At 60.2% G+C, this 57,671-nt stretch carries 52 protein-coding genes (2 of these 52 cut by a window edge); 14 read left to right on the plus strand and 38 right to left on the minus strand.

Features of this window, described 5'->3' with window-relative positions; genetic code table 11:
• From K8U03_15140 to K8U03_15150, 3 genes are all read right to left on the minus strand, one after another.
• Positions 1 to 436 carry the 5' portion of an ATP-binding cassette domain-containing protein gene (locus K8U03_15140; GenBank protein ID MCE9606229.1) on the minus strand. Its footprint begins 380 nt before the window's first position, so the window shows 436 of its 816 coding nt (coding positions 1–436); the start codon lies at positions 434 to 436; the stop codon falls past the left edge of the window.
• Between the two features lie 163 nt (positions 437 to 599).
• Positions 600 to 1,706 (minus strand): dehypoxanthine futalosine cyclase, encoded by a 1,107-nt coding sequence (gene mqnC / locus K8U03_15145; GenBank protein ID MCE9606230.1) that lies wholly within the window; start codon positions 1,704 to 1,706, stop codon positions 600 to 602.
• Entirely contained in the window at positions 1,678 to 2,484 is an 807-nt protein-coding gene (locus K8U03_15150) for a menaquinone biosynthesis protein (GenBank protein ID MCE9606231.1), read from the minus strand. The genes mqnC and K8U03_15150 overlap by 29 nt, the downstream gene beginning before the upstream one ends.
• Before the next feature lie 327 nt (positions 2,485 to 2,811).
• Between K8U03_15150 and K8U03_15155 the strand changes: the two genes are divergently transcribed.
• Positions 2,812 to 3,540: a peptidylprolyl isomerase gene (locus K8U03_15155; protein MCE9606232.1), complete on the plus strand. Its 729-nt coding sequence runs from the start codon at positions 2,812 to 2,814 to the stop codon at positions 3,538 to 3,540.
• Between the two features lie 7 nt (positions 3,541 to 3,547).
• Here the strand turns inward: K8U03_15155 and K8U03_15160 are convergent, their stop codons facing one another.
• The gene (locus K8U03_15160; GenBank protein ID MCE9606233.1) at positions 3,548 to 4,252 is read right to left on the minus strand and encodes a hypothetical protein; all 705 of its coding nucleotides are present in this window, start codon (positions 4,250 to 4,252) and stop codon (positions 3,548 to 3,550) included.
• A 126-nt stretch (positions 4,253 to 4,378) separates the two neighbouring features.
• Here K8U03_15160 and K8U03_15165 point away from each other — a divergent pair, with 126 nt between their 5' ends.
• Positions 4,379 to 4,681 (plus strand): hypothetical protein, encoded by a 303-nt coding sequence (locus K8U03_15165; protein ID MCE9606234.1) that lies wholly within the window; start codon positions 4,379 to 4,381, stop codon positions 4,679 to 4,681.
• A 314-nt stretch (positions 4,682 to 4,995) separates the two neighbouring features.
• Positions 4,996 to 5,292: a hypothetical protein gene (locus K8U03_15170; GenBank protein MCE9606235.1), complete on the plus strand. Its 297-nt coding sequence runs from the start codon at positions 4,996 to 4,998 to the stop codon at positions 5,290 to 5,292.
• 76 nt (positions 5,293 to 5,368) lie between these two features.
• Here the strand turns inward: K8U03_15170 and aroA are convergent, their stop codons facing one another.
• The 5 genes from aroA to K8U03_15195 form a co-directional block, all read right to left on the minus strand.
• On the minus strand, positions 5,369 to 6,649 hold the full coding sequence (gene aroA, locus K8U03_15175; protein MCE9606236.1) for a 3-phosphoshikimate 1-carboxyvinyltransferase: 1,281 nt from the start codon (positions 6,647 to 6,649) through the stop codon (positions 5,369 to 5,371).
• Complete coding sequence (locus tag K8U03_15180; protein ID MCE9606237.1) at positions 6,646 to 7,875, minus strand: PQQ-like beta-propeller repeat protein; 1,230 nt, start codon at positions 7,873 to 7,875, stop codon at positions 6,646 to 6,648. Before K8U03_15180 ends, aroA begins: the two co-directional genes overlap by 4 nt.
• Before the next feature lie 58 nt (positions 7,876 to 7,933).
• The gene (locus tag K8U03_15185) at positions 7,934 to 9,073 is read right to left on the minus strand and encodes a hypothetical protein (protein MCE9606238.1); all 1,140 of its coding nucleotides are present in this window, start codon (positions 9,071 to 9,073) and stop codon (positions 7,934 to 7,936) included.
• A gap of 126 nt (positions 9,074 to 9,199) precedes the next feature.
• A complete protein-coding gene (locus tag K8U03_15190; protein MCE9606239.1) occupies positions 9,200 to 10,990 on the minus strand; it encodes a PAS domain-containing protein in 1,791 nt (596 codons plus the stop codon).
• Positions 10,991 to 11,046: 56 nt separating this feature from the next.
• The gene (locus K8U03_15195; protein ID MCE9606240.1) at positions 11,047 to 11,733 is read right to left on the minus strand and encodes a response regulator; all 687 of its coding nucleotides are present in this window, start codon (positions 11,731 to 11,733) and stop codon (positions 11,047 to 11,049) included.
• On the opposite strand from K8U03_15195, the gene K8U03_15200 reads away from it, so the two are divergent.
• The 3 genes from K8U03_15200 (at position 11,726) to cysK (ending at position 13,612) form a co-directional block, all read left to right on the plus strand.
• Positions 11,726 to 11,887, plus strand: a complete 162-nt coding sequence (locus K8U03_15200) for a hypothetical protein (protein ID MCE9606241.1) — start codon at positions 11,726 to 11,728, stop codon at positions 11,885 to 11,887. The two genes, K8U03_15195 and K8U03_15200, sit on opposite strands and share 8 nt — an antisense overlap.
• A gap of 184 nt (positions 11,888 to 12,071) precedes the next feature.
• Positions 12,072 to 12,521 (plus strand): universal stress protein, encoded by a 450-nt coding sequence (locus K8U03_15205; protein MCE9606242.1) that lies wholly within the window; start codon positions 12,072 to 12,074, stop codon positions 12,519 to 12,521.
• A gap of 131 nt (positions 12,522 to 12,652) precedes the next feature.
• Positions 12,653 to 13,612, plus strand: a complete 960-nt coding sequence (gene cysK / locus K8U03_15210; protein MCE9606243.1) for a cysteine synthase A — start codon at positions 12,653 to 12,655, stop codon at positions 13,610 to 13,612.
• Between the two features lie 189 nt (positions 13,613 to 13,801).
• Here cysK and infC read toward each other — a convergent pair whose 3' ends face one another.
• Both infC and thrS read right to left on the minus strand, forming a co-directional pair.
• Positions 13,802 to 14,317 (minus strand): translation initiation factor IF-3, encoded by a 516-nt coding sequence (gene infC, locus K8U03_15215; GenBank protein ID MCE9606244.1) that lies wholly within the window; start codon positions 14,315 to 14,317, stop codon positions 13,802 to 13,804.
• Between the two features lie 199 nt (positions 14,318 to 14,516).
• Positions 14,517 to 16,574 carry a threonine--tRNA ligase gene (gene thrS, locus K8U03_15220; GenBank protein ID MCE9606245.1) on the minus strand — a complete coding sequence of 686 codons (2,058 nt, stop codon included), beginning with the start codon at positions 16,572 to 16,574 and terminating at the stop codon, positions 14,517 to 14,519.
• A 312-nt stretch (positions 16,575 to 16,886) separates the two neighbouring features.
• Between thrS and K8U03_15225 the strand changes: the two genes are divergently transcribed.
• Positions 16,887 to 18,278, plus strand: a complete 1,392-nt coding sequence (locus tag K8U03_15225) for a serine/threonine protein kinase (protein ID MCE9606246.1) — start codon at positions 16,887 to 16,889, stop codon at positions 18,276 to 18,278.
• Positions 18,279 to 18,392: 114 nt separating this feature from the next.
• The gene (locus K8U03_15230) at positions 18,393 to 18,911 is read left to right on the plus strand and encodes a DUF4112 domain-containing protein (GenBank protein MCE9606247.1); all 519 of its coding nucleotides are present in this window, start codon (positions 18,393 to 18,395) and stop codon (positions 18,909 to 18,911) included.
• A 20-nt stretch (positions 18,912 to 18,931) separates the two neighbouring features.
• On the opposite strand, the gene K8U03_15235 is transcribed toward K8U03_15230, so the two are convergent.
• The 8 genes from K8U03_15235 to K8U03_15270 all read right to left on the minus strand — a co-directional run bounded on the left by K8U03_15235 (position 18,932) and on the right by K8U03_15270 (position 28,927).
• The gene (locus K8U03_15235; protein MCE9606248.1) at positions 18,932 to 19,318 is read right to left on the minus strand and encodes a hypothetical protein; all 387 of its coding nucleotides are present in this window, start codon (positions 19,316 to 19,318) and stop codon (positions 18,932 to 18,934) included.
• 239 nt (positions 19,319 to 19,557) lie between these two features.
• Entirely contained in the window at positions 19,558 to 21,228 is a 1,671-nt protein-coding gene (locus K8U03_15240) for a hypothetical protein (GenBank protein MCE9606249.1), read from the minus strand.
• A gap of 217 nt (positions 21,229 to 21,445) precedes the next feature.
• Positions 21,446 to 22,717, minus strand: a complete 1,272-nt coding sequence (gene eno, locus K8U03_15245) for a phosphopyruvate hydratase (protein ID MCE9606250.1) — start codon at positions 22,715 to 22,717, stop codon at positions 21,446 to 21,448.
• Positions 22,718 to 23,767, minus strand: coding sequence for a phosphotransferase (locus tag K8U03_15250; protein ID MCE9606251.1), 1,050 nt, complete (start codon positions 23,765 to 23,767; stop codon positions 22,718 to 22,720). It lies immediately after the preceding gene.
• Positions 23,768 to 23,912: 145 nt separating this feature from the next.
• Positions 23,913 to 24,632 (minus strand): uracil-DNA glycosylase, encoded by a 720-nt coding sequence (locus K8U03_15255; GenBank protein ID MCE9606252.1) that lies wholly within the window; start codon positions 24,630 to 24,632, stop codon positions 23,913 to 23,915.
• A gap of 9 nt (positions 24,633 to 24,641) precedes the next feature.
• Positions 24,642 to 26,597 carry an acetate--CoA ligase gene (gene acs, locus K8U03_15260; protein MCE9606253.1) on the minus strand — a complete coding sequence of 652 codons (1,956 nt, stop codon included), beginning with the start codon at positions 26,595 to 26,597 and terminating at the stop codon, positions 24,642 to 24,644.
• Positions 26,598 to 26,880: 283 nt separating this feature from the next.
• Entirely contained in the window at positions 26,881 to 27,621 is a 741-nt protein-coding gene (locus K8U03_15265) for a DUF1080 domain-containing protein (protein ID MCE9606254.1), read from the minus strand.
• A gap of 136 nt (positions 27,622 to 27,757) precedes the next feature.
• Positions 27,758 to 28,927 (minus strand): 6-phosphofructokinase, encoded by a 1,170-nt coding sequence (locus K8U03_15270; GenBank protein MCE9606255.1) that lies wholly within the window; start codon positions 28,925 to 28,927, stop codon positions 27,758 to 27,760.
• Positions 28,928 to 29,228: 301 nt separating this feature from the next.
• Between K8U03_15270 and K8U03_15275 the strand changes: the two genes are divergently transcribed.
• Positions 29,229 to 30,038, plus strand: coding sequence for a GDSL family lipase (locus K8U03_15275; protein ID MCE9606256.1), 810 nt, complete (start codon positions 29,229 to 29,231; stop codon positions 30,036 to 30,038).
• Between the two features lie 59 nt (positions 30,039 to 30,097).
• Here the strand turns inward: K8U03_15275 and lhgO are convergent, their stop codons facing one another.
• The 12 genes from lhgO to K8U03_15335 form a co-directional block, all read right to left on the minus strand.
• Complete coding sequence (gene lhgO, locus K8U03_15280) at positions 30,098 to 31,294, minus strand: L-2-hydroxyglutarate oxidase (protein MCE9606257.1); 1,197 nt, start codon at positions 31,292 to 31,294, stop codon at positions 30,098 to 30,100.
• Between the two features lie 35 nt (positions 31,295 to 31,329).
• Entirely contained in the window at positions 31,330 to 33,246 is a 1,917-nt protein-coding gene (locus tag K8U03_15285; protein ID MCE9606258.1) for a glycosyltransferase family 39 protein, read from the minus strand.
• A gap of 28 nt (positions 33,247 to 33,274) precedes the next feature.
• Positions 33,275 to 33,499, minus strand: coding sequence for a hypothetical protein (locus K8U03_15290; protein ID MCE9606259.1), 225 nt, complete (start codon positions 33,497 to 33,499; stop codon positions 33,275 to 33,277).
• Positions 33,496 to 34,755, minus strand: a complete 1,260-nt coding sequence (locus K8U03_15295) for a glycosyltransferase family 9 protein (GenBank protein ID MCE9606260.1) — start codon at positions 34,753 to 34,755, stop codon at positions 33,496 to 33,498. The genes K8U03_15290 and K8U03_15295 overlap by 4 nt, the downstream gene beginning before the upstream one ends.
• A complete protein-coding gene (locus K8U03_15300) occupies positions 34,742 to 35,887 on the minus strand; it encodes a glycosyltransferase (GenBank protein MCE9606261.1) in 1,146 nt (381 codons plus the stop codon). Before K8U03_15300 ends, K8U03_15295 begins: the two co-directional genes overlap by 14 nt.
• Positions 35,887 to 37,371 (minus strand): polysaccharide deacetylase family protein, encoded by a 1,485-nt coding sequence (locus K8U03_15305; GenBank protein ID MCE9606262.1) that lies wholly within the window; start codon positions 37,369 to 37,371, stop codon positions 35,887 to 35,889. The genes K8U03_15300 and K8U03_15305 overlap by 1 nt, the downstream gene beginning before the upstream one ends.
• The gene (locus tag K8U03_15310) at positions 37,368 to 38,204 is read right to left on the minus strand and encodes a glycosyltransferase family 2 protein (GenBank protein MCE9606263.1); all 837 of its coding nucleotides are present in this window, start codon (positions 38,202 to 38,204) and stop codon (positions 37,368 to 37,370) included. The genes K8U03_15305 and K8U03_15310 overlap by 4 nt, the downstream gene beginning before the upstream one ends.
• The gene (locus K8U03_15315) at positions 38,201 to 39,985 is read right to left on the minus strand and encodes a CDP-alcohol phosphatidyltransferase family protein (protein ID MCE9606264.1); all 1,785 of its coding nucleotides are present in this window, start codon (positions 39,983 to 39,985) and stop codon (positions 38,201 to 38,203) included. The genes K8U03_15310 and K8U03_15315 overlap by 4 nt, the downstream gene beginning before the upstream one ends.
• A 69-nt stretch (positions 39,986 to 40,054) precedes the next feature.
• Positions 40,055 to 41,020 carry a CDP-alcohol phosphatidyltransferase family protein gene (locus K8U03_15320; protein ID MCE9606265.1) on the minus strand — a complete coding sequence of 322 codons (966 nt, stop codon included), beginning with the start codon at positions 41,018 to 41,020 and terminating at the stop codon, positions 40,055 to 40,057.
• The gene (locus tag K8U03_15325; protein MCE9606266.1) at positions 41,013 to 42,881 is read right to left on the minus strand and encodes a hypothetical protein; all 1,869 of its coding nucleotides are present in this window, start codon (positions 42,879 to 42,881) and stop codon (positions 41,013 to 41,015) included. The genes K8U03_15320 and K8U03_15325 overlap by 8 nt, the downstream gene beginning before the upstream one ends.
• 2 nt (positions 42,882 to 42,883) lie before the next feature.
• Positions 42,884 to 43,657, minus strand: coding sequence for an HAD family hydrolase (locus K8U03_15330; protein ID MCE9606267.1), 774 nt, complete (start codon positions 43,655 to 43,657; stop codon positions 42,884 to 42,886).
• A gap of 44 nt (positions 43,658 to 43,701) precedes the next feature.
• The gene (locus tag K8U03_15335; GenBank protein ID MCE9606268.1) at positions 43,702 to 44,754 is read right to left on the minus strand and encodes an N-acetylneuraminate synthase family protein; all 1,053 of its coding nucleotides are present in this window, start codon (positions 44,752 to 44,754) and stop codon (positions 43,702 to 43,704) included.
• A gap of 375 nt (positions 44,755 to 45,129) precedes the next feature.
• On the opposite strand from K8U03_15335, the gene K8U03_15340 reads away from it, so the two are divergent.
• The gene (locus tag K8U03_15340; GenBank protein ID MCE9606269.1) at positions 45,130 to 46,104 is read left to right on the plus strand and encodes a sugar nucleotide-binding protein; all 975 of its coding nucleotides are present in this window, start codon (positions 45,130 to 45,132) and stop codon (positions 46,102 to 46,104) included.
• Positions 46,105 to 46,164: 60 nt separating this feature from the next.
• Here K8U03_15340 and K8U03_15345 read toward each other — a convergent pair whose 3' ends face one another.
• From K8U03_15345 to K8U03_15355, 3 genes are read right to left on the minus strand one after another with little or no spacing between them, the layout of a single operon-like run.
• Complete coding sequence (locus K8U03_15345; protein ID MCE9606270.1) at positions 46,165 to 46,854, minus strand: HAD family phosphatase; 690 nt, start codon at positions 46,852 to 46,854, stop codon at positions 46,165 to 46,167.
• Positions 46,854 to 47,534, minus strand: a complete 681-nt coding sequence (locus tag K8U03_15350; GenBank protein ID MCE9606271.1) for a CoA pyrophosphatase — start codon at positions 47,532 to 47,534, stop codon at positions 46,854 to 46,856. Before K8U03_15350 ends, K8U03_15345 begins: the two co-directional genes overlap by 1 nt.
• The gene (locus tag K8U03_15355; GenBank protein MCE9606272.1) at positions 47,531 to 49,135 is read right to left on the minus strand and encodes a hypothetical protein; all 1,605 of its coding nucleotides are present in this window, start codon (positions 49,133 to 49,135) and stop codon (positions 47,531 to 47,533) included. Before K8U03_15355 ends, K8U03_15350 begins: the two co-directional genes overlap by 4 nt.
• Positions 49,136 to 49,320: 185 nt before the next feature.
• Here K8U03_15355 and prpB point away from each other — a divergent pair, with 185 nt between their 5' ends.
• Together prpB and K8U03_15365 are read left to right on the plus strand one after the other, a co-directional pair.
• Positions 49,321 to 50,211: a methylisocitrate lyase gene (gene prpB / locus K8U03_15360; protein MCE9606273.1), complete on the plus strand. Its 891-nt coding sequence runs from the start codon at positions 49,321 to 49,323 to the stop codon at positions 50,209 to 50,211.
• A complete protein-coding gene (locus K8U03_15365; protein MCE9606274.1) occupies positions 50,208 to 51,332 on the plus strand; it encodes a citrate synthase in 1,125 nt (374 codons plus the stop codon). The genes prpB and K8U03_15365 overlap by 4 nt, the downstream gene beginning before the upstream one ends.
• Here the strand turns inward: K8U03_15365 and K8U03_15370 are convergent.
• From K8U03_15370 to K8U03_15385, 4 genes are all read right to left on the minus strand, one after another.
• Positions 51,329 to 52,306, minus strand: a complete 978-nt coding sequence (locus tag K8U03_15370; GenBank protein MCE9606275.1) for an energy-coupling factor ABC transporter permease — start codon at positions 52,304 to 52,306, stop codon at positions 51,329 to 51,331. The genes K8U03_15365 and K8U03_15370 overlap by 4 nt on opposite strands.
• A 120-nt stretch (positions 52,307 to 52,426) precedes the next feature.
• The gene (locus tag K8U03_15375; protein MCE9606276.1) at positions 52,427 to 53,383 is read right to left on the minus strand and encodes an ornithine cyclodeaminase family protein; all 957 of its coding nucleotides are present in this window, start codon (positions 53,381 to 53,383) and stop codon (positions 52,427 to 52,429) included.
• 40 nt (positions 53,384 to 53,423) lie between these two features.
• Positions 53,424 to 54,956 (minus strand): xylulokinase, encoded by a 1,533-nt coding sequence (gene xylB, locus K8U03_15380; GenBank protein ID MCE9606277.1) that lies wholly within the window; start codon positions 54,954 to 54,956, stop codon positions 53,424 to 53,426.
• A gap of 124 nt (positions 54,957 to 55,080) precedes the next feature.
• On the minus strand, positions 55,081 to 55,446 hold the full coding sequence (locus K8U03_15385; protein ID MCE9606278.1) for a cupin domain-containing protein: 366 nt from the start codon (positions 55,444 to 55,446) through the stop codon (positions 55,081 to 55,083).
• 171 nt (positions 55,447 to 55,617) lie between these two features.
• On the opposite strand from K8U03_15385, the gene K8U03_15390 reads away from it, so the two are divergent.
• Both K8U03_15390 and K8U03_15395 read left to right on the plus strand, forming a co-directional pair.
• The gene (locus K8U03_15390) at positions 55,618 to 57,210 is read left to right on the plus strand and encodes an ABC transporter substrate-binding protein/permease (protein ID MCE9606279.1); all 1,593 of its coding nucleotides are present in this window, start codon (positions 55,618 to 55,620) and stop codon (positions 57,208 to 57,210) included.
• A gap of 113 nt (positions 57,211 to 57,323) precedes the next feature.
• Positions 57,324 to 57,671, plus strand: partial view of an amino acid ABC transporter ATP-binding protein gene (locus K8U03_15395; protein MCE9606280.1) — the start only. 399 nt of this gene lie beyond the right edge of the window; the window shows 348 of its 747 coding nt (coding positions 1–348); it begins with the start codon at positions 57,324 to 57,326; its stop codon lies off the right edge, out of view.

The raw sequence follows: 57,671 nt of genomic DNA on the forward strand, positions 1-57,671 counted from the left end.
CCTTCTGCTTCATGCCGGTCGACATCTTCGCGCCGAGCTGATCGCGAATGTCGTTCATCTTCAAACGGGCGAACAGGTCTTCCATGCGCGAGCGCAGATGCTCGTCGCTCAGACCATAGAGCCGGCCGAAGAACTCAACCATTTCCCAGGCCGTCATCCGATCGTAGATGCCGGTATTGGCCGACATGAAGCCGATCTGATGCCGCACTTGCGACGGCTGCGTGAGGACGTCGCAACCGTTGACGGTCGCGGTGCCGTCGCTCGGCCGGAGCACGGTGCTGATGATGCGCAGCGCCGTCGTCTTGCCGGCGCCGTTCGGGCCGAGCAGGCCGTAGATCTCGCCGGGGAACGCGTCGAAAGAAATGCCTGCGAGCGCGGAGAACTTGCCGCGCTTCACGTCTGCATAAACTTTCGTGAGATTCCGAACGTGAATCATCGCCAAAGGCCGCCGGTGCGAAGGAATCTTGGAACGAAGAGAACGAGGCTCAGCCAACGGTGTCGTTTAAGTTTGCGTCACGCTCGGAGGTAGCGCATAGCCCCTCTAGTCGGAGGACTGCGCGCACTTTCGTGAAACGGATACCTGAATGTAGCTTATTTCGTCAGGCCGTCACGGCGACAACCGGCTCTTCCGGCGCGGCGTCGATCAATTCGTAGCGGACGTTCCGTTGGCGGGGGATATAACCGAGCTCGCTGATCGCTCCTCGAATTTGTTCCAAATTCAAATAATGCACGGTGCCCGCCGAAGCCACGACGTTCTCCTCGATCATGAGGCTGCCCATGTCGTTGGCCCCGAAAAGCAGGGCTAATTGGCCGATTTTCAAACCTTGCGTGACCCAGCTCGATTGGATGTTCGGGAAGTTATCGAGATAAAGCCGCGCAACCGCTTGCGTTTTCAAGTAGTCGAACGAGCCGTGCTTCTTGAGGTGCGCAAGGTCCGTATGTTCCGGTTGAAACGACCAACAGATAAATGCCGTGAAGCCGCCGGTCTCGTCTTGCAATCCGCGTAATCGTTCTAAGTGTTCGATTCGTTCGGCGAGCGTTTCGACATGGCCGAACATCATCGTCGCCGAGCCGAGGCCGCCGAGCAGGTGCCATTGCCGGCAGACCTCGAGCCATTCGTTGGTCATCGCCTTGCCGCGCGTGATTTCCTTGCGGACCCGATCGACGAGAATTTCGCCTCCGCCTCCCGGCAGGCTGCCGAGGCCGGCCGCTTTCAGCCGTTCGAGCACGGTCCGAATCGGCAGCTTCGAGAGCTTATGCAAGGCATAAATCTCGGGGGGCGAGAACGCATGGAGGTTCACTTGCGGAAAGCGTTCTTTAAGCGTTCGTAAAAGGTCTTCGTACCACTCGATCGGCAACTCGGGATTCATGCCCCCTTGCATCAGCACCTGGTCGCCGCCGAGAGCGATCGTCTCTTCGATCTTCTGAAAGATCGTCGGTTTGTCGAGCACATAACCTTCCGGACTCTTCGGCTTGCGGTAGAACGCGCAAAAATCGCAAACCGCACTACAAACGTTCGTGTAGTTGATGTTGCGGTCGATGTTGTAGGTGCGATACGGCTCGGGATGCAGGCGGCGCGTCACGGCATCGGCGGCACGCCCGATCGCCGTGAGCTCACGGCTTTCCAACAGCGCAAGGCCTTCTTCCGGCGACAAGCGTTCGCCGGCCACGGCCTTATCAAGCACCTTCGAAATGGAAGCTACCAACGTCGACTCCCGGTGGAGCGAGATGCATTTCTCTCGCTAACTTTTGAAATAGCGCGAGCCCACGGGCCTCGCGCGATCCCAAGTAAAAATACAGATTATCGCGCAAGTATGCGAGGCATTCGGGCACGGTGAGACCAAGCGCTGGCGCTTCGCGCTCGGCGATCGAAGCGAGATTGGCGATGCCGGCGTCGCGCGAGCGTTCGAGGGCTTTATCGATCCCTTGCAAATCGACGCCGGCCCGAGCGGTCCACATGGCGAATACGAACGGCAGCTCGGCCCAACGACACCACTCGTCGCCGAGATCCCAGATCGTGTGGAACGATCCGGCCGGTGCGTGCATGGCTCGATCGCCGATCAGCAGCACCGCGTCGGCCCGGCTTTGTCCGAGCGAGTCGCCGAGCGGCAGCGGCTCGATCTCGGGCTCGATGCCGTAACGCTGTTTGAGCAGGATCTTCGTCAGGGCGGCGCTGGTACGCGAGCCCTCGTCGAGTGCGAGCGAGCGAATCTTATCCGGTGGGGTGCGGCAATACAGCTTTACGGACAGGACCGGCCCTCGGCAGCCGATGCATGCGTCGGAGACGATCGTATAGGTCGGATCTTGAAAGAACTCGATCGACGGGATCAGTGCAACGTCGAGCGTGCCCGCCGCTAAGGCGTCGGCGAGCTTGCTGGGATAGTCGAGTACGAGCTCGGCATCGGGCGCGAAGCGAGCGAAGTCGTAGATGAGCGGCTTCGTATTGAGATAGCTAACCGCGCCGACGCGGATTTTGGTTGCCATAATAAGTTCGCCGATTTGATCGCAAAGCGCGATTCCCGATCGTGAATCCTTTCACAATGTATTATAGGGCCCTTAGGTAAAGGGAAAAGGGCCTGAGAACGCATCTCCTCACGGTTGGTAACCGCATCCTGAGGTCGAAATTAACCGCCGAATGGGATGATATCTGAATCGGGCTGCGGAAAATCACGGCTTCGACTGAGCTTGCTCGAAATGGCTACTTCTCCGATGATATGCCCGCTAGAAAACCGGTTCGCTTAGATTGTCGGCGCGACGTTTCGTCGCCGGCAATTTTCATAGTTCAGCATGGAATGCTGGAGGAGAGTTAGGATGACTCATGGATTCGTTCGCGGCGCTCTGTTTCTCTCGGCGCTGGTTTGCACGGCGGCCATAGGTTGCAATAAAGCGGCCGAAGAAGCTCCGACGGCTTCGGCGAACGCCGGCGCACCGGCTGCTGCCGAGCCTGCCCCTGCCGGCGGACCTGCGGTTGCGAAAAACGAAGTGAACCACGTCAGCGCTGACGGCGTCCGCACGGTGACGAAGGTCGAGTTGCCGAACCCGGTCATTCTGATGAAGACCTCGCTCGGCGATATCTATCTGAGGCTGAATCAGAAAGCGGCTCCGCGAACCGTTTCGAATTTCGTCGATTACGTGATCACGCGGCATTACGACGGCACGATCTTCCACCAAATCAACGGTGGTTACGTCGTGCTCGGCGGCACGTTCGACGAAAAGTTGAAGCCGAAAACGGTACGATATCCGATCCCGAACGAAGCGGCGAACGGCTTGAAGAACAAACGGGGCACGATCGCGATGTCGCGTAATCCCGCCGACCCGAACAGCGCGACTTCGCAGTTCTTCATCAACCTATCCGACAACCCGAAGCTCGATCGAGCGGGCGACAAGCCGGAAGACGCCGGTTTTTGCGTATTTGGTGAAGTCGTCGAAGGGCTCGATGTGCTGGAGAAGATCGCGCAAGTTCAAACTGCGTCCGTGAAAGGCTTCGAGAAGCTTCCGGTGCAGACGGTCTCGGTGCAGACGATGAAGCTGATGCGCTAGTCGCGTTCTAACGGCTACCGGTGCCGGTGCGTTGCGCACCGGCTTGGCGGGCGAGCGCCGACTTATGGAGTTGCGCCAAAGCCAGCGTCAATTGCTTCTCGTCATAGATCTTTCCGGTCGGCTTCTCGAAGTTTCCTTTGCCGTCTTGCGAGAGCATACGGCTTAAGTCGTGGCCACCTGGGCTGTTCGCCATATATTGCAACAGTTTGTGGCCGTCGGGACCGATGACGAGCCGTTCGATCGTACTCCGGCCTTGCGGGAGTTGCGAAAGCCGATCGAGCTTGTCGTAGCCGAGCGGTAGGGCTTGGATGTTACGCGAGAATTGCTTGCCGAGTTTGCTCGATAGCTGTTGCGCGAGGAAGCTCTTGTCGTCGAGCGTTTGCTTCAGCAACGTTTCTCGATCGCCGGCTTCCAGTTGCCAGCCGGTCTTGCGCTCCAATGTTTTGAGCGCCTCTTCGACCTTGCCGCGGGTCAGAAAGTCGCCGCTGCGATAGTCTCGTTGGTAAGAGAAATGCTCTTGGATCGCAGCGTGGATGTCGATCGTACGGGGCACGGAGGCCGTTTGCGCGGCTTCGAGCTTGCTCGCCGAACCGACGAGGCCGACGAAGGTGCCGAGCCCGATGGCAAAGATCGATCGAAAGATCCGAATTGCTCGCAACATGATGCGCACCTGGAAGTGAATCCAACGGAAACCGGCAAGTTTGCCGCTCAAGTAACCGTACCTTGATTGTTTCGGCTTTTTTGCATCGTCGGGTGCAAGCGACTCGAATTCGAGTAAGCTAGCGATCGTCCGCCGTTCCGGTCGTACCGCTTTTTCCAGATAACGAGCCCCGCGCCGATGTCGATCCTTGTCCATGCCGTCGATCGACCGAGCCTCGCACCGTTCGAGATGCCCGACCGTTTCCGTACGGAAGTCGCGTATTTTATGAGCCTTCCCGGCGAACCGGGCGTGCCGGAGTTGAAGCCGGGGGAGTATTGGATTTCGCCGGCAAGTGCCAAGACATGGCTTGAGGAAGGGATCTTCAGTCTCGTCTCGCCGCTCGATAGCGCCAGCCGTGCCGAGATCGAACTGAGCGAAGCTCAAGAGTCGTGGCTGGAATGGATGGTTGCCTCGGGCGTCGATCGTATTCGCCTCGGCTGACGGAATCGTTAACGGCGTGATTCCGCCAACTTGTCGTGCTCACGGCTCATGATGGGCTACGGCATTTTGTCGTGTTGAGCGCCAAGAGCGAACCTCGTACAACGATTTGCCTCTTATTTAGCACCAAACGCATGTACGAACCGTACATCGCCCGGCGGCTTTGTAAGGGAAATTGCTATCATGCAAGGCAGATTAAATTCTGCATATTTTCCCCGTAACCACACGGAAAACATTGAAATTTCGGATCGAGAATGGTTAGGATAAAAACGGCACAAATGCCGACGTTCAGTACGCAGGTGGAAGGAATTACCGACATGGCTAACACGACTTATTACGTTCAAGAGTGCCCGACATGCGGGCGAAAACTCAACGTGCGCGTCGAATATCTCGGCCGTAAAGTCGTTTGCCAACACTGTCGAGCCCCGTTCCTCGCCTGGGATCCCGAAGGGGCTCCGACTCAAGAATCGTCCCTGTCCGGTACCCGACTCTTAGACCGCGCACAAGAGCTGATCGAGCAAGCCGAAGCGAAGATCGCGGAGTCGCGCATCATCCGCGCACGGATCGATCCCGATAGCGCGAAGGCTCGCGAAAAGACGAACGCCGTGACCTAACGCCGCCACGAAATCGCCGATTTTTCAAGCTGCCGTGTCGTGCCCGACACGGCAGCTTGCGTTTTTGGGCCGAGGTTTAGGAAGAGCTCAGCTTCGCGAGATCCGTGAAGAACTCAGGGTACGTCTTGCGCGTGCAATCAGGATCGCGAATCACGACGCCGGGCACGCGGAGCCCCGCTAGGGCAAAGCTCATTGCCATCCGATGGTCGTCGTAGGTGTCGATCTCTGCGCCGTGCAGCGGCGCGCTCGGCGTGATTCGCAAACCATCATCGAATTCCTCGACCTGAGCACCGAGCTTGCGCAGCTCCACGGCGACGGCGTGAATCCTATCGGTTTCCTTGTGGCGATTATGGGCAACGCCGCGAATCGTCGTCGGTCCGGCGGCGAACAACGCGACCGGCGCTAAGGTCTGCATCGTATCGCTGACGGCGTTCATGTCGATGTCGATCCCACGCAGGGCCCGACCGACGACCGTGATTCCCGCATCCGATTCGGAAACCTCGCAGCCCATTCGTTCTAAGACGTCGATGAAGCCGACGTCTCCCTGCAATGCGCGGCGCGTGAGCCCCGCGACGGTCACCCGCCCGCCCGTGATAGCGGCCACTGCGAAGAAGTAGCTGGCGGCCGAAGCATCCGGTTCGATTTCGTAATCGCAGCCGGTGTATCGACCGAGCGGAATCGTGAACCGTGTAACGTCGTCGTTGGCGCGTTCGATGCCGAAGGATCGCATGACCGCGAGCGTCATATGAATGTAAGGTTGCGAGACGAGCGTGTCTTCGACGATGAGTTCGATCGGCGTTTGAGCATAAGGAGCGGCCATCAGCAGACCGCTGAGAAACTGGCTCGAGACATCGCCGCGAATCGTCGAGCGACCTCCGGCGAGGCCCGCGGCATGCACGATGATCGGCGGGCAACCGGTCTTGTGTTCGCTTTCGATGCGCCCACCCAAGCGACTGACGGCATCGATCAAATCTTGGATCGGCCGCTCATGCATCCGCGTGGTGCCGTGCAAGCGAAACGTTCCTTGCGCGGTAGCAAGCATCGCCGCGAGAAACCGCACGGTCGTGCCGCTATTGCCGATGTAGAGATCGGCTTTCGGGCTGGGGACTTTCCCGCCGCATCCTACGACGCGAATCGTGCGCGTAGCAGGATCGTGAATCACATCGAGCCCGAGTGTCTGCAAAGCGCCGACCATCACTTGCGTGTCGTCGCTGTCGAGGGCTCCGCGAAGCGTCGAGGTTCCCTCGGCCAGCGCAGCGCAAACCAGCGCGCGATTCGTAATGCTCTTCGAGCCGGGTGGGCGGATCGTGCCGACGATCGGGCCGGTTACGGTCGAGACGGCGATGGTCTTAGTCACGGCGCAGCGATCTTCCAAAGGTGCTTGTCGCCGCGGAAATAGAGAGCGCCGGCGGCATAGGCGGGGGAGCCGAATACGGGCTCGCCGAAGTCGTTCGACGCCACGACTTCTCCATCTTTCTCACCGGTTCGAACGACCTGCGCGAGCCCGTCTTGATTGACGACATACAGCAAATCGCCGATAGCGAGCGGCGTGGCCCAGTATGGACCCTTCACTCGCAGCTTCCATTGCACCTTGCCGCTTTGCGCTTCGCCGCACGTCATCACACCGGCGCGATTCACGATGTAAACGCGTCCGCCGGTCACGACAGGGCTCGGGCTTCCCGGTGCGAGCGCACTTTCTTGCCAGATCTTTTCCCAATTGGAACTTCCGACGCCGACCTTCAGCGCGGTCAGTCCTTCGCCTGGAATGTAGATAGTCTCACCTTCCGTCGTAACGCTGCTGATCTCGGCGCACTTCGAGTCGTACGTCCAAACGACTTCGCCCGTGCGCGCGTTGTGCGCCGTCAGCTTGTCGGGAGATTGCAGAAGGACGAGCGGCTCGCCACGGCCCGGCTTAAACAACGTCGGCGAGGTCCAATTCATTTGCGATGTGCGGGGAACCTTCCAGCGCGTTTCGCCGGTTACGGAATCGATCCCCATAGCGAACGAATCGCCCTTGCTTTCCAACTGCACGACGACCGTATCGCCGGCAACGAGCGGCGACGCGGCCATGCCGACGTCGTTGGCCGCTGCCGGATGCTCGAGCGTCAGACCTCGATACCACAGCAGATTGCCGTCGACATCGAGGCACGCTAGATCGTTCGACGAGAAGAACGCGAAGATGCGGCGACCGTCCGAGGCCGGCGTCGGCGCGGCTACGGAACTCGTCGGATGACAAAACGTCCGTCCGGTTGCCCAAAACTTGCGCTGCCAAAGTTGCTTACCGTCCGTCGTCGAATAACAAGCCACGACGAGGCGATCTTGCTTCGCTCCGCTTGCCGAAGTGACGAACACCCGATTGCCGACGACGATCGGGCTCGACACGCCTCGCGACGGTAAATCGACCGACCAAGCGATGTTCTTCGCTTCTGATTTCTCCGTTTTCACGGTCCACTCGGTCGGCGGCAACACGGTTTCCGAAGTTTTTCCAGTCGTGTCGGTTCCGCGGAACTGGGCCCAATCGGCGCCGGTGAAGCAGGCGATGCCGAGGATCGTCGCGGCGTAAAGTCCCGTGCGGTTTCGCATGATCGAGCTCAATCGTTAGGCCAATGTGGTAGTAAATAAGCAGCGAACGACAATCGGGCTATTCATTACCCGCCAGTTTTCCTGCGGAGATCACGGCCGTGCCGACGCTGTCGCAAACGCGCAACTGGAACTTCCAATCTTGGGCCCATGATTCCTTCTGCTCGTTCTCGCAGACCTTCAACAGAATTCGATTGGCCCCTGGCTTCAATTCGGCGTGCGAGATGTATTGATCGATCTCGAAGCCGGCATGGTATACGTTGCGGGCATCGACTTGCTTGCCGTTGACCCACAGCTTGATCGCGTTGCCGCTGCCGATGCGAATGTCGACCGGGCCGGCCTTGGAAGCGTGGAACTCTGCAACGGCGTAAGCGAGCGCTCCTTTGTTCTTACCGAGAACCTCGTTGAGATCGATGATGCCGTGCTTGTCGACGGTCTTATGCTCGATCCAAGCGATTTCTTTTTCGTCTTTGCCCTTATACTTCGCGTCGAGTTTGATCTCGTTTTCCGGTGGATAAACGGCGTCGTACCCTTTCTCCTTCATATTGTCGAAGGGGCCGATCAGCTTCCACGCGACGACGAATCCGAAATGCTTCGGTAAGTCGGCTGCGCCTCCCAGTTTCTCAACTTTGGCGGCGAGGTCTTTAATCTGGTCGACGTCGCGCGAGGCGGAGAATGCTTTTTCGTACAACGATTTCGTCACGGCCGGATCCTTCGACGCCGTCGCTTCAGTCAGTACGCGATCGATCGCTTCGCGGCGCAATTCCGTACTCGGATCATCAAGAAAGCCCGGCATCAAACGGTCGGGTGCGGTCTTGTCGAGTTTCGAGAGGATGTCGTACGCGAGCCGGCGGGCTTGCGGAACATGCTTCGTTTCCAGCACGAATTTTTCCAGGGCCGGTGCCGATGTTTTATCGCCGGCCGTTTCGGCTCGTTCGCCGATTGTCTCGATCGCGGCTCGAATCCAGTTCGCTGCGAGCGGCGAGGCGGTATCGAGCGACGTAAGAAGTTCCGGAAGCCGTTGAGCATCGGCGCTCGCCACGACTTTCCAGGCCGCTTGGGCGGCGCGATGGCCGGCCGCTTCGGGACCTACCGCGACGAGGTTTTTCAACGCTTCGCCGAAGTCGTCGGCCGAGGCCGCCCGAGGCGCGATGGCTACGGCAGTGCAGAGGAAAGCCGCGGCAAAATAGGTGCTTCGCATCGTCCGTTGTTCCTTGCTGAGAACGGCTCCGCGAGGCACGCAGGCGGAGCAGGGCCGAAATCCGTGCGGCTTATTCTACCGAAGCACGCCGCTTAGGGAAACTCGCCGGCAAGGCTCGATGGGGCGTTATGCCGAGCGCCGAGCTTCGCCGCCGAGAGTCGTAGGAATGGGTGGGAGATGGATCGTGAACCGGCTTCCCTTCCCAGGCGCGCTTTCGACCGTCACGCGGCCTCGATGCGCCAGCACGATATGCTTGACGATCGCGAGCCCGAGACCGGTGCCGCCGAGTTTTCGACTGCGCGCCTTATCGACGCGGTAGAAACGCTCGAAGAGGCGGGCATGATGTTCCGGCGCGATTCCGCAACCGTAGTCGACGACCGACACGCGTACTTCTTCCGAGGTCCGTTCGCCGACCACTTGGATGACTCCGCCGGCGTCGCTGTACTTCACGGCGTTCTCAAGCAGGTTGCGCACTGCTTGCTGGAGCAACAGCGCATTGACGCGGGCATGTACTTCATCGGGGCAACGAATCTCGACGCGAATCTTTCGTTCGTCGGCGCGCACTTGGCAATCGTTCGCGGCACCCAATAGGATCTCGTTAAGCCGGCTCGGAGCGAGGACGATATCGGATGCCTCGGCCTCTTTCTCGATGCGCGAGAGAGCCAGTAGATCGTCGATGATGGCGTCGAGCCTATCGGCTTGCCGCGCGATGATCTCCATAAACCGATGGGCATCTTCGGCCGATGCTCCGTCGAGAATCGTTTCGACGAACCCTTTGATCGACGTGATCGGCGTCTTCAATTCATGCGAGACGTTGGCCGCGAAATCTCGACGCATATTTTCCAAGCGTCGCAAGCGGGTCACGTCGTTGAGCACGAACACCGCGCCGGAGCCGCGATCATGCGAATCGGGGAGCATCGTGCCCCTCACTTGTAAGATGCGCTCGTCGGTTTGGCGAAAGACGATATCGTTCTCCGCGGGCTTGCGCGTGGCGAGGATTTGATCGACGAGCCGCAACAACTCCGGATTGCGGACGATCTCGTGCAAGCCGCGTCCCATGATCTCGGTCGGATTGACGCCGAGCAGCCGACCGGCTGCGCGGTTCAAGCTGATCACGCGATGCTCGGCATCGATGGCGAGCACTCCCTCCGCCATACCTGCGAGAACGGCCTCCTGCTCGTTGTTAATGCGCAGCACTCCATCGAGACGTTCGGCGAATCTTTCGGCAAGTCGGCTCATCGACTCGCTCAACTCGGCGGCTTCTTCGATGTTGGGCAAGGTATGAGCGGACGTACCGCGACCTTCGGAGAGTTCATCGCTAAGCTTGCGTAACATGAGAAACGAGCGGGCAATCGGTTCGGCGAGGAAATGGGCTGCCGCAAATGCCGCGATTACGCCGACAAGCGCCAAGAGAGCGACGCTTCGCCACCAAGCGGAAGTCGCCGCTTGAATGTGCGTCGTCGGTTGCGAGACTTCTAAGATCGCCGCGACCCGGCCTTCGCGCACAAGCGGGATGCCGACCACGAGCACACGGCTTTCGGTCGCATCGTCGTAGAGGACGAATTCCGTGCGTCGGCCGGCGAGCGCTTCCGCAACGACTTTCTCGTTCGTCGGCTTTCCGAGATAAGCCGTGTCGACGAGCGATACGCCGCTAGGCGCGAAGAGCGTGAACCCGATCTGACGGGCATCGGCGATGCGGCGCACGACGGAATGCTCGCCCAGGCGCGTCGCCAGGCTAAACTCTTTTCCGAATCGCTCGTCGAGCGCCGCGGCGACGTCGTCTAAGCGGCGCAAGCCTTCGGTGGTCAGGCTGCGATCGATCGCTCTCGCACCGATCCAGCCGGCCGCGATGGCGACGACGAGCGCGAGCGCGATCATCGCCGGTGCGAGCTTCCAGATCAGTCGTGTACGTTGCACGAATCTCGACTTTCGACAATGCCTCTAGAAATGCGCAGCCCGGATGCGCCCGGCGACTACCCTTTGAAGCGGTAGCCAACGCCGCGTACCGTCTCGACGCGAGCGCCGTTGTCGCCGAGCTTCTTGCGAAGACCCGCGACCTGCACATCGACCGAGCGTTCCGTTACAGGGTAATCTTCCCCCTTCACGGCGTCGACGATCTGAGCCCGTGAAAATGCCCAACCGGGCCTTTGAGCGAGGAATTGCAGCAGGCGAAACTCCGTGAGCGTCAGGTCGATCGGCTGATCGGAGATCGTCACTTCGTGCCGTCCGGGATGGATGACGAACTCGCCGACGGTGATCGGCGAACCTTCGTCGCCGACTTGCGTTTGCCGACGGCGAAGCACGGCTTTGATCCGAGCGATCAGCACGCGCGGGCTAAACGGCTTGGCAAGGTAATCGTCGGCACCCATTTCGAGGCCGGTCACCATGTCGGCCTCTTCCCCTTTGGCCGTGAGCATCACGACAGGGATGTGTTTCGTGCGCGCATCGTTTTTAAGTACGCGGCAGACTTCCAAGCCATCGACGTTCGGCAGCAGCAGATCGAGCACGACGAGATCGGGCAGATCCGTGCGAGCGCGACGAATCGCTTCTTCGCCGGTACCGACTCCGGCGGCGCGGTAACCCTCTTTCGTAAGGTTGTACTTAATCAGTTCGACGAGATCTTCTTCATCGTCGACCACCAGGATCCGCTCTTTGGGCATTCCGACTTCCTATGGCATGGTGCTGATGGTTCGCCTGCGGCGCGCGGCGCTCGAAATCAGCGGTTCGATAGCCTCGGCGTCGGAAGAACTCGGCAACCAAACAAGGCAGCCCGGCTCCTGCGACACAGGACTATTGATAGCAATCGATTATTAGGTTTATGTTAGACAAATGTGAGCGCTGCCGGCTATTTTGCGAGGAATACCGAATGTTTGCTGACCTAACGCTTGCCTGACCCAAAAGTGGGTACGCCGCTTGCAGTTTGATAGGATGTATTTGCAGTAGCTTCCAAGATTCCCCTCATTGCCATGAGGCTTCAGTTTCTCCGGAGGGCTTAGCGATGAACGCCAGAAAGATCCTCTTCCCGACCGACTTCTCCCACCTCAGCGATGCGGCCTTGGCGCATGCCACGGCCTTAGCTCGCGATACCGGCGCGATGTTGCTGATCGTCCATGTCGAAGAGCCGCCGATGGCCTACGGCGGTGGTGAGATGTACTACGGCATTCCGGAGCCCGATCGGGCCGAAGTGCGACGCATGACGGAAGCGGTGCGGCCGACCGATCCGCTGGTCCGGTTCGAGCATCGCATGGTCGAAGGAAGTCCGGCCGAAGAGATCGTTCGGGTGGCGGAAGAGGAGCATGTCGACATGATCGTGATCGGCACGCACGGGCGAACCGGTTTGAAGCGCTTGCTGATGGGAAGCACGGCGGAATCGGTGATGCGCCATGCGAAGTGCCCGGTCTTCGTCTTTAAGACCGCCGAACATACAGCGGCGGCAAAAGCCCCCTAGCGAGGCGATAAATCATAGCTAAGGCAATACTAATACACGGCTTCCGTTGACCCCTCGCGTTCCGCTTCGCTATAATCCGCGACGTACACGGACGATACTCTGCGCAATCTTGGTTAAGGGAAAGGGCCCTCATGGCTACCGCGACGACTTCGGGCATTCGCAACAACATCACTGAATGTGTAGGCAACACGCCACTCGTACAGTTGCACAAAATCGCCGAGGGGAGCGTCGCTACCGTCGTCGCCAAGGTCGAGAACATGAACCCGCTTTGGAGCGTGAAAGATCGAATCGCTCGGGCGATGATCGACGCCGCCGAGCGCGACGGCAAAATCAAGGCCGATACCGTGATTATCGAGCCGACGAGCGGTAACACCGGAATCGGATTGGCGTTCGTTTGTGCGGCTCGGGGTTATCGCTTCATGGCGACGATGCCGGAAAGTATGAGCTTGGAGCGTCGACGGTTGCTCAAGGCCTTGGGTGCCGAGTTGGTGTTGACCCCCGCCGCCGATGGGATGCCTGGCGCCGTGCGGAAGGCCGAAGAGTTGGCTGCCCAAAACCCCAACTACTTCGTGCCGCAACAATTCAAGAACCCTGCGAATCCGGAAATCCACCGCAAGACCACGGCCGAGGAAATTTGGCGCGATACCGACGGCCAAGTCGACATCTTCATCGCCGGCGTCGGCACGGGAGGCACGATCACCGGCGTAGGTGAGATCCTTAAGCAACGTAAGCCGGGCGTGAAGATCATCGCGGTCGAACCGGTGAATAGTCCCGTCATCGCTCAACGCAAGGCAGGGCAGCCGCTCAAGCCGGGTCGCCACACGATTCAAGGAATCGGTGCCGGTTTCATTCCCGACGTGCTCAACGTCGACGTGATCGACGAAGTTATTCCCGTCGCCGACGACGACGCGATGGAGACGGCCCGCAATCTCGCGAAGCTGGAAGGGTTAATGTGCGGCATCAGTTGCGGAGCGGCAGCGTGGGCTGCGATCCAAGTCGGCAAACGTCCGGAGAACAAAGGCAAGCTGATCGTCGTCGTGTTGCCGGACATCGGCGAACGCTACCTCTCGACGAAGCTCTTCCCGGAATAATGGGGAAAAGTTAGAAGTCAGAAACTAGAAACCAGAAAAAGCGGCGGCTCGGAATTATCCGAGCCGCCGCTTTTTGTTTTGTCGTCGCGATGGAACCGGTACGCAGAACCGGCCGGTTTACACCGGCCGCTCGCCTCAGAGAAGTCTACGTTCACTGACCCCTGACCACCGACCCCTGACCACTTCCTTCTACTTCGGCGTCAGCATGCAGGTGATGCGCTTTCCCATCGTGCTCGGGTTGCCTTCGAGCTTGCTGATGTCTTCGAGCGACTTGATCATCTTCTCGACGACCTTGCGGCCTTCGTCCATGTGCGCCGCTTCGCGCCCTTTGAACACGACCGAGACGACGACTTTGTTTTTGGCCTCGAGGAATTCGCGCGCGTGATTCACCTTCACGAGGAAGTCGTGCGCGTCGGTCTTCGGGCGAAGTCGAATCTCTTTGATCTTCGCTTGATGCGTGTGGTTCTTATGGAGTCGTTTGTTTTGTTGGTATTTAAATTTACCGAAATCCATGATTCGGCAAACCGGCGGCTTCTCGGTCGGGGCCACCTCGACCAAATCCATTCCCGCGTCTCGGGCCAAGGCTATCGCTTGTTCGGCCGTCATTACTCCTAGTTGAGCGCCATCCCCGCCGATGACTCGCACCGATGGGACGCGGATTTGTTCGTTCACTCGTTGAGACTTTTCGATCGCTGCGTCCTCCACACAGACAAAGAAATGGTTCAGCGGTCCGAAGCCTTGGGTATCGACTTAGGAGTCCGCACGGAAAGCTCTTCGCTAACTCTCGTTCGCAACCACAAGCTCATTCCTACAAACGCAAATATCGTTCGTAAAATCAGCGCCTGTCAACTCTTTTCAAATGAATTACCGGTAACTCGCCATAATTCTTCGGGCAAATCGTCTCTTAATACTCATTCGCTTCCGCCACGCTTGCCGTCGCGGCGGGGGCCGCGCTCATCTTGACCTTTTGACGGATGCGCTTCGTGCGGATCTCTTCTTGCAACTTCTCGATCGCCGCGGCGATCGGCAGCGCTCCGACATCCCCATCGATTCGGTCGCGAATCGAGACGGTTCCTTCTTCCATTTCTCGCCCGCCGACGACGAGCATGTACGGCACGAGGCGAATCTGAGCGTCGCGCACCTTCGAGCCGATCTTCTCGGCTCGGAAGTCGCCGGTCACGCGAATGCCTGCCTCGCGTAGTTGCTTTTCGACCTGTCGGCCGTACTCGCTGAACTTCTCGCTGACTGTGAGAATCCGCACCTGTTCCGGCGCGAGCCAAAGCGGGAACGCTCCGGCGTAATGTTCGATCAGTACGCCGATGAAGCGCTCCATCGAGCCGAGCGGAGCACGATGGATCATGATCGGGCGGTGGGTTTGATTGTCGGAGCCGACGTATTCGAGGCCGAACCGCTGTTCGCTCGGCAAGTTGTAGTCGAGCTGCACGGTGCCGAGTTGCCAGTCGCGGCCGATGCAGTCGGCGACGATGAAATCGGCTTTCGGTCCGTAGAACGCGGCTTCGCCCCGGGCGATGCTCATCTGCGGCAAGTCCATGCTGCGGCAGACTTCTTCTAGTTCGCGTTCCGCGCGGTCCCACACTTCCGCCTTGCCGACGTATTTGTCGCTCGTCGGGTCGCGGAAGCTGAGTCGCACGCGATAGTCGTCGAGGCCGAGAGTTTTCAAGATAAACTGAGTCATCTCGATGCAACCGCGGAACTCGTCGGCCACTTGATCTTCCGTGCAGAACAGATGCGCGTCGTCTTGGCAAAAGCCGCGCACGCGGGTCATGCCGTTCAATTCTCCCGACTGCTCGAAGCGATAGACGGTGCCGAACTCCGCAAGCCGCACGGGCAAGTCGCGGTAACTGCGCGGTCGGCTCTTGTAGATCATGATGTGATGCGGACAGTTCATCGGTTTCAGCAGGTATTCATCTTCTTCGACATGCTTGCCGGCTTTGGCGTCGGCGATCGAATTCGGATGATCCTTCATCTTAATCGTCGGGAACTGCGCGTCGGCATAGTATGGGTAGTGGCCGCTGATCTTATAGAGATCGACCTTGCCGATGTTCGGAGTGTAAACCGGATCGTAGCCCCGCTTTTGCAGTTCGGCTTTGACGAAGGTTTCGAGTTCGCCCCGGATCGTCGCCCCGCGCGGATGCCAAAGAATCAGCCCGCCACCGACGAGCGGGTTGATGCTGAACAAATCCAACTGCTTGCCGAGTACCCGATGGTCGCGCTTCTTCGCTTCTTCCATCTTCTGCAAGTAGGCGTCGAGGTCTTCCTTGGAGAACCAAGCGGTGCCGTAAAGTCGTTGAAGCTGCTTGGAGTTGGCGTCCCCTTTCCAATAAGCCCCCGCGACCGACATGAGCTTAAATGCTCCGATCGCGCCTGGGCTCGGAATATGCGGGCCGCGACAAAGGTCGATGAACTCCCCTTGCCGGTAGAACGACAACGTCGGGTGATCGGCCAAGCCGGTCGAGATATGTTCGATCTTGAACTCTTGACCCAGATCGGTGACGACGCCGAGCGCTCGCTCGCGCGGCTCGACGATGCGCTCGAACCCTTCATCGGCCTTGATGATCCTCGCCATCTCGGCTTCGATCTTCGGGAAGTCTTCTTCGCTCAGCTTGTGCGGCATCGCGAAGTCGTAGTAGAAGCCGTCGCCGGTGGTCGGGCCGAAGGCGAGTTGCACGCCGTCGAAGAGTCGCATCACGGCGCGAGCCATGATGTGTGCGCACGAGTGCCGCATTACGGCCAGTGCTTCGGCGTCTTTCTTAGTGAGCAGCCGTAAGGAAACTTCGCCCGTATTCGGAAGCTCGGTGTCGACACCGACGACTTTGCCGTCGACGACGCCGGCGAGCGTGGCTTTGGCGAGGCGGGGCCCGATGTCGTTGGCGACATCCAGCACACGGGTCGGCTTGGAATAGTCTTTTACGCTGCCGTCGGGAAGTTTGACTTGAAGCATCGGTTCCTTGGTTGCGGTAGAGCCCGTCGAGCGCGACATCGCGGAGGCGCGTCGATACCAAGGACGCGATCCCCAAGTCCGCGAGGGGGCTCGACCGACGTAAAATATAATGAGTAACCGGTTTCCGGCAAGATCGGTCGCTCTTACGGTCAACGACGGCGCACCTGCGTCGGTGGTTCGCCTAAACGTCGTATTTGGTCTTCGGAGCGGGAAATTCCTGGGCTTTTCATGCTCTATCGCGGTACGTTTGTTTTCGTGGTTCGGGTCGGTTCGCGTTTCGCTTCGCCGTGGCCGCCGACTACAATCATTCCCATGGCAATCACACTGGAACAGTTCGGCAAAAGCATTATCTCGACCGGTCTCCTGACCAACGAGGAACTCCGCGCGTGGTGGACGTCGCTAGCAGCCGATCGCAAGCCGCGCGACGCCGAGTCGTTCGCTGCTTGCATCGTTCAAGACGGCAAGCTGACCTCCTATCAGTCCCAGGTATTGCTCCAAGGGAAGGGGGCCTCGCTGTCGTTCGGCAATTATTTGCTGCTGGCGCAGATCGGCGTAGGGGCTTCGGGGGCCGTCTTCAAGGGGAAGCATAAATCGTCGGGCCGGCTCGTCGCGATTAAAGTCCTCTCGAGTGCGATCGCGCAAGATGACGTAGCCGTCCGTCGTTTTCAGCGAGAGATCGAAGCCGCCGGACGTCTGGCGCATCCGAACATCGTGCAATCGTTCGACGCCGGGCAGTTGAACGGACAGCACTATCTCGTGATGGAATACGTCGACGGCGCCGACCTCACGACGCTCGTCAAAGACAACGGCGTCTTCTCGATCGACATGGCGATCCGCACGATTTCGCAAGCGGCTGCCGGCCTTCAATACGCCCACGAACAGGGAGTGATCCACCGCGACATCAAGCCCCGCAATCTCTTGCAAGATAAGCAAGGAGGCGTGCGGCTGCTCGATCTCGGTCTGGTTCGCTTCAGCGACGGTGGCAGCAGCATCACCGCAACGCAGGCGGTAATGGGGACCATCGACTACATGAGTCCCGAGCAAGCGGTCGATCCGAAGCGGGCCGATGTCCGAAGCGATATCTACAGCCTCGGCTGCACGCTCTGGTTCTTGCTCGTTGGCAGGAAGCTCTACGACGCAAAAGGGGTCGTCGATCGGATCATGATGCACCGGAGCTCACCGATCCCGCTGCTGATGAAAGAACGCGAGGCGCCGAAGGCTTTGCAAGCTGTCTTCGAAAAGATGGTGGCGAAGCGGCCCGACGATCGTTATCAAACGATGTCGGAAGTTATCGTTGCGCTGGCCGCGGTTGCGAAGGAGATCGCCGGACCAAGTGGCGACGATTCCGAACAAGAAGAGCCGGTCGAAATGCTCGCCGAAGTCGAAATGTTGAGCGAGCAATCCATCATGAACTTGCCCAGAATTCAACTACAAACGGCCGCCTACTCCGAGCCGGGACCAAGTAAGCCGTTCTTGTTCGATCAAGGAGCCAAGGCGGTGTCGCAAGGCACTGCGAAATCGCCGTCGATTCAGCCTACGCCCGCGAAGGGGAAAGCGGCATCGCCGAAAGCTTTTGCCGACTCCGCCGAACCCGGCAATACGCTCGCTTCACGTTTCCCGGTCGAAAAGCGGACGCTTTACATCGCCGGAGCGGTTGTCGGCGTCGTGCTCTTGGCCGTGGTCGTGTGGCTAGTCATCGGCTAGAGATGGAATGTGCCGGTGTTTTTGGCGCACGATATGCATTTCATTCCGGTCATCGTTCGTTTCGCTGTCAATTCGGCAGCGGGTCGGACGGCGTAAAGGAGTGAGCTGGTGGCTATGAATTTCGCCCGTGATGATTCGGAGTTCGGACGCATTCCCCCGCGCCATGCGCATTCTTACCAAGCCGACAGTCGGCTTCGTTGGGTGGAGCACTTAGCGCGGCTGATGGATAGCCAATTTCAGATTCCGGGCACGAACTTCAAGTTCGGCCTTGATCCGCTGATGAATTTGGTGCCGGTCATCGGCGGCATCCCCTCGGTGCTCGTATCGGCCTTGCTCATCTCGACGATGATGCGGCATGGCGCGAGCGGCGAAGTTGCCGTGCGGATGGTTGCCAACGTGGCGATCGATGCCATTCTCGGCGCGGTTCCCATTCTCGGCACTATCTTCGACTTCACGTTTCGGGCCAACGATCGCAACGTGCGACTGTTGCGCGAACACTACAACGAGGGGCGTTACCAAGGGAGCGGCCGGGGTCTTGTTACCGTGCTCCTCTTGGGGCTCATCGCCCTCTGCGGCGCGATTGCCTGGGGCGTATGGATGCTGCTTGCCGGATTATGGCATCTGATTTCGTGAGGCGTAGCTTCGGTTGAAGGCTACTTGGAAACGCGCTCGATGAAGCCCTTGGCCGTGTACGACACGGTTCGTGTGGCGTTATCGATTTGCGGATGGTCGTCGATGAAGAGATGGCACTCTTCCCCTTCGCTGAGCATTGCGGCCAGCGCCGTCTTGAGACGACGAACCTGTTCCTCGAACGTCTCCGCTTCCACGTCGAGGGACGACGTAAAAACAACCGAGATCAGCCGGCCGGTATCGTCGATCGGCAGCACATGAATCCCGTCTCCGCCGTGCCAATTGTGGTGTGCAGCCCGTTTGTGGTAGCCGTGGTATCGATCGCGTAGCGGCTCCGCCTTGCCGTGATCGATGTTGAAGGCTTCGTCGATGCGGTGTTGAACGAAAGTTGCGTCGGTGAGAAACGGCATGGGAATATCCTTAAGGCGTAGTTGTGCGACAAGTGGTTGTGCGACGAACGAGGACGAGTTCGTGCGGTCGAAGTGCAGGGAGCCGCTCTCAATATAACGTACGCCAAGCCCGCCGGCACGGTTCGCCTGCGCCTCTTGGCGACGAATCCACGGTACAAGGAGCACCGTTTGGTCGTTCTTTGTTCAATCGGCGCTGGAACTATCCATGGCGTCGTTCGATTTCAAAGTGCGGCCGCTGTTTAGCGTCGCCAGGTCGCGAAATTGCCGTTGTCGGCCGGGGCGAACATCGGGCGGAACTGCGAGCGCTGCGCCGTGAAGGCCGTTCCGGGATAGAACAAGAAGCCGAACGAGAGATTCCATATCTCTTCCTTGCGCCCCATGTCTCCACCCGAACCGGGAAGCACATACTCGAACGCGCCGGTTACGGCCATATAGCAAGTCACGGCGACTTGGACGTTGGTGCCGTAAGTGATGTCGCTCGGCGATTCCGCGAGGCCCGCGAAAATGTTCGACGTTGCGAAGTCGCTCCAGTAGTGCTTCCAGTAAAGATTGCCTTGCGTGAGCGATTGGAAGCGGTTGTAGGAGACAGGTGTGCCGATGAAGCTCGACTCGCGCCGCTGCGGCAACGAGCCCCAAAGCCCGACTTCGTTGCAGGGATTGACTTGCCACGACGCGGCTACGCGAAATTGGCTGAAGTGGAAGTCGTCGTAATAGTTGTCGATGAGCCAATCGTGTGCCAGGCCGAAGCCGAGGCCCGTCGAGAGCGACCGCTGAAACAGTGCGACGGTGTTGAAGTTTTGGAACCGCATTTGATCGCCGGTGAATTGCGTTCCGCGCCAATCGTTCCAAGCGGCGGTCGAGCCGACTTGTCCGCCGAAGCCCCAATCGCGCATGATCGGGAAGGAGAAGCTCGCTCCGATGCGTTTGCCTAAGTTGGCGTTCAATCCATCCAAATCGAGTGGGGTCTTGAACGTGTCTAAGGTGCTGATGATCGAAAAGTTCGTGTACCACGGCTCGGTCGGAGCGCAAGGACAGGGGACGCCGGGATTGCAGGCTTCGCCCGGATAACTCGGACCACCCACGCTCGGATCTACGGACGCATGGCTCGGCGGAGGAGGGACGGCACCATAGTTGGAGTTTTTCGGATTGTTGTCGTAGGCGGTGGCGGGCTGCGGAGCCCAGCTGCGCGGCAGCCAAGCCGTGTACGACGGCGGAGCGCTCCCCTTCGCATAAGGTGAGATCTCTTTTTGAGTGAGGCGTCCGACCTGCATGTCGGGCTGCTGTCCGTAGATCGGACCCGTGGTCGGCCCACTGCTGAGCGAATTGTTCGGCGAATAGTGCGGAATCGCCGGCGGCGTAGAGAAGTCCGGCGTCGGCGGAACATAGTTGCCGCTGACATAGTTCCCCGTGTTGTAGTTGCCGTTGTAGCTGCCTGGACCGTAGCTATTCGGTCCACTCTGCGGCCCGTTTGGCGAGCCGTTAGGAGACACGTTCGGCGATAAGATCGTCGGGGCCGTTGTCGCGACCGGTGGTGCCGCAACGACGGGAACCGGAGGGGGGACGATAGGCGTCGCAATCGGCGTTGTGATCGGGGCCGTCATGGGCGTGCCGTACGACACCGCCGGTGCACTGGTTGGCGATGCCGGGCCTGAATCGCCGTGCGACGAACTGTAAACGGGCGGCGACACGTAGGTCGGCGTGGTGCCCGTTCCGCTGCCGTTTACAGCGCTGTAGGGAACGATCTGCGGCGGGGCGCTGCTCGGGCTCACAGGGAATTGAGGCCCTGCGGCGATGGTGCCCGGTATCCGACCGCCGCCGTTAGGGTAGCCGGCCATCTGTGCGGATGTCGTTCCGGTCGAGGCCGAAATCGCGATGAGTCCGAGAGCAGTAATAAACGGGCGCGTTGCCATGATCCGGCTCCCCTTGAGAAGCGGCTCGCGGTACGTTCGACCGCGAAACGCCGACTCTCTAGAAATCGGATCGGAGCCGTTAGACCCGGCACTTCAGTTGCAACCGATGCCGGCGCTACGACCGACAAAACCGGCAAACCTATCCTGGCCCGCAAAACTTGCCGAAATGCAAGAGTGCCGCGATGAAAATCGAGTAGCGGCGAATACTGCGTTGAGTTTAACGCCCCGGCCAGTCGATTACCGGCAGCTTCGTCTCGGCCTCGATCGCTAGCAGCCGGTTATATTTTGCGAGCCGCTCGCTTTGCGTGATCGAGCCGACCTTGATCTGATCGGCCCCCCAGCCGACCGCCAAGTCGGCCAGCCAGTCATCTTCCGTTTCTCCGCTTCGCGCGCTGACGGTCACACGCCAATTCGCCGCACGGGCGATTCGGAGCGCCTCGGCAGCTTCGCTGAGCGTACCGATCTGATTCACCTTCAAGAGCAGGGCATCTGCCGAGCCGGTTTCGATGGCGCGGCGAATCCGTTCGGGATTCGTGCAGAGGAAATCATCGCCGAGCGTGAGTGCCCGTCCGGTAAGTGCGCGCCGGAGCTCGGGCCAGTGGTCCCAGTCGTCTTCGGCGAGAGCATCTTCGAGGCTGACGATCGGGTACTTATCCAACCAACCGGCGACGAGGCCGATCATTTCGCTCGACGACAGGCTACGATCGTCGAACCGGTATCGGCCGGCTTCGTAGAAGTGGCTCGAGGCCACGTCGACGGCGATTGCGACATCGCTGTTCGGTGCGAAGCCTGCGCGATGGATGGCATCGACGGCGTCGACGAGCATCGCTTCGGTCGCAGGAAACGGCGGCGCAAGTCCCCCTTCGTCCGCCTTGAGTGCGCGAGCGCCGTACTTTTCGTGAGTGAGCTTCGCAGCTGCTTGATACACGGCATACACGACCGCCAACCCTTCGTCGATCGTCGGTGCTGTGGCCGGCACGACGAGTACGTCTTGAATACACACCTGCCCGCCGGCATGTTTGCCGCCGCTGAAGAGATTGATCGTCATTCGGGGCAACGTGCGCGGCTCGCTGCCGATCGCCTGGGCGAAGTAGCGGTAAAGCGGCAAGTGTTGCGCAGCGGCTTGAGCCCGCGCGAAGGCCATGGAGACCGCCAAAACGGCATTTGCCCCCAGGTTCGACTTGTTCGGAGTACCGTCGAGCGCTAGCAGTTCGTCGTCGAGTTGGCGTTGCGTCTCGAACGATCGACCTGCGAGTCGGTCATGGATCGGGCCGCAGACGTTCGCGACCGCTTTACGGCAGCCGAGACCACCGTAGCGCTGCTGGTCGCCGTCGCGCAGTTCGAGCATCTCCGCTTTTCCGGTCGATGCTCCGCTCGGTATCGAAGCGGCGCCGGTAGCGCCGTCGGCGAACGTGCAGGAGGCCCACACCGTCGGTCGGCCTCGGCTATCGAGAATCTCGCGGGCCGCGATTTGCCGGATCTTCGCCATTTATTCCCTTTCGATTTCTTCCAAAAAGCGGTCGACCAGATCGAACACGTCGGCCGGCGGATCGGCGATCAGCTGGACCACCGCTTCCCGCTGCCGACTTCGCTCTTCGGTGCTGAGATATTCCAGCGGAGAGCGACCGACGACCCGAGCCAAGAGGCAGCCGAGTGTGTGACGCACGCAACGCTCGACCGGCATGACTTTATCGATGCCGAAGAAGCGGCCGATGATCGAGTAGTTGTCCCAAAACACAATCGCACCATCGGCGAATTCATCGCGCTGCTTCGGCAGGTGATGCGCTTTGCTCAACAGGTGGGTGAGCGCGAAACCGACATCGAATGCCGGGTCGCCGAAGTGGATGACTTCGTGATCGAGCAGTACGAGTCTCTTGTTTCGGACGAGCACGTTTTTCGGACTGTAGTCGCCATGTACGAGCGTGAGCTGCTGCGCTCGAGTATCGGCGATGAGTTGCGCATAAAACTCGGCTGCACGCGCTTCGGCCACGGCACTGACTTCGTAATACGGATGCAGCCGGAGCGACTCGAAGAACGTGCGATCACCGAACAACGGGAGCAGTTCATCGCGCCTCGCAAAGCTCTTTCCATGGATTCCGCCGAGCAGCAGGCCGAAATCTTTGATCAAATCGAGACCGACTTCGCCCCGCAGCAACATCGACTTCCAGTTCTCATGGGGCTCGGGCACCGCTTCCATCGCCAAGACATGATGTCGCTCGTCGTCGAAGATCAGCTTCGGAATCGCGCCGGCCGGAGCAAGCTCGCCGAGCACTTGCATGCCGAGTGCTTCACGATGCACGCGACTCGGGTCGCTGAACCAATCGCCGGGGACGCGGAGCTTCGCGAGCGATTGCTTCAAGACCCAGGCTCGGCCGTCGGCAAACGTGGCGAGCACGGTGCGACTGGAGACCCCGCCGACTAAGACCTTGTGTGATGTGAGTTCTCCCGCGCGCATCCAGTCGGCAGTGAGGAGATACGTTTCCAACACAGTGCGGCATTCGATATCGAGTTCAGCAATGTCGTCGTTCGGATCGTTCATGCGAGCATTCTAGCGAAGTGCGACCAAAGTAGCAGGCACGTTCCACGTGCCGTCCGCCACGAAACTCATTGCGGCGCGATACGGCTTCTTTACAAAACGATGCGTGTGGCTACGGCACGTGGAACGTGCCTGCAACGTTGGCCTGCTACTTTGCGGCCAGTCGCTTGGCTTCGGTGAGCACGTCGATCAGCATCGCGTGCGTGAGTACGCCGGTAAACGTGTTCTGCTGACTCGGGTGGTAGCAGCCGACGAGGCAGCGCCCGTCGACAAGCGGTGCGATGGCGCCGTGTCCGAACTTCGGGTTGCGGATCGGCCTGCCCGGCGCGGAGGGGACGAGCAGGTCGCGAGTTTTCAATTCGCGCACCGTCGCATTCCAGGCGATTTGCCCGAGTGCGAGAAAGACTCGCACCGGCAAGAGTTCGATGGTACGCGACATCCATTCGCGGCAGTTTGCCGTTTCCTCGACCGTAGGTTTGTTATCCGGCGGCGCACAGTGGCAAACGGCCGTGACCGCGCAGTCGTGTAATGCAAGACCGTCTTCGCGAGCAGTGGAAGTCGGTTGATTCGCGAGTCCGACTTCGTGCATTGCTCGAAAGAGAAAGTCGCCGCTCCGATCACCGGTGAAGACTCGGCCCGTCCGGTTGGCGCCATGCGCGGCTGGGGCCAGGCCGACGATCAGAATTCGAGCCCGCACGTCGCCGAAATTCGGCACCGGCAAGCCCCAGTATTCCTCTTCGCGATGCGCCGCCTTCCGTTCCGCCGCCACGCGCAAGCAATAATCGCGTAGCCGCGGGCATCGATCGCAATCGACGATCGAACGATTGAGTCGCTCCCAATCGCCGTGCGAAGAACGTTGCCGTGCCATGGACGGCACTTAGTCTTCGTCTGCCCGGAGCTTCGCCATGACGGTGAAATCTTCGAGCGTGCTCGTGTCGCCGGTCGATTCCTTGCCGGCCGCGATGTCTCGCAGCAAACGTCGCATGATCTTGCCGCTGCGGGTCTTCGGGAGCGACGTCGTGAAGCGAATGTCATCCGGTTGGGCCAGCGCCCCGATTTCCTTGCGGACGTGCTTCTTCAACTCCGCACGAAGGGCATCGTTCGGCTCCCCCTTGCGAATCACGACGAACACCGCGACCGCTTCGCCCTTGATCGGATCGGGGCGACCGACCGCCGCCGCTTCCGCCACCGAGGGATGGCTAACCAACGCACTTTCGATTTCGATCGTGCTGAGGCGATGGCCCGAGACGTTGAGAACGTCGTCGATGCGCCCCATGATCCAGTAGTAGCCGTCGGTGTCGCAGCGGGAGTTGTCGCCGGCGAGATAATGGCCTGCGACTTTCGACCAGTACGTTTCCTTATAGCGGGCATCGTCGCCCCAAATACCGCGCAGCATTCCCGGCCAAGGCTGAGCCATGACGAGCCACCCGCCACGGCCTGGCGCAACAGGATTGCCTTGCTCGTCGACGATCTTCGGCACGATCCCCGGCAGCGGCTTGGTGCAGCTTCCCGGCTTCGTCGCGATGACGCCGGGAAGCGGACTCATCATGATGCCGCCGGTTTCGGTTTGCCACCAAGTATCGACGATCGGGCAACGTCCGCCGCCGATCTTGTGGTGATACCACATCCAAGCTTCCGGATTGATCCCTTCTCCGACGGAGCCGAGCAAGCGCAGGCTGGAGAGGTCGTGCTTGTCGACCCATTCGTCGCCCCATTTGATGAACGAGCGGATCGCGGTCGGTGCGGTGTAGAAGATCGAAACTCGGTACTTCTCGATGATCTCCCAGAAGCGGCCTTCGTTCGGTGCGTTGGGAGCCCCTTCGTACATCAGAACCGTCGCGCCTGCCGTGAGCGGGCCATAGGTGATGTAGCTGTGGCCGGTCACCCAACCGCAGTCGGCAGTACACCAATAGACGTCTTCTTCGCGCAGATCGAAGACCCATTCGGTCGTCTTCTTGACGAACAAGTTGTAGCCGGCAGTCGTGTGCTTAATGCCTTTCGGCTTTCCGGTCGAGCCGGAGGTGTAAAGGATAAAGAGAGGATGTTCGCTGTCGAGCGGCTCGGCCGGGCAACGGGCATCGACCTCGGTCATAAGGTCGTGGTACCAGTAATCGCGATCGGCCTGCATGTGCGTTTCGATGCCGATGCGCTTCACAACGACGCAATGCTGCACGGTCGGCGATTTGGCGAGCGCAACATCGACATTGGTCTTCAGCGGCAGTTGCGAGCCGCGCCGCCAGCCGCCATCGGCCGTGATGACGAGCTTGGCCTTGGCGTCGTTGTTGCGATCGGCGATCGCTTCGCTGGAGAAGCCGCCGAAGATCACGGAATGGACGGCACCGATTCGGGCACAGGCCAACATCGCGATGACCAGTTCGGGGATCATCGGCATGTAGATCGAGACGACGTCTCCTTGCTTGATGCCAAGCTTCTTCAGGACGTTCGCAAACTTGCAAACCTCATGATGCAAGGTTTGATACGTGAAGATCCGCTGATCGCCCGGCTCCCCTTCCCAGATGAGCGCGGCTTTATTGGCACGCGGCGTCGTGAGATGCAAGTCGAGCGCGTTGTACGAGGCGTTCGTTTGGCCGCCGACGAACCACTTGGCGTCCGGCTCCTTCCAGTCGAGCACTTGGTCGAACGGCTTGAACCAATGCAGTTCTTTACCGAGCTTCCCCCAGAACCCAGAGGGATCGCGAGCCGCTTCGTTCCACATCGCCTCGTACTGCTCTTGCGAATTGATCCGGGCCTTCGCCGTGAACTCGGCGGAGGGAGGAAAGAGTCGCGTCTCTTGCATTACGGTGTCGACGCTTCCGGACGAAACTGCGGACATGCGAGGCTCCCAAGGAAGGCAATCGGAAAAAATCGGCTTGAATTCGGAACTTGTAGGACGGCTCGGATCGGGTAACGAACTAGAAGACAAAGGGCTCACGGCGGCAGCGAGAAATACGCTACCGCGCGGGCGAAACGAAGCTCTCGTCCCGATCGGAGGCCGCCGTTGAAAGCGGATCCGCGATTCTAAAGTGGGCGGAAAGCAGTGTCAAATACGCGAAAATCGCGAAAACAGGCGGAGTCAACCGCATGTCGCGAAGCTGCGCGGCTAACGAGGCCTGTGCCTACGGCAACTCTTTAACGTAGATGTTCTTGAAAAAGAGGACGTTGCCGTGGTTCTGGAGTTCGATGGTTCCCTTGGGATAGATCGGAGTCTTGCGATCCTTGTCCCAATAGTTTTCCATCACGACATCGTCGACGACGAGTTCGCCGTTGAGCTTTACGCACACACTATCGCCGACCATTTTGATCCAGAACGTGTTCCATTGGCCGATCGTTTTATCGGCGACCTTCGTCGGCTTGCTCGGATTCTTCGCGTTGTTGTAAATGCCGCCGGAGCCGATTCGCTCGTTCGATTTCTTGATTTGGAGGTCGGGATCCCAGATCTGAATCTGAGGGCTGCCGCGCAGATAGATGCCGCTGTCGCCGTCTTTTTCGATCTTCCAATCGACATAGAGTTCGAAGTTGCCGTAGTCCTTATCGGTGCAAAGGTTTTGCCCTTTGCCGTCGAACAGGATGACGCCGTCGACGGCCTTCCAATGTTGCTTGGCCGATTCGTCGCCGATTTTTTGCGCCGTGGCAAGCTCCTCAGGCGACGCAGCAAGCCGCTCCGGCATCGTCAGCCCGGTCGTCTTCGTCGGGTCTTTCGCTTGCGGCTTGAGCGGCAGGCCGCGCCAGTTGTCGAGATCCTTGCCGTTAAACAGCGCGACGAAGCCTTCCGGAGGTGTATTGTCGGCGGCAGAAGCGACGAACGGAAACGCCGCAAAGATACTTGCGAAGAAGAGCGTGGTGCGTGCGAACGACATGGCGTGAACTCCGGAGGGAAATCGAAGGCGGTGCGCAGGGCGAGCAATCGCGCAAAGCATAATCCCCCCTCCGACACGACGCAAACGATTCCACCGGCCCGGCGTAAAACCAATGATCCACCGCCGCCATGCCCTGTTAGAGCGCGGCGGTCAATTTCTTCTCATCCGTTTTGCCGACATCGGTCGAACGGGTCAGGGCGAAAGGGCTTCCCTTCCGGCGCGTATCGCCGAAGCTGATGCCCAACGCTCGCGCCGCCCGTACGGCCGAGCTATCCGGCTCGACAGTCCGGAGTTTCGCCACGGCGTCGGTAATCCAGACGCTGTCGATCGACGGCGGATTAAAGCACACCATCCGACCGAATTCGCCGCGATGGATCAAGTCTACGGCGAACGCTCCGAACTGCGTGGCGAGCACGCGATCGAACGTCGTCGGCGGGCCGCCGCGTTGCAAGTGGCCGAGCACGACGCAGCGCGTCTCGCGTCCGAGGCGCGATTGAATCTCGGCAGCGACGACGTTCCCGATTCCGCCGAGAGCGGCTTGGCTGTTTTCCTGAGCACCGGTTCTGGTAACGACGCCCCCTTGCGGCAGGTGAGCTCCTTCGGCAACGACGATGAGCGTGAATTTTTTTCCTTGATGATCCCGCTCGAGAATCTTTTGGCAGACCCCCTCGAAGGTCCAATCGATTTCCGGAAGGAGAATCACATCGCCGCCGCCGGCGATTCCGGCATGCAGGGCGATCCATCCGGCATGTCGGCCCATCACTTCGAGCACCATCACACGGTCGTGCGCCGCGGCCGTGGTGTGGAGACGATCCAGCGCATCGGTGGCGCAAGCAACCGCGCTATCGAAGCCGAACGTATAGGCCGTGGCCGAAAGGTCGTTGTCGATCGTTTTCGGAACTCCGACGACCGGAATTCCATGCTCGTGAAACTGTTGAGCGATCGAAAGGGAGCCGTCGCCGCCGATGCACACGATGCCGGACAAGTTCAATTGCTCGACCGTCGCCTGCACGCCGGCCAACAACTCCGGATCGAGTTCTTCGCGGTTGTCGACTCCCGATCGAGCGACGAAGCGCCCTTTGTTGGTCGAGCCGAGAATCGTGCCTCCCTGATTGAGAATGCCCGAGGTGTTTTTCGAGTTGAGTTGCTTGTAAGTGACGGGATCGACGAGCCCTTCATAACCGCGCAAGAAGCCGATGCATTCGTAGCCGAGTTGCTGCGAGCTTTTCACGGTGCCGCGAATAACCGCGTTGAGTCCCGGACAATCGCCGCCGCTGGTGAGAATGCCGATGCGCTTCGTGGTCATGACGATGTCCGCAGTTTGGAGGAAGAGATACGTGAGCCCGAACGTAGCGTTGCGCGAATTGCAACTTCTTAGGAACAGCCGTTATCGCGAAAGAAAGAACGATCGGTCGACCCACAAACGTAGGTCGCGCTTAAGTCGTAGGGTGTTAAGCGGGCGATGCAGCGGTCGTCGTGTGCGGAGGGCGAGGCCGCGAACGGTTGTCGGACGTACGGCTTATGCTGGACATGCCGGTCGGTCGTATTATGCTGGCGGCGAGTTCGGTAATGCAAATCTCTGGATTTATTCGGAAAGTGCCACGCCCATGAACGTCAGACTTAGGTTCGTTTCCGCTTTGTTCGGCCTAGCCGTCTCCTTCAGCGCGGCTCCGTTCGCGACGGCTCAAGCACCCGCGGTGCCGTCCGCACCGGTGATTCAGACGAAGCCGGCTCCTTCGGCCACGGCGAAGCCCGTCGAACCGCCGGAAGCGCCCGATGTTACGATCACACCCGTGTCGCGCGACGGCAAATGGATGATTCGGCATGAGCTGATTAACTCGCGCGCCGTTCCCGGCGAGGTCGACGTCATTTTCTTCGGCGACTCGATCACGCAAGGTTGGGAAGGAGACGGCAAGGAAGTATGGGCCAAGTATTACGGCTCGCGTAAGGCGATGAATGCCGGCATTAGCGGAGATAGGACGCAGCACGTTCTGTGGAGAATCGAAAACGGCAACATCAAAGGGATCACACCGAAGTTGGCGGTGTTGATGATCGGCACGAACAACTCCGGCAGAAACACGTCGGAGCAGATCGCCGACGGCATTAAGGCCATCGTCGCCAAGCTTCGAGAGAAGTTGCCGCAGACGAAAGTGCTTGTTCTCGCGGTGTTTCCTCGCGGTCCGGATGCAGCCAGTAAGTTGCGCATCGTGAACGAGAAAGCCAACGCCATCGTGAAGTCGCTCGACGACGGTAAGTCGATCTTTTATCTCGACATCGGCCCGCAATTCCTCAGCGCCGATGGTACGCTCGACAAGAAGATTATGTACGACCTGCTACATCTCACCCCGGAAGGCTACGAGATCTGGGCGAAGAGCATCGAGCCGAAAGTCGTCGAGCTGCTCGGGGAGAAAAAGTAGCAAGACCATGGCTCGATGTCGGCGAATCGCATTGAGCATGCGCCGACGTCGGCCGGTCTCTACGCATCGAACTCGAGGCGGTCCAAAATCGATAGTCCGATCTGTAGCGCACTCGTCGCTGCCGGTGATGGCGCATTGCAGACATTCACGACTCGCCCGAAGTTTTGGATGACGAAATCATCGACGATCGAGCCATCGTTCGCGACGGCTTGCGCCCGCACTCCCGCCGGAGCCGCCGTGAGCTGATCGCTCGTGATCTCGGGAATGAGCCGTTGCAAGGCCGCGACGAACGCTCCTTTGCTGAACGAACGCCGCATTTCGCCGAGGCCCGTGCGCCAATGCTTCGCCGCGAGTTTGCGAAACCCACGATACGCGAGCGTCTCGCCGAGGTCGCGGAGGTTGATGTCGCGCTTCCGATATCCTTCACGTGCGAACGCCAACACGGCGTTCGGTCCGCATTCCACTTTGCCGCTCGTCATCCTTGTGAAGTGGACTCCGAGAAACGGAAAGCTTGGGTCGGGCACCGGATAGATCAGATTTCTGCAGAGGTGCTTGGCCTCGGGCTTGAGCTCGTAATACTCGCCGCGAAACGGCACGATCTTCACTTCCGGCTCGCGCCCGCTCAGCCGTGTCGTCCGATCGGAATGCAGACCGGTGCAGTTCACGATGCGCGACGCCCGAAATTCACCGGCCGTCGTCGTTACCACAACGCCGTCGGTTTCTTGCCGCATCGCCGTGACCTTGGCCTGCGTCGTGAACTCGCCGCCGGCTTCTTGAATTCGCTCGACGAGCCGGCGGCAAACTCCGCGATAGTCGACGATGCCCGCCTCCGGCACATGGATCGCTCGAATCCCTGCGGTATACGGCTCGAGTTCGCAGAGCCGTTCGCGACCGATCATCTCGCATTGCACGCCGTTGGCTTGGCCGCGCTCGAAAATCCGTTGCAAGCCCGGCAACTCTTGCTCGCTACAGGCGACGATGACCTTGCCGCAAACGTCGTAAGCGACACCCTCGCGCTCGCAAAACTCTTCCATCAACTTTTTGCCGCTACGACAATTTAGCGCTCGCAACGAGCCCGGCTTGTAGTAGATTCCGGAGTGCAACACGCCGGAGTTGTGCCCCGTCTGATGAGCGGCGGGCCCGGCTTCTTTCTCCAGCACTCGAATCGTTCGTCCAGGAAAGCGCTGCGTGAATTGATACGCCGTGGAGAGCCCGACGATTCCTCCGCCGATCACGATCACATCGGATGTTTGCATGCGAGTTCCGAAAAAACAACTTCGGCGAATCGAGATCAGCGCAACAACAGCAAGCGATAGCGTCGCCGCTCGCCGTCGACATCGCTGTGCCACTCGCCGACGGTCGTCGGGCCGGTCGTGGGTCGGGCCGCCATCGCCGTGTCGGCCAGCGTCGACAGCGTGGCATCATAGCCGATCGTGCGGCTGCTTGCTCCGTCGTCGGCCTCGTTCTCGGCGAGAAAAAGATGGGTAAAACCCGCGGCTTTTAATCGCTGCTCGAACGGTGTCGCGTCGGCGAGCGTCGGGCGATTGTAGCCCGTATAGCGACGATAGATGTTCTCGCGCGTCCAACGAGGGTAGTAGTAAAACGCGCGTTGTTCTTGGCTCAGCACATGCGCATCGCTCGACAGATTGCGATTGATCCACGCGGCCGAATCGAACGTCGGCTCGCGACGCGCGAGAAACGCTTCCCGCGATTCCATTCCCGTCGCCACGGCGAATAGAGGGCGTGCTCTCACCATAGGAATCGTTGCAAGGCAGAGCAGCACGATTACGAAAGCCGAGCGTGCGATGCGTCGTGGCAACGGCGACCAGTTCGCCATCTCGCAGAGAGCCGCCATCGCGATGACGGAGAAGATCGGTACCAGCGGAAACAGAAACCGCACGTTTTGTCGTAACAGCACGCAGCCCATTCCGTAGAACGCCGCCGTGATCGCAAGCGGTCGCAATTCGCGGCGTCTGGAAGAAACGATCACGCAGGGGGCCAGCATCAGGAATAACGGCCCGAGTTGTTGCCCGCGCCCCCCGAATCGCTCGGGCTCCATCGTCATCGACCAAGGTGCTAAGAGCAGAGCCCCGAAGCCACGGCCGAGCGGCGTCTTCGATTCCGGGAAGGTCGACGGTGCTCCCTCGGTAAAGTGTGTGGAGAGAAACGGAAACACCGGATCGCCTCGATGATAGCCGGCTCGCAGGTACCAAGGTCCGGCGACGACCGCGGCCGCGGCAACCGCGACGCACGTACCTCGGATCCACTGCGGCCGGCTGGAAAGTCGCGCTCGCGCGATCGTCGCGAAAGCGAGAGTCGCAAGTACGCCCGCGAAGACGAGACCGGTGTACTTCACGGCCAACGCTCCGCCGACCATCAAGCCGAGCATCGTTAACGATGATTTTCGCGGCAACGAATCTCGATTCGGATCTTGCGCCGCGCGCAGCCAGGCGGTGAGCGCCAATGTCGTATAAAGCGAAAGCGCAACGTCGTTCAAGGGGGCGGTCATCTGATTGTTGATGCCGGGCGTAAGCAGCACGATGCAAGCCGCACCGGCGCTCCCGTTCCGTCCTAGCAGCGGCAAGGCCAGCACATAAGCAGCTCCTGCCAAAAGTGCGCCGCTGAACCAGTGCATCAGTTGAGCACCGCTTGCGCCATCGATCGCGAGCCCCCACAGAAACCACATCTCGGCGAGCAACGGAAACGTCGAGTTATCGTTGTCGCGATAGTAAGTCAGCGCATTATCAGCGAGAAACCGCTTCGGCAATTCCAAGTGATAACAAAGCGCATCGCCTGCGAGCGGGGGAGCGAGCGCCGCAACAAACGAAGCCGCAAGTGCGATACCGGCGCATCCTGCGACGAGCCTCCGCAAGTTCAAGGGGAGTGTATCGTCCAGCGTCCTCGCGACCGGTTGTTCGCTCCAAAAACGGCGAAGTTCGCTACGCATCCGAACGACGCCGAGCGTGGCGGCTACGAGCGTCAGCGCGACGATCCAGTTTTCGTATAGCATGCCGGCCAACCCGAGCAGCCCTAAAAACGTTCCCCACAGCAACAACCCTAATGCCGCTTCCCAGACGACCCGACCACGCCGCTCGCTCGCGATCGTAACACAGCAATAGGGGAGCGCGATGCTGCCGACCGACCATGCCGCCGTTGCGATCGTCGCGAAGGCGAGCACCGTACGAAGTTGCAGCAGCAGGGGAATCATGGCGTCGCTCAATCGCTCGGAAACCGAATCAATTCGAAACGAAATAGCCGCTCAACATTTTCACGAGATACACGACGGCAACCGTCGAGATCCAAATCGCGCCGAGCCAATGTTGCCAAGCTGCCGTCGGATGGCGGCGAGGTTCCGCGTCGGGACGCGAGAGCAAGCTTTTCACGATCCATTGACGCGCCTTGCGACTTTCCGCCGACATGCGCGAACGCTGCGATTTCGGCTCTCGGATGGGTGCGATCATGGTCGTTTATCGTTTCCGAGTCGCTTGTTCGACTGTGCGTTCGATAAGAAATGCGGCGCCATCGTGGCCGGCGTATCGAGGATTCGTCGAACGGTCTGCATCACATCGTCGGGCGTGAGTTCGCTCATGCACGGATGATTCGCCACCGGACAACGCGAAGCGAAGCACGGCGCACACGCCACGGCATGACGCACCACGGCAACGCGATGTCCCCACGGTTGCCATTGGTCCGACACGGTCGAGCCGCTGAATAAGGACACGACGCGCGCACCGGTCGCTGCCGCAAGATGCGCCGGGCCGCTATCGGCACCGATGAACAGTTCCGTCCGTTGCACGAGCGATGCGAGTTGGTCGAGCGTAAGCCGTCCGGTCCAATCCATGACCCCCGGCCAGAACATTTCTTGCGTGATTTCGCGCCCCGTTTCGACGTCTCCTTGGCCTCCGACCAAGATCACGCGGGCATGACGTTCAACGATGGCTCGGCCCAAGAGTTCGCGCCAATGCTTCACCGGCCAAGCCTTCGCTGAAGTTCCGGCGCCGACATGCAAGGCCCACAACGGTCGACTTCCTTGTCGGAACTCGCCGAGCATGTGCGTGACGAAACGAATCGCTTCCGACGACGGAACGAACTTCGGCCCTTCCGTGGAGCGGACGTCGGCTCCGAGAGCCGCGAGTAGCGCTCGCCGCGAATCGACTTCATGCCGCCCGCGTACGAACTCCGCCGAATCCGTAAGCAGGAAACCTCCGCCGGCGCAAGCCCAACCGACGCGCCGCGGGATGCCGCACAGCCGCATCAGCACGGCATTAGGAAAGTCGCCTCGGACATCGATTGCGAGATCGTAGCATCGAGCTCGAAGCGCCGGAGCCCAGAGATAGAACGGGAACGGCCAACCCGCCTTAAAGTTTCGGCGAAAACGGTTCCAACGGCTGACGTAAATGCGCCCGATCTCCTTCGAGGCCGCGAAGACTTCGCAATTCCACGGTGCCGCGAGCACATCGATCGTCGCTTGCGGAAACCGTCGCTTGAGCGACGCAAACATCGAGGTCGTCATGACGGCATCGCCGAGATGATCGAGTTGAATCAAGAGGATCTTGCCGACCGCTTCCGGATCGAGCGGTTTCGCAGCGGCTTCGCCGAACACCCTTCGCCAAGCATGCAACCATGCCGCGCCGATCGCATCGACGACGGCGAATAGCCATCGCCAGCGCGCGCGGACGAACCGGTAGCGAGTTGTGAGAGAGTTATTGAAGTTCATAAGCTGCGCGCGTTGCGACGGCGACCTGTTTCCAAGTAAACGAGTCGGCGACCAACCGTGAAAGTTCCGCTGAACGAGGGCGTTCGATGGCGCGAAGCACCGCCGAATGAATCTGTTTTAAGTCGTGCGGTAAGACGTACTCCGCGTGCGGTCCGAAATATTCTTCGGCGCAACCTCCGCGCGGCAGCACGAGCGGCGTTCCGGTCGCAGCGGCTTCGAGTGCGGCCAGTCCGGGCGTCTCGTACCACCCGACGAGCGTCAGGCAACGACAGGCCGCATAGGCCGAGGCGAGCAACGGGTCGTTGTGCCCTAGAGCGCCGAGAAAGTGAACGTTCGAGTCCGCTTCATGTCGGCATGTCGCCGCATACTTTTCATGGCCGGGCACGACATCGCCAAGAATCACCAGCGTTTGTCCGGAGTTGCGCAGCGCGCGTATCAAACCGAGTTGGTTCTTGCGCGGCTCGATCCGTCCGACGCAGAGCACGAAATCGCGCAACCCGAAACGGCGCGTAAAAGCCTGATCGTCGGCGAGTGCGAATCGTTCGTCGAACCCGTTTGGAACGACGCGAATCTTCTCGGCCGGTACTTCAAATAACCGCATCAATTGTTCCGCTTCCGACTGCGAGTTCGGCAGCAGCAGATCGGCCGTGTGATAGAGCCGCCGTCGCCAACTAGATAAGCCCGGCAGCGCGGCCCGCACGGCATATCGCGCGGCGGCGCGACCGCGCGCCAACCAGCCGGCGGATTCTCGCCAAGCATTGCGCCAGTCGAACCAGGCGATTGTCGACAGCGCGACGCGCTTCCCGTTTCGACGAGCGGCTTCGACGAGCGGCAGAAAGTCTTGTCTGCTTCCGAAAAAATGGAGCAGGTCGACGTCGTGGTTAAGCGAATCTTCCCATGGTCGCCAGAGCCTCGCGTCGAGTCCCGCTTCGCGTAAGCCGGCGGTCGTTTGCATGAGTTGAACTTCCCCACCGCCGGGAGCCGCACAAGCGTCGAACCGTCCGATCGTGCGAACGCGGAAGGGTTTGGTCGACAGTGCGGCCGCTTGCGCAGTCGCTTCTCGTCCGTGCGTTGTCGCAGCGGCAAGCCAATTGCCGCGATCCTCTGCGGGAGTGTGGTAAACGTTGTGCATCAGCCGCGGATCCGTCGCAAAGTTTTCTTCATCATGCCCGACCAATGGCCGGCATCGATCTCATCGACCGGCGTCACACGTTCCCAATCAAGGGCCCGACGGAGGATTGCTTTCACGTCGAGCGGCTTCGGCAGTCGCACCGGCGCGGGTAAGCGATAGGGTTCCCTAGAAGCGAACGAAAGTGCGCCGCGGGCGATGCGCAGCCGTGCCCGATCGAGCGCCACGCTAGCCGTTCGATCCTCGTCCACGATTTCGAGCGAGCAGGGACATTGCTGCGGCAAGCGATCTGCGGCTACAAGCCAACCATCGTCGGTGGCATACACTTCGAGTTCGATTCGGTTGCGAAGTCGCCACCAACGTTGGAACTCGAAGAGACTCGTGCGCCATACGTCCGGCAACTGCGAGATCGATCCGAGCACGCGCCGGAGCAACTCCGGGTAGCGGCCTACGCGGCCGTCGGGATGGCCGTAGAAGAAAATCGGTATTCGCGCTGCGTGCAAAGAGTCGGCCGCCGCGAGGAAGTGTTCGATCGTCGCTTCCACGGCTTCCCGTCGCGTCGATTCGTCGAGCACTTGCCTATTCACCGCAAGGTCGGCAGCCGCTTCCAGAACGATACCGAGGCACACCGGATGGATCGGGATCTGTAAGACGTCGGTTCTCGTCGGGAAAAAAGGGAGCTCGTCGTAAGCGAAACCGAACTCGGAGCTATGCGTGATGCCGAGCGTTTCGAGAGCCGTCGCGAGGCCTGGGTTGTAGCGTCCGTGCGGAGCTGCGAAGCCGGCGGGCTCAATGCCGCAACCGCGAAGCACGGCGATGCCGCGCTCGATATTCGCGATGTTTTCCGCTGCCGTGCGGTAAGTGTGATGACGGTAGCCATGCGAGCCGATGTCGAGTCCTGCGAGTTTGCGAACGGCATCTGCGTGTCGTTCGTGAGTCGAGCCGCAGACGAAGTGCGTCGTCATCGACGAATGCGGCGCGATTGCGTCGAGCGTCCGCTCGAAATCTTCGGCGACGAATTCATCGTGATCGAAACGAAAATTGGCGACGGTCCGATAGGGCCGCGGATAGGGTGCAACGCGCATCCACACACCGCCGCGCCTGTCGACTTCCGCGCGTAACAAGTTCATCACCTGTTCGCGAATCGCTCGTCGATCCATGGCGGCAATCTCTTCCGTCGCATCCCATTCGCCGACTCGCCAGGCAGCCCGCGAGGCTACCGCGGTTTCAATCGAGGCGAAAGCATCGCTGCCCAGGCCTTGATCTGCGAGGCGTTTTCGAAGCGTATCGACGTCGATCGCTTGCTGCTGCGAGGTTAAGAGTGGGTGATCTCGACGCGTATGCGAATCGAAGAGCACGAACCTGCCGTTCGACCGGCCCGGCTGGAATTTTACGGTTGGAATTCCCTCTTGCGCGAGCATCGAAGCGAGCGCGTCGGGCACCGCGTCGAGCAATAGCGGCAGCAGCGGAGGAGTCGCGGGCTTCATGCGGCTTCTCCTGCGCTAAGGCTCAAGCGCGCAACCGTCGCCGGTTCGCGATGCTCATGTCGCTCGGCGAGCATCTGCCGCCAGAGTCGGCGATGCTTCGTCGCCAATACCCATTCCGAGTAGCCGCTTAAGCCGCAAAATGTCCAGCCGACGGGACCGTCGAGCCAGCCTTGTTTCCAAACGAGCCGTCGAAATAGTTCTAGGCCGGGGCGCAGCCAAGCGTCGGTAAACGACGGCCGTTGCCAGCGAGCAACGCGGGCCTCGGCTTCCAGCGTCGTGTAGCGTTGCATCTTGCGATGAAAAGCTTCCGTCGTCGGGAGCGTGAAATGTTCGAGATGCGCATCGAGCTTGCCGACCGCGCCTGTGATCGCAAATCGTTCGTGGACGGCACCGCCCCAGCGTCCGGAGCCGCGACGCATGAGCCTGAGCGGGATGTCGTTTTGCGTGCCGCTGAAGCGAAATCGCCGACCAAAGATCGTGCTGCGGATCGGCACGCGATAGCCGGAACAAGCTTCGGTTCGAATGCGATGGCGAACCTCGGCGACAAGCCGCTCGGTCGAGCGTTCGTCGGCGTCGATGAAGAAGATCCAATCGCTATGGGCACCGTCGATAGCGGCGTTGCGCTGGTTGGCGAAGTTATCGAACGGACGCTCGATCACGTGTGCTCCGTGGCGCCGAGCGACTTCGACGGATCGATCGCGCGAGCCGCCGTCGACGACGACGATTTCGTCGGCCCATGCGAGGCGCGGAAGCAGATCGTCGAGGTGCGATTCCTCGTCGAGTGCGATCACGGCCGCGGTAATCGAGTTTGCGACGTCGAGCTTCGACTTCACGCGACGACCCTCACTGTCGCGCGGATTCGAGCCGTTCTCGTGAGCAAAAAGAATCGCGCAATCCAGCGCGCGTTGTAGTAGCAGGCGATCAAGGCGAGTTCGGCGGTGAGATAACCGGTTGCGAGCGCGGCTGCGGTCAGATGAATGCGCACGTCCGCATTTGCCGGTAGATGGTAGAGATACCGCGGCCACGACATCGCTTGCGGGTGTGCGTCGGCCGCTTGGTTCGATGCGTCCGCTGCGGTCGTGTCAGCGAGTTGAGTGGGGCCGAATAGCGTCTCTCCGGCGGCGAGGCCGTACATCAGCAAGTATTTTCCGAATAGAAATCCGATTAGGCAGACCCAAGGCCATTGCGATTGTGTCGCGTTCGCAGCGCAAACGGCCATGCAGACGTGCAGCCCGAGATCGACCGCTTCATCGACGTTGGCATCGAGCCAAGCCCCGAGCGGCGTTGCGCGGGCTTGTCGTCGGGCGAGAATTCCGTCGGCCCGATCGAAGAACCAAGCGACCAAGACGAGGATTGCAGCGACAAGCCCGTAGGTTGGCGACGCAAGGAGGCACGCGGCTGCCGAGCAGGCGCATATCAGACCTAGAAGCGTAAGATGCCACGGACGAACGCGTGTTTCGGCAAGCCCCTTGGAGAATAGGGCAGCTGCCGGACGGGAATACCATCGAGCGAGCGGATAATTCACGGCGCGACGTGCTTCTTCGGCGTCGAGTTCCGTCGCTTGATCACGACATGATTGAGCAGCGGTAATTACGAGCAGGCGAGTCGGTGAATGCCGTGAGAAGAATTCTCGCTCGCGAGCCGCCGAGTCAGCGCCGGTCGAGGCTTGGAAGCGGACGTTGCCCGAGCGCGCTTGCCATACGGCCCGTGCTTCCGAATAGGCGCGCAGGAATGGGAAGCGATCGCCGACGGGGGGTCCTATAGCGCGCACAAGATCGCGAGCAGCGCGTAGCGGCAGTCGGCAAAAATACGCCGCACGATGCCGCAGGCAGCGCAGGTTTTTCCATTGAAATAAGAGGGTGTTTCGGAGTGCTAGTCGGTCGGATTCGGTGTTGCCGAAGACACGGCCGAACGTCGCACAGCCGCGATGCAAAGCCACGGCTTCCGGTATGTAAACGGCCTGATATCCGGCTAGAAAACCTCGATAAGCGAAATCGAGATCCTCGATTCGGCCCGGCAGGTACAGCGGGTCGAAGCCGCCGAGTGCGACGAAGATGCGACGATCGACGGCCAGCGCCGCGCCTGCCGATGCGGTCGGGCCCGGCAGGTCGGCAACCTCTTCGCAGCCGGCAAACAGAGACGTCGCTTGTACGATTCCGTGGCGCATTACAACCGAGGTCTTGAAGCCTTCATAGGTCACGCCGTCGAACAGGTAGCAACGAGGCGCGGTCATGAAGATCTGCTCGTTCGCAAATGTCGGTTCGCAAGGAGCGTCTGAGGAATGCTGCGCGAGGAGCGGTTCGACGAGCGGATCGATGGCATCGTCGGCGAGCTTAATGTCGTTGTTCAGGAGCACAAGGACACGGCTCGAGAGTTCGCGCGCAATGGTATTGAACGAGGAGAGGCCGTCGTTCGGGAGGGAGCGAACCGCGACCGTTGGAAACTCGGCGGCGAGCCAGGCCGTAGGGTCGTCGCTCGATCGATTGTCGACGACGGTCACCCGGCAAGTGTGGCGCGAGGCGGCGGCCGCACGTACGATGCTCGGCAAACACTCGGCCAGCAGTGCGCGGCCGTCGTAGTTCAACACCAAGACATCGATGTCGGCAGCGTCCATGCTTCCCCCTTGCAAGAACTCGTCCTGAGTTCCGCGAGGGAGCAATTTAGAAGCGCGGCGAGGGTCGGGTCAAGATGATACGCCGGCATCGGCTCCGACGAACTGCGGTGTTTCGGCATAGGTAACCGTTGCCGTTACCGACAGCGGATCTGCCGGCACGGGCTCAGCGAACCACCAACCATCGCGAAACTCCAGCGTGTCGGTCTCGCGAACGCGATACCACGCGGCAAATTCTCGCTCGGCTTCGTCGTTCTTCAATCCTCGCACGACAAGGACCAACGCTAGAACCGGTGCCGGCAGCGCCATCGTGCCGACATAAATACCGGCCAGAAATGGGCCCGACTCCAAAAAGAAAATACGAAAGATACCGACGATCGCCAAAGCGAACATCACGATATGCGTTTCATACGCCTTGAGCACCAGCCATTTAATCCATCCGATCGGCGAACGGCGCGGCATCGTCGCAGCCTCGGGGCGGCCGCCCCCTCCGCCGACGATGCGCAGTTCGCCGTGCAGCAGCTTCAGACGTTGCACGAACGCCTTGTAGCGGGCATCGTGGCGCAGCCCGAGGATGAGCGCACTCCAGCCCCAAAGAATTCCCGCGACGCACCAAATCGAAAAACCGGTCTCGCGCATCAGGCCGAAGCCGAGCCCGATCGGTAATAGCATGTTCACGCTATGGTGCATTAAATAGTCGATCATCGTCCCATCGAGCGAAGCGGTGCGATGCCATCGAGCGAGCTGACCATCGACATGGTCGAGTAGATACCACAACGGCAAGAGCAGCGCGCCGATGAGCCAGCCCCAAGCGGTGCCGAAACCGAATGCGACGATCGCGGCCGATGCGACGAGCATCGCTCCGGCCGTCGCCTGATTCGCCGACATGCCCCATGGCGCAACGATACTTGTAATGTGCAACGCCGCAGGACGTCCGAGCCGTCGAGCGGTCCAAGAGCCGAGCCGATTTGGATCCGGTTTCAAACACCGCCGACGAAACGTCTCCCAATCGGTCAAAGAAGCGATGGTTTCATCCATGTGCAGCTTCCTCGCTTATCGCCGGTGCATGCAATCGACCGAAATGCGAATCGGGAATGCATTGCGACGCGTCATGCGATCGGTCGAACAACAATTCGACGATGCGAACCGCGGCCTTCTTCGTCGTTTTTTCGGTGGTTTCCGGTGTCGATGGATTCGTTGTGGGGGACGTGCGGCGCAGGGCCATCTGCAGTAACGGGCGAAGCTCTACGAGCAAACGTGCCGAACCGGCGAGGCCGTACCAGTCGGCGGGGAGTACTTGGCCCGACCCTTGCGGCAAGAGTTGGATGACGGGCAAGCCTGCCGCCGCGGCATCGACGCCGGCGCTCGACGCGCAACTTAAGACGCAATCGCTCTCGGCTAAGACTTCGGCTAAGGACTGTTTCGCGATCGTACGATGGCGTAGAGTCGGAAACTGCTTTAAGGTGCGCGTGAGAATCGGATCTTGGATAGCGCGGGGATGTGGCTTTACGATCAGTTCGGCATCTCCGAGTTCCGCGACCGCCGCGCAAGCTATGTGCAGCATCGCGGCGTAAGTTCGACTGGTTAAATGAAACTCAACGGCGTCGGGCCGGTCGTCGCGCGGCGGCACCGTCGCCAGGAGGACGATGCGGTGCTTAGCGTCGGAAGTTGAGTTGCGATTTTCCGGAGAGGCGCGATTCCGTAATGCTTTGCAAGCAACCTGTTGCTGGGCCGGTGCGCCGGTAACGACGATACGGTCTCTCGCCACGCCCCAGGCTTCGAGTTGCCGCCGCGTTCCTTCGTTCCACGCGCAGAATAGATCGGCTGCTAAAGGCGCGAAACCGAATCGAATGCAACAGACTCCATGCTGTACGACGAACGACGGAATGCCGAGCCGACTCGCATGTGCCACGGTAATACGAGCCAGAGGCGTAGCATCTTCGTCCACTACGACATGCGTCGGCCGTAGCGAAGCTAGGTGCTCGCCGACGCGCCGCCATTGTCGTGCTTGAGCGATCGCCAATCGCTTACGCCAGCGGCGGTACCAAGTCTCGACGACATCGCCGAGATCGATATCGCCGTAGGCGACCGTCTCTCGTAGGAGCGTCTGCGGAAAAGCGTCGACGGCCGTCTCTTCATCATCGCAAGTAAGCCAGGCGATGCCGCTCGCTCGACGTTCGATCCACGCGCCGACGGCGAAACGGTCGTAAAGCCAGGCAGCATGCGCACCACGGTCGAGCACGGCATCGCACACGTCGTCGAGAATCCGCGGATTGCCTACGAACAAGACTCGGGCACGATGGTCGGAAGCGGCAGGAGAGAATTCGTGCGTTCGCGCCGCACCACGGTTCACACCGCGGTTGGCGAAGATCCAAGCGAGCGCTCGCCGCCACCAAGCATTTCGCGGCACCGAAAACGGCGCGACGGTTTCATCATCGCGCATAATGAAATGGATTCGTAACGTGAAGCCGTAGGTTTGCGACATCGCGCGCCAGAGCGCGACGTATTCGTTGTCGCAGCGCGGGGAGACATAAAGCTCGATTTTCGCAGAAACGTCGTCGTTGGGGCAATTCTGCCAAAAGGCGATGATTCTAAGCCAACGCAGCGCTTCATATCGCAAACGAAGAATGTTGATATCGGCGAAGTTCGGTCGCACACTACCAATGTGTGAAGATTCGGCCGGCGCAGCGGCGGCACCGATCTTCGTCGCCAATCGTTCCGCTTCGATGTCTAGATGCGCGAAGTGGGAGGCGTCGATATAGGTGTCGAGTGATATGAAATTTTTCGAAACGCCGGCTTCCCAATCCCCTTCCAAGAGCAGTAGTCGTTCGCTCGCTGATGGCGAATCCGGCTGGAGCAACAGGTCGGGTACCAAGTTGCGGCGTGCGAAAACCAGCATGGTCAGGCTGCCTCGCGAAAAGCGGATTCGTCGCCGAGGCGCGTCTCGAAGAGTTGCAGCAATTCTTCGAAGCGATGGAGAAACACCTCGGCCACGGCATCGCGCTCGTAGTGAATCGCAACGGCAGGCATGCCCGCCCGTCGCGCGCCGATCAATTCCTCGGCGTCGTGGCCGACGAACGCCGTTTGTGCCGGTGCGAGGCGCAGTCGCTCGATGGCAGTTCGATAGCAAACGCCGGCGGGTTTCGTTTGTTTCAGATCGGCCGACGAGACGACGGCGCTGAAGTAGCGACCGATCCCCATCTGCGCGAGCCGTGGCTCGATCGCCTCGGCCGGCGATTCCGAATCGCTCAGCACCGCCAGTCGCAGGCCGTTCGCATGCAGTCGTTCCAGCGTGGCTCGGACTCCCGGAAACGGCCGAACATCTTGCTCGAAGTCCCGCTTTTGTCGGTTGGAAGCCAAGATCACTTCGTCGACTTGGCTTTCGGTCAGGCCGGTGTCGCGAAGGAAGGTATGAAACGCCTCGGCGTAGTCGCGCTCGCCGCGGTGCACGGCATCGAGATAGTCGCGGTCCCACACTTGAAAAAAGCTGCGGTAGGTGGTTTGCAGCCCCATTCGATGAAGCTGTTGCAGGAGCCATCGCCGCCACACGGTTGCATCGAACAAGACATCGCCCATGTCGAACACGATGCCGCGCACTTTTTGAAACCGCGGCGACGCATTAATACCGTCGTCGTCGTGCGGCGTGTCGTCGTGAGAGAAAAGCCGGAGCGGCATGAGATTGGACTTTCGTACGTGTATGCTGGGGTGTTGCGGCGCGGCTATTGAACATCGCTACGGTAGATCGTTTCGTCCGCGTCGATGTCGCGGAGCAATCTGCGGCCGACAATCGTCTCTCGCTGCGTCCAGGCGATACCGTCGCCCGGCGATTTCAGCGTGAACATCGACTCTTCGAGCACGGTGCCGGCCGGAAGCGAGCGCACCGTCACGAGGCTGCGTCCGAGTTTGTTCCGCGTCGGTTCGACCTCGGCGATGGCCGGCTTTTCGGCACTCCCTAGGGCTAGCTCGATGCGGCGAATCTGTTCGATGAGCGTGCGCAGCTCTTCCGGTTCGGCCGAGCAAGCATGGTCGGTCCCTTTCAGCGTTCGATCGAGCGTCAGATGCTTTTCGATGATCGACGCACCGAGCGCCACTGCGGAAGTCGCGATGAGCGTGCCTGTCGTATGATCGGAGAAACCGACGACCGAGTCGTAGCGTCGACGCAGCGTTTCGATGCTGCGCAAATGTGCCTGATCGTCGGGCGTCGGATAGAGCGATGTGCATTGCAACACGGCCGTTGGGCAGCGTGCCTCGGCCGCCACGGTCATCGCGGCATCGATCTCCGACCACGACGACATGCCCGTGGAAAGGATGAGCGGCTTACCCAGCTCGGCGACGAACCGCACGAGCGGCAGGTTATTCAAATCGCGCGAGGCGATCTTAAATGCGTCGACCTCGGCGTTCGCAAATTCCCGTGCGCTGGCAACGTCGCACACCGTGACGACGAAATGCATGCCATGCGATCGGGTTCGCGCCGCGAGCGCTAAGTGCGTCTCGACCGACAGTTCAAGCACGCTCCGATGTGCGCCGTAGGTGTCGCCGAACGAATGGGCCGAGTCGTAGCGCCGATTGCGTGACGCCTTCGTAAGCTCCGAGGGGAGGTGTCGTTTGACGAGTTTCACGGCGTCGGCACCGGCCCAGGCCGCGGCGTCGACGAGTTGTTCGGCTAATTCTCGGCTGCCGTTATGGTTCTGTCCGAGTTCGGCGACGACGAACGTCGGGCTTCCGGGCCCGATCGAGCGGCGCGCATTGATTCGAAGCGAATTGCCGTGCATGAGCGGAATCCTTTCCGCAAAGTGTTGTCCGAGCGAAATCATTTCACTCGGTTGCGAGACTGCTAGTTGCGCGACGATGTTCGAGGTCGTAGCGGGGCGGGAGTTTAGCGATGCCCGATTCGCGACGTCAAGATAAGACGTGTGATAAACAGGCGTTCTTAAAGCGATAGCGTGGCGCTCGCTCGGCTCAAGCCTAAGTTTGCTAGCGTCCGTTCGTTGCGATTCGCGCCCCTGTGCGGAACACACCTTGGCCCGACTGCAGAGCGACGATACAATCCCGCCCTCTTGCGTCGGGCATAGTAGCGGCCGAATCTGCCGATTCTGCGTCCGAGCATGGTTTGCAAATCATCGAAACGTCAGGCATGGAGGCCGAACGTGGACAGACTTCTCGTGACGCGCACCGACTCACTGGTCGGAGCCAACGCCGCGCTTGTTTTAGCGGATCGCATGGATGTGATCGGCTTAAGCAATCCGTCGTCGCAAGCACCGCTCGGCACCAATGTGCTCGACTACTCAAGCGACGATCCGGCGGCGATCGTTGCCTCGGTACGTCAAGAGCGCCCGCAAATGGTGCTGCATTCCGGTCCGTTCGCCGCTTCCGGTTGGGACGTCGGCGGTCTTGGGGCGGCGCAACTCGCGCCGCGCACCGATACGCGCCGCGAAACCGCGACCGTTAAGGCGCTGGCCGAAGGTTGCCGAGAGGTCGGGGCGCAATTGGTCGTCGTGATTACCGATGGACTGTTTGCCGGTCCGCATATGTTCCATAACGAAAGTGCTCGCCCGAACGCCGGTGGGGCTTTCGGTCGCGGCGCCGCGGCGGTCGAACTCGCGGCACTCGCAGCCGGCGCGCTGGTCGTGCGTAGTCATGTCTATGGCTGGAGCCCGACGTCGTACGGCGTGAATTATGCCGAACGGATGTTTCATGAACTGACCGGCGAGTTGTCGTGTCCCGTCGATGCGGTTCGCCATGCGACTCCCATTCTCGCGACCGACCTCGCGGAACGCTTATTCGTCGCTCATCGCCTCGGCCTGAAAGGTCTGTATCACATTACGGGCGCCGAGCGAACGAGCCCTTATCGCTTCGCCGCCGAGTTGACCGCCGCGCTCGGCGTGCCGGGCCGGTTCGTGCAGCTGACTTCCAAGCCGGAGCGGGGGACGCGCGTCAACGTCGAAGAGACGTCGCTGAATACGCTGCATTTCCGCCACGCCACGCGAGCGCCGCTGCCGATGCTACGCGAAGGGCTGAGCCGTTTTATCGCACAAGCCTTCGCCGGCTTTCGCGAACAACTGGGCTGCAAGGACAAGGCGAAGATCGTCGTCGGACGAGAACTGCTGTCCGTCGCCGCATGACGGCGTGCCGAATGGTAAATAGGGGAACGCTCTACATCGAGAACGTAGTGCGTTCCCCTTTTATATTTTAAGAAGCTCGTAAATTCGCGGGTCTGCCAACGTTTCCGCTTCGAACGCGGCTCCTGGGAAACTGTGCGTTCGGCTATGGCCCGACGGCACTGCGACCGCGATCGCTCCGGCAGCCACCGCCGCACGGCAGCCGTTTTGGCTGTCTTCGAGCACCATGATTTCGTCGGAGCGCAGGCCGAAACGCTTCGCAGCCGTAAGATAAATCTCCGGGTTCGGTTTCCCTTCGACGACGTCTTCGGCCGACAAGATGAACTGAAACCTCGGTTCCAATTGGAATCGCGCAAGGCAGCCGACCACGAAACTGCGCCGACTGCTCGTCGCGATCGCTTTCGGAATGCCGGCCTTTTCGAGCGCGGCCGCAAGTTCCATAAAACCGGGCATCGTTTCCAAGCGAGCGTCGAGAATCGCCGGAAAAATTTCGTCGGTCTCGGCGGTAAGTTGATCGACGGTTGCCTCAAGATGATGCATGTCGATCATGATCTGTAGTGCGATCCGGCCAGGTCGCCCCATCATTCGGTCGAGCAATTCCGGCGTAAATGCACAGCCGCGCCGGCGAAGCAACTCGCCGCCGACATCTTGGTAGAGGTCTTCCGTATTGAAGATCAAGCCGTCGTGGTCGAACACGACAGCCTTTGGTCGACCGCTTCGGCCGAGCTTCTCAAAACCATTCGTCGGATTCATCATGCCGTGCATTCCTTAGAATCGTGTTTTGAATCATCGACGTTTGCGTCGTCGTGGACCGCGAGAAATTCGCTGAGAATCATTGCCGTCGCGCCCCAGATTCTTTCGACTTGCGAGTCCAGTCGCCAGTCGAAGTGAGGAACCGCTTGCCTGATTCCTCGCACGACCCGCGGATGTGTTCCACGATTCGCGGGATCCGTTATGTACGCGATCGGCACTTCAAACAGTTCGCCCACCTCGGCGACGTTCGGCAAGAATGCCGGTCGATGATCGCATCCCGCGACCCAGGGGATTACATAAAAATGGGTACCGAAGATATACAATGGTGATAAGTTGCCGAGCACTTCCACACTGCTTTGCGGAACGTTCAACTCTTCCTCCAACTCACGCAACGCCGCACTCTTCGTGGTTTCATCCGCCTCGACATAGCCCCCCGGCAAGCTCACTTGGCCGGGATGCGCGGGAAGATCGTCGCGGCGTTTCGTAAGCGCGAGATGCCATGCGCCGTCGTGCGGATAAACTAAGATCAAAACGGCGGCCCGGCGCGCGTCGTGCGGCGGCGGGCCGAAGTGGCGACCATAGGCCAACTCCGGCTCGAACAGCGCTTGTGCTGAGCGTCCGGGCAACGGTCTCTCCAAGCGGCTGCGCAAGCGCTCGAGGTAGTCGCTGGAGGGCGTCATGGCCCGTCCCCTCGCGGTTCGACCGCGTAGACGACATAGACATCGTTGCGATATACGACCGGGAGCGCAAGCGGCGGCTCCGCATACGTGACGACATGCGTGATGCCGTACTTACGACAGACACGAAGCATTTGGTCGTGGGGTATATAGTTCACCCAGCGCTCGTTAGGGCCGTAGAGTTCCTGAAGCCTGCGTTCCCATTCGAGAAGCGAGCGAGCATCTTGCGGGATGTCTTTCCAGGTCACGAACTCCGCCCGCTCGGCGTGCCATTTGAATGTCGTATAGGCGCGCGGGGCGAGCACGAGCGCGTCGCGCGGAGTCGTTTGCCGAATCCAACGACAAACGTCGAGCCAGCGTTCGAGTGTCGGGGCATCTACGACAGCTTCCCCCCGCGGAAGCCCGTCGGCTGCGCTCCGTTCTCGCCAAATGCTCGCGAAATGGAGGCCACCGCAGAGTAACAGCAGCCCGATAGCGACTTTGCGAAGCACAGGCCTACCGGACTGCTGTGCCGCCACGGCCGCTAGTTCGAGAACCACGGAGACTGCCGTCACGACGTCGGACAAGCGAAACCAATAGAACTTCAATAACGCCGCAGCCCAAGAAGTCGGCTCCGGCGAGGCATAGGAAATCGCCAAGCCGCCAAGCGATGCGGTGATCGAGGCAAGCGTGAACCAGCGCAGCCGACGCCGCGGACCATCGGCCGGCACGATGCAACAGAGCAGCCCCCACGCACCGCACAGGGCGAAATGGCGCAGCCCGAACTTCGCGAAGAACGCACCTGCCCAGAGGTGATGCGCTAAGCGATCGAAGACGTAAATGCGATTCGCGATCGCGACGGATTCCGAGTCGACGCCGCGCGAGAGCGCCAGCCCCGGCACGATGCCGGCCAGAGCGATCAACCCGCCGACACAAAGCCCGGGCACGATCTGCTTCAGTGCTGGCCGCGACCGTCGATCTCCAAGCCATACGAAGCCGGCCGCGAGAACCGACCAGCCGCCGACGAGCACATGAAATGCGGACCCGATGCCGAACGCAATGAACGCTTGGTTCCAACGACAGAGCACCAGATCGGCCAAGCCCCAGAAGACGCACGCATACGCGACTCCCTTGGCTTCACAACCGCCGACGAACCATTCGCCCGACATCTGAAAATGGGCATTGAGTGAAAGGGCTGCCACTGCGGTGATCGCCGCCGAGCCAAAGCCGGTGACGAAGACTTGGCTCAACCGCCGCCAAGCGCAGGCCGTTAGGAACCAAATGGCGATGCGTCCGCACCAGGCGGCACGATCGAAGCTCAGAACCGTCGTCAACCAACCGAATGTCCGGTAGAAGACGACATGCGAATCGGACGACGACAAAAAGAAATCGTGTTCGATCCAGCGAGGCTCCCAAAAATGTTTCGCTTTCGTCAGATAGTGCGCTTCGTTCGTGTCCGGTGTCGGGCGGCCGGCGATGAGAAAAAAAACCGCGAACACCAGCAGCACATCCAGAACCGCCTTGAAACGGCTGCGCGTCGACATGCGGAACGTAGCGTCGGCGGTTTCGTACCGGCCGGCGACCGGCGTATCGAGCGCGACATTGAGTGGATGCTGTGCCGACAAACTTGTCCGCCTATCGGAGCGAATCGTTCGGGAAACGTGTCATTATGCCGGCAAGCGACGTCGAATAGAACCACTTGATCGACCTGCACGCGAAACATCTCCGGCCTACGTGTTGCTCAAACGGTGCGCTACGTCCTATATTTCCTACGGTGGATCGTTTCTTACATCAGCTTTGAGTCGTCGCTATGTCTAATGCAGAATCACCGGGTGAGCGTCTTCGTGCGGCTGTTCGAGGCGATACGTTGCTGGTGCCCGGCGCTTTCAACGCGTTGACGGCACGGCTCATCGAGGCGACCGGTTTTCAAGCCGCATACCTTTCCGGGGCGGCATTCTCTGCCGGAGCATTGGCACTCCCGGATATCGGGCTCTTCACGCTCAGCGAACTTGCCGAAGAGACACGACGGCTAAGCCATGCCGCACCCCGATTGGCGTGGATCGTCGATGCCGATACCGGATTCGGCGAAGCGGTTAATGTGGAGCGGACGGTCGGCGAACTTGAAGCGGCCGGCGCGGCGGCGATTCAACTCGAAGATCAACGCTTGCCGAAACGCTGCGGCCACCTGTCGGGCAAGTCGCTCGTCGACACGGCCGAGATGTGTGCGAAGTTGCGCGCAGCCGCTGCGGCGCGTCGCGATAAACAAACCATTATCTTGGCTCGCACCGATGCCCGCGGGGTCGAAGGTTTCGAGGCTGCGGTCGAGCGGGCGAAGCGGTATCTCGAAGCCGGCGCGGATTGGATCTTTCCCGAGGCGTTGGAAACGCCGGATGAATTCTCGCGGTTTGGCGCCGCCGTAAAGGTGCCGCTCGTGGCGAACATGACGGAGTTCGGCCGGAGCCCGTTGCTGACGCAAGCGGAACTCACCCAGCTTGGCTATGCGGCGGCTCTGATGCCCGTGACGACTTTACGAATCGCGATGCGCGCGGTTGAGCAAGCACTGACGACGATGTATGCCGAAGGAACTCAGAAGTCGCTTGTGGGGAAGATGCAAACCCGGCAGGAACTTTACGAACTGCTCGGCTATTCCGATTTCGAGGCTCGCGACCAAAGCTACTTCCAAGGAGATGGACGGAAATGAAAGCTGCCACCGGCGGTAATGCGGGAGGTTTGGAAGGAATCGTCGCAGGGCAAACGGCGGTCTGCACTCTGGCAGGCCGGATGCTTTATCGCGGCTATCCGATCGAGGAACTCGCAGCCGAGTCGACGTTCGAGGAAGTCGCCTATCTGCTGTTATACGGCGAGTTGCCTTCGTCCACGGCCTTAGCCGAGTTTCGGATTCGCATCGGCGCGGAGATGACGTTGCCGCCGGCGATCGTCGACACGCTCCGCTCCATTCCGGCAGCGACGCCAGGCATGGATGTCATGCGCACCGGTTGCAGCATGCTCGCGCATTTCGATGCGGAGACGGCCGACGATACCCGCCCGGCGAACTTGCGCAAAGCGGAACGGTTGCTCGCGAAGTTGCCGTTGATCATGGCGACGAAATATCGGCTCGATGCCGGACTAAAGCCGCTCGCCGCGGAGCCGGACCGCTCGATCGCGGAAAACATTTTGCGCCAGATCACCGACCGTAAGCCGGAACCTCGGGCCGTGCAGGCGCTCGACACTTCGCTCATTCTCTACGCCGAACACGAATTCAATGCCTCCACTTTCACGGCTCGTTGCGTGGCTTCGACCCTCGCCGATCTACACTCGGCGGTCACCGCGGCGATCGGCGCGTTGAAGGGGCCGTTGCATGGGGGTGCGAACGAGCGTGTGCTTGAAGTGCTGCGACAAGTCGGCGCCCCGGCGAACGCGGAGCCGTGGATTCGCCAAGCTTTGGCGAACAAGGTTCGCATCATGGGCTTCGGGCATCGCGTTTATAAACACGGTGACCCTCGCACCGTGATCATTACGCCGCTCTGCGCCGAACTGGCGCAACTGACCGGTAACGAAGCGATGGAGCAAACCGCAGCGACGATCGAGCGGATCATCGTCGCCGATAAAAGTCTGCCGGCAAACGTCGATTGGCCGAGTGCGCGGCTGTATCACTACCTGGGCCTACCCGTGTCGCTCTATACGCCGCTCTTCGTCTGCGCGCGTGTTTCCGGCTGGTCGGCTCACGTGATGGAGCAGTTAGAGAACAACCGGCTCATTCGCCCGGCGGCGGAATACATCGGGCCCGAGCAGCGGAAGTTCGTACCGATCACAAAGCGCTAACGGCGCACGATCGCGTGACCGGCCCGCGTGACGCACCAGCCGCCGGCAAAAGCGACGAGCGTTCCCAAGATCGCGATCGCTACGGCAGCGACGGCACTCGTCGCACCTAGCGAAGCCGGGAGTTCGTAGTCGGTTAGCGGAGCATTCCAAAAAGAACTTCCTGTCGAGAAGTTTCCACCCACGAGCGCCACTTCTAAACCATCCGGAGAAGCGCTCGCCAGGGGAGCCAAAAACGCGGCGATCGCTAAGGCCGCGATGAGCCCGAGGAGTGCTCCCTTAGTACGGGCCTGAATTGTAGGGGCTTGAGTCGCCGAGTCGGCTCCGTTTGCGAAGCTTTTCGTTTGATAGCTCGCGACGATGGCGATCACGCCTGCCGTCATCAAGCCTTCGACTGCTCCGATCGCTAAGTGATACGTCAGCATCGGGCGAATAATCGCCCCGGCCTCTGCACCGCCGCTCGCCAGTAATTCCTGCGAGCAAACACCGGCAGCCGCGACGACGCTGATGAATCCTGCTAGCGCAGCGGTCGGAATGCCGACCGTTCCGTTTTTCGCAATCGCTCGTCGCACGCCCCACGCGGCCCAGACGCCGACGATCGCCATGTTCAGCACATTCGCGCCGAGGGCCGATAGACCACCGTCGCCGAAGACGAGGCATTGCACCACGAGGACGACGATCATGACCCCCATCGCGGCCCAAGGGCCGAGCAACAAGGCGGCGATGGCGCCTCCGAGTAAATGGCCGCTTACCCCTTCGCCGGTCCCGTTAAAGGGCAGCGTATAGTTCACCATCTGTCCGGCGAAGACCAGCGCTGCGACTGCCGCAACCAACCCGGCATGTTGCGCGGCTCGGTTGTCGGTCGACCGCCTCATGTGCCATGCGCCGAGCAATGCCGTTCCCGCCGCGGCGATGGCCGTAGCAAGCGTCACAGTCGGGCTCAAAATATGATCGGGCATGTGCATGGCGACGAGCATCGAGAGATTCCTCATTCGAGCGCAGAATTCCGTGGATCGACTCTTCAAGCGTAAAGCAAAAGCGAACTGTTGTAAATCGAGGCTTCGGCCGTTCGTGCGAAGCTCCGCTTTACACGCGACTTAAAACGGCAACGATGTGCCGATGCCCGCAGCCTTGGCGCGCTTCAGCACTTCTGCGGCGAGCGCGACGTCTTCCATCGCCAGCCCGACCGACTTGAACACGATGATCTCTTCGGCCGAGGTTCGACCGTCGGCCTTGCCGGCGATGACGTCTCCGAGCGATACGGCCGATTCCCAGCGGAAAACTCCTTCACGCAAGGCAGGCTGCAGGTCGCCGGCCTCGTGCATGCACGCCGCTATGTCGTCGCATACGACTCGGCTTGCGCGACGCACGGCTCGCACATCGATTTCGGCCTTGTTCAGCCAGTTCGATCCTGCGGCGCAGACGAGCGTTCCGGTCGCGAGATCGTCCCCCGCAAAGACCGGTTCACGGCTCGTCGTCGCCGTCACGACGATCGGCATCTCCCGCACCGCCTGCGCGGGCGAATCGACCGGAACAACTTCGATCGCAAGTTCCTCACTGAGCCATGTCGCGAAGCTTGCGCGGCGTTCCGGATCGCGTCCGTAGACAAACGCCTTTTTCAACTTGCGTACCGCGGCTACCGCGGCGAGTTGCGTCCGGGCCTGCGTTCCCGTGCCGAACAATCCGACTTGATCGGCCCCCTTGGCCGCCAGATGCTTTACGGCCACGCCGGTTACCGCGCCGGTGCGAAGCTGCCCGAGGCTATCGGCTTCGATCAACGCCACGAGTTCGCCGGTCGCGTGCTCGTAGAGGCCTACGAGAAATCGAGCGCCGGAGTGTGTGGTCGTATACGACTTCCAACCGCAATAGCCTAAGTAGTCGGCCGCGGCGCTCATTGTGTGCAGCACGACACCGGGGGCCGTGGCCCGATTGCGCGGGATATTGCTGACCTCACCGAGCCCGAGTTTATGGAAAGCTTGTTCGACGACGTCGATCGTCGTTGGCATGTCGACGAGGCGAGTTACGTCCGCCTCGGTGAGATATAAGGTCGGCATGAGTTGAATTCCGTGGAGGTGGCGGAATGAGTCTCTAGCTTTACTTTTGCAGCTCGGCGATCTTCTTGAAGTCTTTCTTGAGCGATCGATAAAGATCTTGATAGATCGGAAATGCCTTGTCGTAGCCTTTCGCCGCGACTTTATTCGGCGCGGTTTCTTCCTTCACGCGGATCGTCGCTTTGCAGGCCTCTTGAATGGTCTTGAACGCGCCGCAGCCGACCGCCGCGAGAAGCGCCACGCCGTATCCGGGGCCTTCCTCCGCATTGAGCGTCACGACTTTGCGGCCGAATACGTCGGCCTGAATTTGCCGCCAAAGCGGACTGCGTGAGCCGCCGCCCGAGGCGCGAATTTGTTTCACCGGCACGCCGAGCTCCGTGAAGATCGCGAGCGCGTCGCGCAGAGAATACGTGACCCCTTCCATGATCGATCGCGCCATGTGGCCGCGCGTGTGGGTAAGGTTCAGGCCGATGAAGCTGCCGCGTGCGTCGGGATCGGCGTGCGGTGTCCGTTCGCCCGAGAGATAGGGGAGGAAGAAGAGTCCTGCCGCGCCGGCGGGAGTCGCGGCGGCTTCTTTCGTGAGCAACTCGTAGGCATCGACCCCTTGCTTCTCGGCTTCGGCTTTGAAATCGCCGCAAAGCTGGTTGCGAAACCATTGCAGCGAGCCGCCGGCGGAAAGGGTCACTCCCATCATGTGCCACTTACCTCGCACGGCGTGGCAGAACGTGTGGACGCGTCCTTCCGGATCGATCTTTACTTCGTCGCTATGCACGAACATCACGCCCGACGTGCCGATCGAGGTCGAAAGCGAGCCGGCTTCGACGATCCCGTTACCGACCGCACCGGCCGCGCAGTCTCCCGCTCCGCCGACGACCTTGCATGCCGTCGTCAAGCCGAGCAATTCGGCCGCTTCGCGCGTTAGCGTGCCGGTCACTTCTTCCGATTCGTAGCACCGCGCGAACAGGCTTTCGTCAAGTTCCAGTTTCGAGAGCAACGGCTTCGACCATTTCCGATTCACGACGTCGAGCAAGAGCATGCCGCTGGCATCGCTCACTTCCGTTGCGAATTCGCCGGTCAGACGGCGCCGGATTTCATCTTTCGGCAGCAGCACTTTGGCGAGCTTGTCGAAGTTCTTCGGTTCTTTGTTGCGCAGCCAAAGAATTTTCGGCGCAGTGAAGCCGGTCAGCGCCGGATTGGCGACCATCTTGATGAGCTTCTTCCGGCCGCCGGCGCGCTCTTCGATCTCGGCACATTCTTCGCCGGTTCGTTGATCGTTCCACAGCAGCGCCCGCCGGATGACTTTGTTTTGCTTGTCGAGAAACACGGAGCCGTGCATTTGGCCGGAGAGGCCGATGCCCGCCACGTCGCTCGGCTTGAGCTTCCCCTTTTCCATCACGCTGCGAACCGTCGTCACGACGGCTTGCCACCAATCTTCCGGATCTTGTTCGCTCCAAAGAGGCTTTGGTGCATAGCACGGATATTCGGCCGTTGCATCGCCGAGAATTTTCCCCCGCGCGTCGATCGCCAGGGTCTTAGTGCCGGAAGTACCGATATCGATGCCGAGGAAGATGGACATGGGGCGGGCAGTGGTCAGTGGTCAGTGGTCAGGGGTCAGGGGTCAGGGGTCGGTGGTCAGTGGTCAGTTGGGACGCTGCGATAGCGCGTGATATTCCGAGAAGGGGTCGAACGGCTTCCACTCTCTATTCGAGAAAAACAGTCTCTCTATTCGGGCTCGAAAACGAGATCACGCAGACGACGTCGTTCGTACCCGTGTTGACGAGATTATGCTTTACGCCGACGGGAATGACAATCGTGTCGCCAGCCGCGAGCGGCGCGGTTGTGCCATCGTAGCTGTTTTCGCAACTTCCGGAGACGACGAAGAGAATCTCCTCGCAATTCGGATGGTAATGCAACGGGTTTCGCAGGCCCGGGCCGATCGTCGAGATGCCGAACGTCTGTTCGCAACCGGGAATCGTCCGGCCGGCGACAAGCCATTGCAGCTTGCCCCACTCGAACAACTCAATCGGGGCTTCCTCGCTGCGAACGATCGTGGTGCTTAAGGGCATGGCTTCGGTTAGAGGCTTTCGCGAAGAAATACGAAATACACAGTTGCCGGTACACTCGCAGCGACGGCCATTGCAATCCACGGCGAATATGCTTTGTCGCCGGCGCGCATTGTCATACACTTACCGACTCGCCGAGACAAGTAACCGAGGCTGTGCAGGGAGAGCCGCCGAATGCCGAACCGCCGCCGTTTCCAACTGATGCGTGTGGTCGCTGTCGTGGCGTGTTCGCTGCTGATCGGGGCCGTGATCGAGCCGATCTTTTTCGGCCACGGCCGAGTCGACGGTGCGGAACTCGACGCGGCGCACATAGCGCGCGTGCGGGAACGCCTCAAGTCGAACGTCCTGCGCTGGGGGGGCGATGCCGAAGGGGGGGCGCCGTTCCAGTTTTACGAAGCGGCTAAGCCCGACACTTTGGTCGGCTTCGAGGTCGATTTGGTGGCCGCGCTCGTCGAAGAAATGCGCAAGCAATACGATCTGCCTGAACTCCGACCTGAATTTGTCCAATACGAATGGGTAAGCTTGCCGCAAGGCTTAGAGAAAGGGGATTTCGACGCCATCGTGAGCGGCTTCGAGATCACGACCGACAATCTGAACAAGGTTCGTATGTCGCGGCCCTACTATCTTTTTTGGCAGCAGCTCACGATTCGTAACGACGAAAGCTCGATCTATTCGCTCGACGATTGCCGCACGAAGACGATCGGCACCCTTGCCTCGAGCGCCGCAAGCGAATATCTCGCGAGCCGGCATTTTACCGGCGTCACCGCTTACGAGGGGCAGATCGAGCCGTATCAAGATCTGACGAATCATCGGATCGATGCCGTGCTGCTTGATTCGCCGATCGCGATCTACAACACCGGCGGTCGGCCGATGCTTCGGTTGGTTGGTAAGCCCGAAGGTTGGGGCGGCTACGGAGTCGCGTCGCGTAAAGCCGAGACGGATTTGATCGATGCCGTCGATCACTCGCTCGCGACGCTGCAGAAGAGCGGCAAGCTCGAAACGATTTATCGTCGCTGGAATATGTGGAACGACGACCAGACACGTCTGGCTGAACTCGACACACCGCTGAAGCTCACGCAGTGGACGCAATCGCTGAGGACCGATCGTGTCGAATCGACGCAAGAATGGACCTTCTCCCGTTATGCGCCGCTGCTGCTCGCGGCCGCATGGGTCACCATCCGATTGACGTTCCTGAGTATGGCCGTAGCGATGACGCTCGGTCTGCTCGTGGCCGTATGTCGCTTGTTCGGGCCGGCGCCGATTCGGGCCGGAGCGCTCATCTACGTCGAACTGTTTCGCGGGACGCCGTTGCTGCTGCTGTTGACGTTTCTTTACTATGGATGCCCAAGCATCGGCATCACGCTTTCCGCGTGGCAGGCCGCGATTATCGGCTTTGGGCTCAACTATGCGGCCTTCGAGGCGGAGATCTATCGCAGCTCGATTTTAAGCGTTCCGCAAGGGCAGTGGGAAGCGGCCCGAGCGCTAGGGATGAGCGATACGGCAACCTTTCGCCGCATCATCTTCCCGCAAGCGATTCGTACGGCGCTCGGCCCGATGACGAACGACTTCGTTGCGATGTTTAAGGATACGAGCTTGGTAAGCGTGATCGCGGTCGTCGAGCTGACGAAACAGTATCAGATCCTCGCGCGAACGAGTTTGAAGTTCGTCGAACTCGGCTTGCTCACGGCGGCTCTCTATTTGGCGATGTCGGTGCCGCTGGGATATCTCGCGCGATACTTGGAAGAGAAGTGGAGCGGAGGGAAGTGAGAGAAGTCGGAAGTAAAAATGCAAAATGCAAAACGGCGGAGGTGTCGCGGCATTTTGCGTGGGTTTGAACAGGTCTTCGTTTTGCCTTCTTCATTTTAACTTTTGCGTTTCCTATGGCTCCTGTCGTTTCGCTCACGAATATCGTTAAGCGCTATCACTCGAAGGTGATTCTCGATCGTGTCTCGCTCGATTTTCACGCCGGTCAGATCACGGCGTTGGTCGGCCCGAGCGGCGGCGGGAAGTCGACTCTCTTGCGCTCGATCAATGGGCTCAACACGATCGATGAAGGAGAGATTCGAGTCGGCGAGCATCGGCTTTCGGCCGCACAAGCGAACACGCGCGAGGCGCACAGCGCAGTGCGGCGCATGGTCGGGATGGTATTTCAAGACTTTCAGTTGTTCCCGCATCTGACGGCGCTGGGCAATGTGGCCGAAGCGCCGCAGCGGGTTGCCGGAAAGTCG

This window comes from Planctomycetia bacterium (assembly GCA_021413845.1).
In the GTDB taxonomy this organism is placed as follows: Bacteria; Planctomycetota; Planctomycetia; order Pirellulales; family PNKZ01; genus PNKZ01.

Coding starts and splice junctions, on each gene's coding strand:
- K8U03_15365 (MCE9606274.1), top strand. CDS start 50,208: ATGAAAGCTGCCACCGGCGGTAATGCGGGAGGTTTGGAAGGAATCGTC.
- cysK (MCE9606243.1), top strand. CDS start 12,653: ATGGCTACCGCGACGACTTCGGGCATTCGCAACAACATCACTGAATGT.
- K8U03_15315 (MCE9606264.1), bottom strand. CDS start 39,985: ATGGACGCTGCCGACATCGATGTCTTGGTGTTGAACTACGACGGCCGC.
- K8U03_15385 (MCE9606278.1), bottom strand. CDS start 55,446: ATGCCCTTAAGCACCACGATCGTTCGCAGCGAGGAAGCCCCGATTGAG.
- K8U03_15150 (MCE9606231.1), bottom strand. CDS start 2,484: ATGGCAACCAAAATCCGCGTCGGCGCGGTTAGCTATCTCAATACGAAG.
- K8U03_15205 (MCE9606242.1), top strand. CDS start 12,072: ATGAACGCCAGAAAGATCCTCTTCCCGACCGACTTCTCCCACCTCAGC.
- K8U03_15195 (MCE9606240.1), bottom strand. CDS start 11,733: ATGCCCAAAGAGCGGATCCTGGTGGTCGACGATGAAGAAGATCTCGTC.
- K8U03_15230 (MCE9606247.1), top strand. CDS start 18,393: ATGAATTTCGCCCGTGATGATTCGGAGTTCGGACGCATTCCCCCGCGC.
- thrS (MCE9606245.1), bottom strand. CDS start 16,574: ATGCTTCAAGTCAAACTTCCCGACGGCAGCGTAAAAGACTATTCCAAG.
- K8U03_15390 (MCE9606279.1), top strand. CDS start 55,618: ATGCCGAACCGCCGCCGTTTCCAACTGATGCGTGTGGTCGCTGTCGTG.
- eno (MCE9606250.1), bottom strand. CDS start 22,717: ATGGCGAAGATCCGGCAAATCGCGGCCCGCGAGATTCTCGATAGCCGA.
- K8U03_15225 (MCE9606246.1), top strand. CDS start 16,887: ATGGCAATCACACTGGAACAGTTCGGCAAAAGCATTATCTCGACCGGT.
- K8U03_15265 (MCE9606254.1), bottom strand. CDS start 27,621: ATGTCGTTCGCACGCACCACGCTCTTCTTCGCAAGTATCTTTGCGGCG.
- K8U03_15240 (MCE9606249.1), bottom strand. CDS start 21,228: ATGGCAACGCGCCCGTTTATTACTGCTCTCGGACTCATCGCGATTTCG.
- K8U03_15320 (MCE9606265.1), bottom strand. CDS start 41,020: ATGGATGAAACCATCGCTTCTTTGACCGATTGGGAGACGTTTCGTCGG.
- K8U03_15370 (MCE9606275.1), bottom strand. CDS start 52,306: ATGCTCGTCGCCATGCACATGCCCGATCATATTTTGAGCCCGACTGTG.
- K8U03_15250 (MCE9606251.1), bottom strand. CDS start 23,767: ATGAACGATCCGAACGACGACATTGCTGAACTCGATATCGAATGCCGC.
- K8U03_15235 (MCE9606248.1), bottom strand. CDS start 19,318: ATGCCGTTTCTCACCGACGCAACTTTCGTTCAACACCGCATCGACGAA.
- K8U03_15275 (MCE9606256.1), top strand. CDS start 29,229: ATGAACGTCAGACTTAGGTTCGTTTCCGCTTTGTTCGGCCTAGCCGTC.
- K8U03_15350 (MCE9606271.1), bottom strand. CDS start 47,534: ATGACGCCCTCCAGCGACTACCTCGAGCGCTTGCGCAGCCGCTTGGAG.
- K8U03_15255 (MCE9606252.1), bottom strand. CDS start 24,632: ATGGCACGGCAACGTTCTTCGCACGGCGATTGGGAGCGACTCAATCGT.
- K8U03_15330 (MCE9606267.1), bottom strand. CDS start 43,657: ATGCCGCTCCGGCTTTTCTCTCACGACGACACGCCGCACGACGACGAC.
- K8U03_15305 (MCE9606262.1), bottom strand. CDS start 37,371: ATGAAGCCCGCGACTCCTCCGCTGCTGCCGCTATTGCTCGACGCGGTG.
- lhgO (MCE9606257.1), bottom strand. CDS start 31,294: ATGCAAACATCCGATGTGATCGTGATCGGCGGAGGAATCGTCGGGCTC.
- K8U03_15155 (MCE9606232.1), top strand. CDS start 2,812: ATGACTCATGGATTCGTTCGCGGCGCTCTGTTTCTCTCGGCGCTGGTT.
- K8U03_15270 (MCE9606255.1), bottom strand. CDS start 28,927: ATGACCACGAAGCGCATCGGCATTCTCACCAGCGGCGGCGATTGTCCG.
- K8U03_15325 (MCE9606266.1), bottom strand. CDS start 42,881: ATGCTGGTTTTCGCACGCCGCAACTTGGTACCCGACCTGTTGCTCCAG.
- K8U03_15375 (MCE9606276.1), bottom strand. CDS start 53,383: ATGCCGACCTTATATCTCACCGAGGCGGACGTAACTCGCCTCGTCGAC.
- K8U03_15295 (MCE9606260.1), bottom strand. CDS start 34,755: ATGAACTTCAATAACTCTCTCACAACTCGCTACCGGTTCGTCCGCGCG.
- K8U03_15335 (MCE9606268.1), bottom strand. CDS start 44,754: ATGCACGGCAATTCGCTTCGAATCAATGCGCGCCGCTCGATCGGGCCC.
- xylB (MCE9606277.1), bottom strand. CDS start 54,956: ATGTCCATCTTCCTCGGCATCGATATCGGTACTTCCGGCACTAAGACC.
- acs (MCE9606253.1), bottom strand. CDS start 26,597: ATGTCCGCAGTTTCGTCCGGAAGCGTCGACACCGTAATGCAAGAGACG.
- K8U03_15285 (MCE9606258.1), bottom strand. CDS start 33,246: ATGATTCCCCTGCTGCTGCAACTTCGTACGGTGCTCGCCTTCGCGACG.
- K8U03_15345 (MCE9606270.1), bottom strand. CDS start 46,854: ATGAATCCGACGAATGGTTTTGAGAAGCTCGGCCGAAGCGGTCGACCA.
- K8U03_15180 (MCE9606237.1), bottom strand. CDS start 7,875: ATGCGAAACCGCACGGGACTTTACGCCGCGACGATCCTCGGCATCGCC.
- K8U03_15300 (MCE9606261.1), bottom strand. CDS start 35,887: ATGCACAACGTTTACCACACTCCCGCAGAGGATCGCGGCAATTGGCTT.
- K8U03_15185 (MCE9606238.1), bottom strand. CDS start 9,073: ATGCGAAGCACCTATTTTGCCGCGGCTTTCCTCTGCACTGCCGTAGCC.
- K8U03_15165 (MCE9606234.1), top strand. CDS start 4,379: ATGTCGATCCTTGTCCATGCCGTCGATCGACCGAGCCTCGCACCGTTC.
- K8U03_15170 (MCE9606235.1), top strand. CDS start 4,996: ATGGCTAACACGACTTATTACGTTCAAGAGTGCCCGACATGCGGGCGA.
- K8U03_15290 (MCE9606259.1), bottom strand. CDS start 33,499: ATGATCGCACCCATCCGAGAGCCGAAATCGCAGCGTTCGCGCATGTCG.
- prpB (MCE9606273.1), top strand. CDS start 49,321: ATGTCTAATGCAGAATCACCGGGTGAGCGTCTTCGTGCGGCTGTTCGA.